The organism is Colwellia meonggei (assembly GCF_057537295.1).
Genome location: NZ_BAAJLZ010000013.1, coordinates 1 through 45634 on the forward strand (window position 1 = coordinate 1; position 45634 = coordinate 45634).

Genomic DNA, 45634 nt, shown 5'->3' on the forward strand with positions numbered 1-45634 from the left:
GGCTCGATATTCTCTTGTAAAGCATTTATTCTATAAAAAAGTTTGTTTGCTAAAAAAAACAACAATTTGACATTTATTTAAACGAATTTAGTAGTTGTAGATTTTAAGGAATACTTTGTGAATGTAGAAAAACGTTGTCGTTGCCCATGGTTAGATACGTCGAAAGCAGATTATGTTGCTTATCATGATGATGAATGGGGAGTACCCGTTTACGACGATCAAAAATTATTTGAATATTTAACCTTGGAATCTGCACAGGCCGGCTTAAGTTGGTACACCATATTAAAGCGTCGTGAAGGTTATCGGGCTGCTTTTGCAAATTTTGATGTTAATAAAGTTGCTCTTTTTACAGAGGAAAAGGTTGAAGAGTTATTATTGAATACTGGCATTATTCGTCACAGGGGAAAAATTACTGCTGCGATTAATAATGCAAAGCTATTTATCGCCATTCAAAAAGAACATGGTAGCTTTAGTAATTATATGTGGAGCTTTGTAAATAATAAAACAATAGTTAATAACTGGAAAAAGCTTGAAGACTACCCTGCTACTTCAAAAGAGTCTGATGCTTGGAGTAAAGATTTAAAGAAAAGAGGTTTTAAATTTGTTGGCTCTACTATTTGTTATGCCCACATGCAGGCTTGCGGCATGGTGAATGATCATAGCCATGATTGTTACAAACGCTCACAAATTATTGATGAATTTCAACAAGGTTAAAGATAGTAATTAAAAAAATAGCGTGCCATAATATGTCATTGTGGTTTATGATTAATTGTCGTTTGTGATCTTTATCATTTGGTGAATGTTTAATTTGCCCTTGAACTTTTCACATTTGACCACATCTAAAAAATATAAATAGCATACTTAGAGGAAATTTTATGCAATCAAATATTAGTTTAAATGCTAGTAGAAGTTCAGCAATTGAGATTAACAAGGTATTGAAAAATACTTATATGTTACTTTCAATGACTTTGGCGTTTAGTGCCGTAACGGCTGGTATTTCTATGGCGATGGGCTTGTCTCATATGGCAGCCTTAGTGATGACCTTAGTTTCATTCGGTTTATTATTTGTTGTTAATAAAAATGCCGATAAAGCGAGTGGTATTTTTTGGATTTTTGCTTTTACTGGTTTAATGGGCGCATCGTTAGGTCCAATGCTTAATTACTATGCAGCAATGCCAAATGGCGGCTCATTAATTATGCAAGCATTAGGTGGCACAGCGTTAATTTTCTTCGCACTGTCTGGCTACGCATTAACAAGCAAAAAAGACTTCTCATTTATGGGTGGTTTTTTAATGGTAGGCTTAATCGTTGCTGTTATTGCAATGATCGCGAACTTCTTTTTCCAAATCCCTGCCCTTTCATTAGCAATTAGTGCTGCAATTATTATGATCATGTCAGGTTTGATCTTATTTGATACTAGCCGCATTATTCACGGTGGTGAAACTAACTATATTCGTGCAACCGTTTCTTTATATTTGAACGTTTACAATATTTTCGTTCACTTATTAAGCCTACTTGGTGTTATGGGCGGCGATGACTAATTAACAATTAAAAATCATTAAAATGTGATTCGTAATTGTTTATACTGTACGTATAAAGAAAAAGCCTCAATATTGAGGCTTTTTTATTAGCTCATTTTTAGTCAGGCTTATATTAAAAATAAAATATTATGCAGAATCTAGAAAATACTTTAGCCCTAGTAGTCACTAGCCCGCCAAATAGCAACTTAACCACCAGTGCTATTGAATTAGTGAAAGCCGCTATTAACAAAGGCACTAGAATTATTGGCGTATTTTTTTATCAAGATGGCGTATTAAATGCTGCTAAACATTTAGCTATTCCAAATGATGAATATCAAACACTTAAACAATGGCAGCAACTTAATAGCAACAACAGCATACCATTATATTTATGTATCACCGCTGCTGAAAAGCGCGGATTAAGTGATGATATAACAAGTAATGAGCAAACAAATATCGACCAAGCATTTACTGTTGCGGGCCTTGGTGAGTTAGTAGAGCTAACAAGTAAAGCTAAACGTGTGGTGCAATTATAATGTTTGATGTAAATTCACCAAAATCCATTGCCATTGTGAATACACATGCGCCATTTTCAACGGCAACTGGTAAAGAAGCACTTGATGCTGCATTAATTTTTGGCTCATATGAGCAGGCTATTTCATTATTTTTTATGTCTGATGGTGTATTTCAGGTGATCGGGGATCAAAATCCAGCAGCTATTACCACTAAAGATTATTTAAAAACTTTTGCTGCACTGGAGTTTTACGATATCGAAAAAATTTATGTCTGTAAGCAGTCGTTAATTGAACGTAACTTAGATGAGAATTTCCATATTGATAGTGTGCAGGTACTAGATGTTGATGAATTTAGCCTGTGCCTACACCAGCACAGTGTTATTTATAGGTTTTAGTGATGACAATGCTACATATTATTAGAAATTCAGGCTTTAACTCTAATGCGTTAACACAATGCTTAGGGCTGGTTGCAAACAACGACAGTATCCTTTTAATGGATGATGGTTGCTATAATTTGCAACACCCATTGTTACTTAAGTTACTAGAATCAAATTCAACGCAAGCTAGCATTAACGTATACTTTATTGATAGTCACGCACATGCACGCGCGCAAAGCTTTAACAGCATGTGCAAAGCTATTACCTTAACAAATATGCTTGATCTTATTTTTACACACAACAATTCAATTACTTGGTCATGACTATAAATTACAACAACAAAACTTTAGCAACAGACAAGCAAGGTTATTTACTTGATTTTAATGAATGGAATGAAGAAGTCGCCGTTTTAATCGCAAAAACTGACGATATAGAGCTTTCAGAAGAACATTGGGAAGTTATTCGTTTTGTTAGGAAATTCTACTTAACTTACAATACCTCCCCTGCAATTCGCGCCCTGACTAAAGCAATGAAAGCAGAGTTTGGTGAAGAAAAAGCCAGCAGCCGTTATTTATACCGGTTATTTAAAGAAGGCCCTGCTAAGCAAGCAACTAAATACGCAGGTTTGCCAAAACCTGCTCGTTGCATTTAACTTCAAATTTATCTAGCAAATAGCGCGCTACTATACCTTAATACTAACATTGTGACCGCTATTGCCAACTGCCAGCAAGCTTGCGTTATCAACTGACGCTGAGGCAATTAAATCAATAGCCATTTGCCCTTCTAATTCTGTTTGTGATAACGCTAGTTTTGCAGTTTTCGCTTCTAATAATGTTTCTGTGGTCATCGATACGGCATTGCTACCATTGACTTCAATCGACATAATTTACCTTAATTAAATAATGGCTTTCTATTCTTTAGTCTATATCGGCTTATAGCTAAATAACTTAACACTTATGTTTGAAAAATTTACCATTTATAAAAAATAAAAAGCGCTTATCTCAACGATAAACGCTTCTTAATAACTGCTTTTTATCGCTAGATAAAACTAGCATTAAAAGGCTCTACTGTAATGGTAATGTTGGTACTTGAATACCAGCCATTTCTAACATAACACGAACAACCTGACAGCTATAACCAAACTCATTGTCATACCAAACGTAAAGTACAGCGCGGTCACCATCTACGATTGTAGCTTGAGAGTCAACAACACCAGCATAACGTGAACCAACTAAATCAGTTGAAACAATTTCTGTAGACGCTGTGTAATCAACTTGGTTTTGAAGCTTAGAGTTCAAAGAAATGTTACGTAAGTAATCATTTAATGCGCCTTTGTCAGTCTCTTTTTTCAAGTTCAAGTTCATTATTGCCATTGAAACGTTCGGCGTAGGAACGCGAATCGCATTACCTGTTAATAAACCTTTCAATTCTGGCAATGCTTTCGCTACCGCTTTTGCCGCACCAGTAGTACTAATTACCATGTTTAATGGCGCACTACGACCACGACGAGGTGCTGGGTGGTAATTATCAATTAAGTTTTGATCGTTAGTGTATGAGTGAACAGTTTCAACATGGCCGTTGCGAATACCAAACTCATCGTTTAGTGCTTTCAATACTGGTGTAATCGCGTTTGTTGTACAACTTGCTGCAGAAACAATTTTGTCTTCTGCTAAAATCATATCTTCGTTTACACCGTAAACGATGTTCTTAATATCGCCTTTAGCTGGCGCTGTTAATAATACTTTTGAAACACCAGTTGATTGTAAATGTTGACCTAAACCATCTTCATCACTCCAGATACCTGTGTTATCAACAACTAATGCGTTGTTAATTCCATATGCAGTGTAATCAATTTCTGAAGGAGATTTTGCGTAGATAACTTGAATGAAAGCACCGTTGGCTTTAATTACATTGTTTTCTTCATCAATAGTGATACTACCGTTGAAAGCACCATGAACTGAATCACGACGAAGTAAACTAGCACGTTTAGCTAAATCACCATCTTTACCTGGGCGAATAACAATAGCGCGTAAGTTTAACTTAGAACTAGGACCTGCACGTTCAATTAGTAAACGAGCTAATAAGCGACCAATACGACCAAAGCCGTAAAGCACAACGTCTTTAGCTTCTTGAGCATCAGTATCTTTTGAAATAGTGTTTAATTCTTTTTCTAAAAATTGTTCAATTGAAAGGCCGTTTGCTTCGCCTTTAAATAAATAACGGTAAGCTAGTTTACCAACATCAATTCGCGCAGGCGCTAGTGACATCTTAGCTAATGCTTGAACAAACGGAAAGCTTTCACGTAAGCGTAATTTATTTTCTTCGTGTAAAGCTACTGATTTATGTGCTTTAATAATATCGATTGCAGACGCATTTACTAATGGGCGACCATATACAGAAATTTCGATGCCGTTATTTCTAAATAGCTGTCCGATGATTGGCTGCATATTTTCAGCGAATGTTTGACGTTCTTGCCAGCTAGTTTGATATTGTTCCTCAAGATGAGAAGTCATTGCGTAAACCTTTTATTTCAGTCAATTGAACGATGGGTTATTATTAATTAAAGGATATAATTACTAATAACTAAATGCGGCGCACATTGTAATCCAACATGAAATATTTCGCCACCAGTTACAAAAGTTTTTCAGGGATAAAGTAGAGAAAAAGATGAAATATTATAAATTAATATCCATTTTACCTATTTTCACATTAATGGCATGTGAACAGGGACCTAATTTTGCGGAGCTTTGCGACAAACACGTAGAAATCTGTGAAGAGTTTCAAGAAGACACTTGGTGTAAGCGAGAGCGTATTGCTGTTGGTTTTGCCAACTTAGATCATAAGCTTACAGCCAACGACGATAATAAGTATCAACAGTTAATTGCTTACGAAGGTTATGAGAAATGCATGTCACATGCCTCTAAAATCGAACATATAAAACTTAAAGTCAAAAAAACTATTCGTGTCAATAATGTATTAAAGGCGCGGGACAAAATTAAAGAGATTGCATCTGTTACTCTTAATTCCGAACACCCTGATCTACTTTTCTTTCACTGGTCACGTTATTTAAATGAACAGTCGTTGAAAAAATTTATAGCATTAGAAGGTACGAAAATACTAGAACGCCCAAATAGACAAGTTAACCTAGCCAGCTATTACGCAAAAAGAGACCCTAACAAGACCTTAAACTTACTTTATCATGCGTTAGAATTATCTCCCGCTGACAGTATGATAGATACCGAAATATTTAAGTCGATAGCCAGTATTTTTGCCGAGAAAAAAGAATATAAACAAGTATATATTTGGTCAAAAATGTTACGATTGTATGCGCCGGAAGATGAAAGCATTACTGATAACACGTTAAATGTTTATATAAGTAGACATCAGCTAAATGGCGAATTTTTAGATAGAGTCGCAACTAGTACTTTAGATAAAATTAATAGTGGTAAGTTTAAGTCGCCTCATATTTAATTGTTCTATTAAAGTAAAAGCAGATTTTTTAAATTTAATTTCCGAAATAAAAAAGACAGCTTACGCTGTCTTTTTTATATTAATTACGCTTGATTATCAAATAGTTACTAGCTAATTTCGTTGATATCACGATCCTTGCTTGACCAAGCAACGTGATACTTTTTACCTACAGGTTTATCAACACGTTCAAAAGTGTGTGCGCCAAAAAAGTCACGCTGACCTTGAAGCAGGTTTGCTGGTAATACGGCGCATCGCATCGAGTCGTAATATGATAAAGCCGATGATATAGCACCTGTAGGAATGCCCATCAATGCCGAATTCGCTACAGCCTTACGCCAGTTTTGTTGATGTTTACATAACTGCTGTGCAAAAAAGTCATCGAGCAATAAGTTATCAAGTTCAGGATTACGTTCAAATGCTTGGGTAATTGATTGTAAAAATACTGCTCGAATAATACAGCCAGCACGCCATATTTTTGCAATGCTAGCAAAGTCTAATTGCCAATTATGTTCTTTTTCTGCCAACTTCATTAACTGGAAGCCTTGAGCATATGCACATATTTTTGCGCAGTAAATAGCATCTTGAAGTTGTTCAATAAAATCTACTTTTTCTTGCTCACTGAAAGCTTGTGCTGCTGGTCCAGTTAATACCGTAGAAGCGTGAACTCGAAGATCTTTAAAAGATGAAATTGAACGAGCATATACAGCTTGCGCAATTGTTGGCGCAGGAGTGCCAAGTTCTAGACTACTCATCGCCGTCCACAAACCGGTACCCTTTTGCCCGGCTTTATCTAAAATCAAATCTACTAATGGTGTTTTCCCTTCACCGACATGATGGCGTAATACCTCAACAGAAATTTCCATTAAGTAACTATCAAGTGGACCATTGTTCCATTGTTCAAAAATATCAGCAATTTCATTACTTGATAAGCCTAAACCATCACGCAACATTTGATACGCTTCACATATAATTTGCATATCAGCATATTCAATACCGTTATGTACCATTTTAACGTAGTGCCCTGCTCCTGCTGGGCCAATATAAGCAGCACATGGTTCGCCACTAGTCACTACTTCACCAGGCTTAGTACGCTCGATTGGTTTACCCGTTTCACCATCAACTTTCGCCGCAATGGCTTGCCAAATAGGCTTTATTCTAGTCCACGCATAAGGAGAGCCACTAGGCATTAATGCTGGGCCGAATCTTGCTCCTACTTCGCCACCTGAAACCGCTGAAGAAAATAGAATAAAGTTATTTTTATATTTTTTCTCTCGCGCAACCGTATCAACCCATAAACTGTTACCGGTATCAATCACAATATCGTCTGGTTGAATACCAGCGCCAATAAGGTTTTCACATACTTGATCAACAGGTGCACCGGCTGGTACTGATAAAACAATTAAATGTGGTGGTTTTAGGCAAGATAATAATTCAGTATAAGACGAACAACCAAAAACACGTGCTTCCGCTAAACCACTTTCAGCTTGATCTTGAGCAATAGCATCTTCAACTTTTGCATTATCAAGATCGAAAGCTGCAATGCTAAAACCGTTATCAGCTAAATTCAGTACTAAATTTTTGCCCATGACACCTAAGCCAATAAAGCCAATGTCACATAATTTGTTGTTTTGTGTCATAAAAATTCCACATTTAATAGAGGTGAAGTAAATTTATTCAACTTAAAAGTAAAGTGAATATTGCATAATTAAAAGTTCACGATATTGGTATTGTATACCACCTAGCTTAATAAGGCGGTATTTTAGTAACAATACGCAATAAAACAAGTGTTAAATCAATATTTATTCGTCTGTGTCGATTTATTACTTGTAATTTTTAAAAAATGATGTAATTTTACTACATAAATTTATTTGAGATTTGATTATGACAATTAGAGTAGGAATTAATGGTTTTGGTCGCATCGGCCGATTCGTATTTAGAGAAGCATTTGCACGTGCTGATGTTGAAGTCGTCGCAATTAATGACCTGATCGATGTAGATTATATTGCTTACATGCTTAAATATGACTCAACTCATGGCCGCTTTGATGGCTCAGTTGAGGTGTCAGACGGACATTTAGTTGTTAATGGCAAGCATGTACGAGTAACAGCTGAACGTGACCCATTAAATTTAAAATGGAATGAAGTAGAGGTTGACGTAGTTGTGGAGTCAACGGGGCTATTCTTAACCGATGAAACTGCGCGTAAACACATTAGCGCTGGCGCAAAAAAAGTTGTACTTTCTGCGCCGTCAAAAGACCAAACGCCAATGTTTGTTATGGGCGTAAACCATACTGAATACGCGGGACAAGACATTGTGTCAAATGCCTCTTGTACTACTAACTGTTTAGCACCTGTCGCGAAAGTTTTAAATGATAACTGGGGCATTAAAGATGGTTTAATGACGACTGTACATGCAACAACAGCAACCCAGAAAACAGTAGATAGCCCATCAGCTAAAGATTGGCGTGGTGGCCGAGGTGCAGGTCAAAATATAATACCTTCATCAACAGGCGCTGCTAAAGCTGTAGGTAAAGTTATCCCTGCGCTTAACGGTAAATTAACGGGCATGGCGTTTCGAGTACCAACACCTAATGTATCAGTGGTTGATTTAACCGTTAATTTAGAAAAACCAGCAAGTTATCAAGATATTTGTGATGCGATGAAAAAGGCTGCTCAAGGTGAATTAAATGGTATTTTAGGTTATACCGAAGATGCCGTTGTTTCTAACGACTTTATTGGTGAGCGTTGTACATCAGTATTTGACGCAACAGCTGGTATCGCTCTTACAGACTCTTTTGTAAAAGTTGTATCCTGGTATGACAATGAAATTGGTTACTCTAACAAAATATTGGATCTAGCGAGTTACATTTCAACTCAGTAAATTGTGCATTAGTAACTCTAAAGCAATTTGATATTAGCCAGATTCATTTCTGGCTTTTTTATGCCTGATTGGCTTATAACGCTAGGTTTTCACAATTATTATGCTTAAAAATAAGATGATAATCTAAGTTAATGCGGAAAACTGACCTGCTTTGTTATCAATATTTATGGTCGAATTGTAATAGTTGATGATTTTATGAAAGAAAGCTACATAGAGTTAACTAAATAAACGCCCATATTCATGCGTTTATTACAATAAGTACTCATTATCCATAGAATAATAAGTATAAAAAAATCAGGCCATAGCCTGATTTCTATTATAATATTGTAATAATAACCATTATTTATTGTTCATGTACTTTGCTACTAGCCTACATGCGTTAATACTTGCTTTGCTAAGCGGGTAATTTCCTGCCAATTTTGATTATTAACAATCTCGTCTGATACTAACCAAGAGCCTCCACAACAAGCAACGTTAGGTAGTGCTAAATAGTCTCGAACATTGTTTAAATTAATGCCGCCAGTAGGACAAAACTTAATATCTGGAAATGGCCCACCAATTGATTGAATGGCTTTAACACCACCTGATGCTTCCGCCGGAAAAAATTTCAAATGATCATAGCCAGAATCAATACCATCCATTAACTCTGAAATTGAAGAAATACCTGGGATCAAGGCGGTATCTCCCTCTTTTCCTGCTTGTAATAAGTCTTGCGTCAAACCTGGACTAATGGCAAATTTTGCCCCTGCATCTGAAGAACGTTGCAATAATTCTCTATTGGTAACTGTTCCTGCACCAACTACAGCCTCAGGTAAGTGCTTAGCAATAGTACTGATCACGTCAAGTGCTGCTGGGGTACGTAAAGTAACTTCTAATACTTTTATGTCTGCTGCTAATAGAGCTTCCGCAATGGGTAAAGCGTCTTTAACATCCTTAATCACTAACACAGGTACAATCGGTCCCATGGCAAATAGATCACTTGGCTGTACTTGCCAATTATTTGATAACGTCATAATTCCTCTTAATACTCTTAGTGCTTTTCAACTGAAGTGAATTGTTTTAAATACGCAGCTGCGCCGATCAAACCTGGTTGCTCTTCGGTAACAACAAATGTTGCCATTGGTTGATTAAATACAGACATACGACCTTTTGCTTCAAATCTTGTTCTAAAGTCGCTACTTTTGAAATAATCAATAAAGCGCGGAACAATACCGCCTGCAATATAAACACCACCAAAGCTACCTAACGTTAATGCTAGATTTCCTGCAAAACTGCCAAGCACACGACAAAACTGTGCTAAAGCTTCCTCACATAAGTCACAGTTATTTGCTAGTGCGTTTGTTGTGATTTCTTTGGCAGATAACTCTAAAGCGGAACCTTCTTTTATAAAACTTAGTGCTTGATAAATTTGTTCTAACCCTAAGCCTGAAAGTAATTGCTCATAAGATACCCGCGCATACTTGGTTTGTAAGAAATTTAAAATTTCAATCTCTTGCTGGTCAACAGGAGCAAAATCAACATGGCCACCTTCACCACTTAAACTCAACCAACCATCATTTATCGAAACTAAATTCGCGACCCCTAAGCCGGTACCTGCTCCACAAATTGAAATAGGTTTATTTGGAATGATTTCTCCATGACCTATCTGTACTTTTTGCTGTGCAGATAACTTTGGTATAGCGTGCGCTATTGCGGTAAAGTCATTAATTAAAACTAACTCACTTAATTTTAATTCTGCTTTTAGTGCTTGTTGAGAAAATTGCCATGGTAAATTAGTCATAACAATTAAGTCTTTTTCAACAGGACAAGCAATTGCTAAACAAGCACTTATCTCTTTGTCACGCAATTGATGACATTCTATAAAATTCGTTAATACTTCAGCTAAACCAGCGTAATCGGCACAAGCGTAAATTTTAATGCCGGATATTTCACCGCTATTTTCAGCAATTGCAACCCGCATATTCGTGCCGCCGATATCGGCAATAACGCTAACCTTATTACTCAACATCACTACACCTCACCTTCTAAACCATCATCAAACAATGAACAAGCGCCGGTTTCTGCGGAACTTAAATTACGACGCATAAAGCCAAATAACTCTCGCCCCATACCTTGGTGATGGCCATTGACGTTAAATTTCGCATTTTCACGTGCTGCTAAGGTGTTTTCTTCTACTAATAATTTCAACTCGCCACTTTCACCATCGACAAGTACCATATCGCCAGTTTTAATTTTGGCAATTAAACCGCCATCAAGCGCCTCTGGGCATAAATGTATTGCTGCAGGTACTTTACCTGAAGCTCCTGACATTCGACCATCTGTTACCAATGCAACTTTAAAACCTTTATCTTGTAACACGCCTAACGGCGGAGTTAATTTGTGCAATTCAGGCATACCGCGGGCTTTTGGCCCTTGAAAGCGCACAACAGCAACAAAATCCTTCTCTAACTCGCCAGCGTGAAATGCCGCCTCTAGTTCGTGTTGATCTTCAAATACAACCGCTGGCGCTTTAATAACAAAGCTACCCTCACGTAATGATGATGTTTTCAATACAGAAGTACCTAAATTACCCTTTAGTACTTTTAAACCGCCATCAGATTTAAATGGTGCAGTCGCTGTCGCAATAACTTCTGGATCACCCGATGTAGTCGCACCATCAACCCATTTTAACTGACCATTTTCAAGCACAGGCTGTTGAGTATAGCGACGTAAACCTCGGCCACAAATAGTGTCAACGTCTTCATGTACCAAGCCTGCGTCTATTAATTCTTTAAACAATAATGCCATCCCACCTGCTTGCTGGAAGTGATTGATATCGGCGTGACCATTAGGATAAATACGCGTTAACAGCGGTACTGCGTTTGACAGATCGTTAAAGTCTTGGAAATTAATAATAATGCCTGCAGCTTTTGCAAAGGCAATAATGTGCATTGTTAAATTCGTTGAGCCACCTGTTGCCAGCAAGGCTACAATAGCGTTAACAATAGAACGTTCATCAACCATTTTACCAACCGGCATATAATTACCAGATTGTTGGGTTAATCGAGTGACTTGACGTGCAGCTGCTTTAGTTAACTCTTCACGTAGCGGTGTATTAGGCGCAACAAATGAGGCTCCAGGTAAGTGCAGCCCCATCACTTCAACAACTAATTGATTAGAGTTTGCCGTACCAAAAAAGGTACAAGTACCGGCGCTGTGATAAGAAGCAGATTCTGCTTCAAGCAATTTATCTTCACCAATTTCACCTTTGGCAAATTGCTGACGAATACGAGCCTTTTCTTTATTTGGTATACCTGATGGCATAGGACCTGCTGGCACAAATACCGTAGGTAAATGCCCAAAAGTCATGCTAGCAATCATTAGGCCCGGAACAATTTTGTCACAAATACCTAACATCAATGCACCGTCAAACATATTGTGTGATAAGCCAACCGCACTTGCCATCGCAATAACATCACGGCTCATTAAACTTAAATCCATACCCGGCTGACCTTGCGTTACACCGTCACACATTGCTGGTACACCACCGGCAAATTGTGCTACACCACCGGTTTCTTTTACAGCAGCTTTAATAATATCTGGGTAGGTTTGATATGGTTGATGAGCGGATAACATATCATTGTATGCCGAGACAATGGCGACATCAGAGTGATTCACACCACGTAATGTTGCTTTATCTTCTTTACCACAAGCAGCAAAACCATGGGCTAAATTACCACATGATAAACTCGCGCGATGCACTGTCGTTGACTTAGCGGCTGAAATTTTATCTAAATAAGCCTTGCGACTGCCTTTACTGCGTTCAATGATCCGCTGCGTGATATCTACTATTTCTTGTTTCATAATTTACTCGGCCCAATAAACTTGTGTGTTAACATTTTCAGCGTGTAGAAATGCTCTAATTGGCATCTCTTTGATATTTTTCCCAGCAATCGCTTGGCTTAATACTTGCTTTTTATTGCTGCCGCTGATGTGTAATATGGTATTTTTGCTTTGCTTTAATGCCGCATAACTAAAGGTAATGCGTTGATGCGGTGCTGTTTTTGGTACCACCTTTAGTAACGCTTTGCTATCTAACGCTAAGCATTGCTCTAGTTCGTCACTGCATGGAAATAAAGATGCAGTATGACCATCTTCACCCATTCCTAAAATCAGCACATCAAGTGGTAATAACTGCTGCTTTGCGGCAACATTTAAATCATCTAATGTTTCTTTCGATAACGATTCACCTTGCTTTAAATGAAAAAATTTTGCTTTTAGTGCTTCATTTTGTAATAGGTTTTCGTGCACTAGTTTGGTATTACTGTCACTGGCATCTATATCAACCCAGCGTTCATCAGCAAGTGTTACTGTGATCAAATGCCAAGGTAGTACTTTCTTTGACAAAGCGGTAAAAAAACCTTTTGGCGTTGAGCCACCTGAAACAGCTAGGCTCGCTTTACCTTTTTCCTTTATCGCTAAGCTAAGCAACTTAGCAACGTTATTTGCTAATGTTTCATCAAGCAATTTGCGCTGTTCGAAGTCATTAATTTGATACATTATTCTACCCATTGGCGATCATCTCGCGCGATTAAAGAAATTGACGCTACTGGCCCCCAAGAGCCTGCGGCATATGGCTTAGGCGTCTCATTTGTCGATTGCCATGCAGCAATAATGCTGTCTGCCCATTGCCAAGCCGCTTCAACTTCGTCACGACGAACAAACAATGATTGGTTACCATTAATAACTTCTAGGATTAAACGTTCATACGCATCAACTACACGTTGATTGTCATAAGCTTTAGAGAAACTCAAATCGAGCTTGTTTTCATGAATCTGCATTTGTGAGGCGATGCCAGGAATCTTATTCATCATTTCTAACTCAACCCCTTCGTCAGGCTGTAGACGAATGGTGAGTTTATTTGATGGTAAGTCGGCATAACTTTCGCTGAAAATATTATGCGGTTGCTGCTTAAAGTGAACTACAATTTCACTGTGTTTTTTCGGCATACGCTTACCTGTACGCAAATAAAATGGCACGCCTGCCCAACGCCAGTTATCTATTTCTGCTTTTATTGCCACAAAGGTTTCCGTACCACTGTTTTCGTTAGCGCCTTCCTCATTGGTATAACCGGGGACAGCAACACCGTTAAGGTAACCGTCGGCATATTGGCCACGAACGGTTTTTTCTTTAACATTTTGTCGCGTAATTGGCTTTAAGGCCTTAATAACCTTTAATTTTTCATCACGAACACTATCAGCACTTAAATCGGCTGGCGGCTCCATTGCCAACAGCGATAATATTTGTAATAAATGGTTTTGTACCATATCGCGCATTTGGCCAGCTTCATCATAAAAGCCCCAGCGCCCCTCTATACCAACACTTTCAGCAACAGTAATTTGCACGTGGTCAATACAATTTCGATCCCAATTATTCGTAAACAGTGAATTGGCAAAGCGTAATACTAATAAATTAAGTACGGTTTCTTTACCTAAGTAGTGGTCAATACGGTAAATTTGATTTTCATTAAAATAACGAGAAACTTGATCATTAATTACTTTAGAGGATTCTAAACAGTGCCCAATCGGCTTTTCCATAACGACACGATCGTTATCTTTTATTAGTTTGGCTGATTTTAAGCCTTCGCTTATGTCACCATAAATTGCTGGTGGCGTAGAAAAGTAATAAACACAAGGGCTTTGCGAGGAATTTAATGTGTCTGCTAATGCGGCGTATGCTTCAGTGTCTTTAAAGTCGAGTTGTTGATATACCAATCGTCCTAAAAACTTAGTTACTACGTCTGCATTTAACGATTCAGAAATAAAGCTATTTAACCCCTCATTAATCTGTTCGGTAAATTGCGCTAAGGTAATATCGTTTCGTGCTACACCAACTATGCGCGTTTTGCTGCCTAATAAGCCCGCTAACTCTAACTGGTATAATGAAGGCAATAGTTTACGGCGAGATAAATCACCTAGGGCACCAAAAATAACAATTTCACTGGCTGCTTGGCAATCGATGTTATTCATATGTTATCTACTCAATTATTTTTTACTTAGTTTCATTGTAACTAAACTACATTTAAAGCTAATTTATCTGCTATAGCATCATCAGTAAAGTATTTTCTGTAATATTACTACATATTTTGCAATTTATTTAATATTAACTGCTACAAGGCAAGTTTATTACAAAAAAGCATTAAAGATTTGCAAATTTCTGCCCTTTTGTTTTATATTAGCGTAAAATATGAAATAAATTTTCATAAATCCTGTTTTTTTTGCGAAAATAAATTACAGCAATGTTTTATTTGGCTGCAATAAAGGTCAATTAAACAACGTCCTAGGGCTTAAACGTAATGAATATATTAGAAAAGATCGCCAACGAGTTAGATACCTTTAGTAAATCTGAGCGTAAGGTGGCAGAGGTTATATTATCATCACCAGGAACTGTCATACATGCGAGTATTGCCGCATTAGCAAAACAAGCCAATATTAGTGAGCCAACGGTTAACCGTTTTTGCCGACGTTTAGATACTAAGGGTTACCCAGACTTTAAATTGCACTTGGCGCAAAGCTTGGCTAACGGTACCCCTTATGTTAATCGACATGTCGACGAAAATGACTCTGCAGATGAATATACTGCAAAAATATTTGAGTCAACCATGGCTAACCTAGAATTAGCGCGTAAAAGTTTAGATACTTCAACAATTAACCGCTCTGTCGACTTATTAACACAGGCCAATAAAATTTCATTTTTTGGTTTAGGCGCATCAGCTGTAGTTGCTCACGATGCACAAAACAAGTTTTTCCGCTTCAATGTTCCTGTGGTCTATTTTGATGACATATTAATGCAACGTATGAGTGCTATAAATAGTCAGCAAGGTGATGTTGTTGTTGTGATATCGCACACTGGCAGAACAAAGTCATTAGTTGATGTGGCAAGTTTAGCCCGTGAAAATGATGCCACGGTAATTGGTATTACTACCGCTGGCACGCCCCTTGCCAAGGAATGTAATATTGTACTTTCGGTTGATGTTGCAGAAGATACAGATTTATATATGCCAATGGCATCACGTATTGCACAGCTAACCTTAATTGATATTTTAGCCACTGGCTTTACGCTGCGCCGAGGCACAAAATTTAGAGATAACTTAAAGAAAGTAAAAGATAGCTTACGTAGTTCGCGTTTTGAACGTAAAGATTAATGATGTTAGCTGGCTATATTATTAATGATTAGTCGATTCGCATCACAATAAATAAAAATTGAATAAACTTAAGGATTACAATGCCTAGAAGAACGAAAATTGTCGCCACATTAGGTCCGGCAACTGAAGATAGAGCCGTATTAAAACAAGTACTTGCAGCTGGTGTAAACGTTGTTAGGTTGAATTTCTCTCACGGTAATCCACAAGATCATATTGATCGTGCAACCACAGTCCGTGAATTAGCGCAAGAGCTAGGTATTTATGTTGGTATTTTAGGAGATTTACAAGGCCCTAAAATTCGCGTATCAACGTTTAAAAATGGTCCGATAAAACTGGCAATAGGTGATAAGTTTGAATTAGATGCCAATTTAGCAAAAGGTGAAGGTTGCCAAGAAAAAGTAGGTATTGATTATAAAAAATTACCACAAGATGTTATCCCTGGCGATATTCTCTTGCTTGATGATGGCCGCGTGCAATTACGTGTTCTTAAAACGGAAGGACAGTCGGTATTTACTGAAGTAACTGTTGGAGGTCCTTTATCAAACAATAAAGGTATTAATCGCCAAGGTGGCGGCTTAACGGCACCAGCATTGACCGATAAAGACAAAGAAGACATAAAACTTGCTGCAAAAATTAATGTTGATTTTCTTGCTGTTTCGTTTCCTCGCGATGCGGCAGACATGCGAGAAGCACGTTTATTAGCACAAGAAGCCGGTTGTGACGCGCGCTTAGTGTCTAAAATTGAACGCGCAGAAGCGGTAAATGACGACAAAGTACTTGATGATATCATTCTAGCATCAGACGTTGTTATGGTTGCCCGTGGCGACTTAGGTGTTGAAATCGGCGATGCTGCACTTGTTGGTAAACAAAAACATATTATTGCTCGTAGTCGTCAGCTAAATCGTGTAGTTATTACCGCGACGCAAATGATGGAGACTATGATTGAGCAGCCAATGCCAACACGTGCAGAAGTGATGGATGTTGCCAATGCTGTACTTGATGGTACTGACGCGGTAATGCTTTCAGCAGAAACAGCAGCAGGTAAATACCCTATTGAAACGGTTAAAGCCATGGCTTCAGTTTGTATTGGCGCTGAAAAACAAAGTTCAGTTACAACATCAAAACACCGTGTTGAAATGACCTTTGCAGAAATATCTGAAACTATCGCGATGTCAGCAATGTATGCCGCCAACCATTTAGACGGTGTAAAAGCGATTATAGCCTTAACTGAGTCGGGCCACACCAGTAAAATAATGTCACGTATTTCTTCTGGCTTACCTATTTATTCATTATCACGTCACACAAAAACACTTACTAAAACAGCAATTTATCGTGGTGTCTATCCAGTATCTTTTGATTCTACTGGATGCAATAGTGCTGAAGCAATGGCAGAAGATGTTTTAGTGGCAGTTGCCAAAGATTCAGAATTAAACGTCGGTGATAAAGTAATGTTTACTCACGGCGATTTAATGGAAACAGTTGGTGCAACCAATACCTTAAAAGTACTTACTTTAGCGAAAAAACACTTTGCATAAACTTATGTAAGTGTCGTTTAATTAAAAAGGTAGCGTAATGCTACCTTTTTAATGCCATTAGATTCTCCAACCTAGGCTTTTCTCAATTTCAACCATAACTTCTGAGTAACTTTCTTTAAATTAATGTCATCAGATATCGTTGGCTAAATAACCTAAATCGCCAATTACTTTATCAAGCTCTTTATTAATGCGTTTACGTTGCTTTTCATTTGCATTCTCTACCATATAAGCGAATATTTTCGCAAATACCTTATTGTTATGTTCAGTAATCATATTGAAATCATCACTACGCAAACTACGACCATTAACAAACAATCGATAGAATTCAAACTTAAATTGATGCTCAGCTAAGTTACCATTTAATAGCTCCGAAAACTGGCTTGTCCAATGTTGTCGATAGGTCATCCAAGGTTGAAATGACCTTTGAAAACTTTCGCTGTATGTCGCAACTTGTGCTTTTTGTGTTTTGCTCAACTTACCAAACCACTTTTTAAGTTGCTCCTGCTGTTCTCGTGCTTTTTGCTCAATCCACTCAGCATCACTTAGTTGCTCATGATCATCTAACCTTTCTTGATTGTTTTCCTGTATTGCTTGTATTAATTGCTGACGTTGTTCGTCACTTAAGCTATACGCTAACGGCTGAAGTTTAGGCTCAGCAGCACTCAGGAAATTTTGCCAATGTTGTACAAAGTTCGCTAAGTTTTCGGTTATTTGCTGCTCGTTTATTTCACTATTAATAGCTTGTTTAAGATTTTTAAGCTGAGCACTATACAAAGGCAGTTGAGTTTTTCGGTGCCATAAATGTAGCTCATCAAAACTTTGGTCAAAACGCTTTTGCTGTTGCTTGTTCAATTCAACATAGTCATCAAGATACCAATTAGTCCACCAATCTAAGTGGTTATAAACAAAACGAAAGCTACAGCCAGATATAAATAACGCAAGTGATATAAAAAATAATGTTTGTTTTATCTTTGTCATTTTAGCTGTTCCATATGCTGATAATTTAATTGCTATTAACCACAAGCTTTGATCTACATTAAATTAAAACCGAGTTAATACAAAACTATTTCACCTTATGATAAATGACTGTTAAGTTGAAGAAGAGTTCATAAAACTTTCCTATGTCTCGGAGGTCTGTCATGGAAAAAAGCTCTAAACAAACTATTAAAAAGCTTGCAGTTTTAACCAGCGGCGGCGACGCTCCCGGCATGAATGCCGCAATTCGCGCTGTCGTACTTGCTGCTCAGCACTATAAAATAGATGTTATTGGCTTTATTGCAGGTTTCAATGGCTTAATAGGCGACAACTCCATACCATTAAATAATAAAAGCGTTACCAACATTATTCACAAGGGTGGCACCTTATTAAAAAGTGCTCGCTGCCCTGCCATGAAAACAGCTTTAGGGGTTGAACAAGCCACCAGTACGCTATTAAAAGAAAAAGTAGACGCGTTGATAGTGATAGGCGGAGACGGTTCATTTAATGGTTTGTTAGCACTTGAACAGAGCTGGCATGGGCAAGTTATAGGTATTCCTGGCACAATAGATAATGATGTAGATGGCACTGATTTTACTATTGGTTTTTCAACGGCAATTAATACTGCCATTGATGCCATTGATAAAATTCGTGATACTGCAGAAGCATTTGAACGTATTTTTATTGTTGAGTTAATGGGTCGTCACAGCGGACATATTGCTTTTAATGTTGGTATTGCATGTGCTGCTGAGCAGGTTATTTCATTTGAAAATTTTCATACCAGTGACAACACAGATCTCAACGAAAACCAAAAACTTAGCAGTTTAGCTCAAGAGATAAAACAAGCTCAGGCCAACCGACATGCGAGTTATATCATTGTTATTGCAGAGAACTTATGGCGAGGGGGAGCATCAGCTCTTGCACAGCAATTGCAAGCCAAAATAAATATCGATTGCACTGCATGTATATTAGGACATATTCAACGTGGCGGCTCGCCCGTTGCTAAAGATCGGATTTTAGCAACAAAAATGGGCGTTGCTGCTATACAGGCCATAGTTCAGAAATTTTCAAACATCATGATTGGTGAACGTAATAACTCCATTGTACATGTGCCATTGGCTACAGCCATACTACAGCAGGAAATGGTTAGTGATACTCTCGTAGCTGCTCAAGACAGTATTTTAGCACTTACTGCACAACAACAGTGTTAATTCAAATTAACTCTATCAATAGATTGCAAGTGACACAGTGTTTGGCGTAATTACCTCATATATTAAATCAGTGCCCATGTTTTATATATCAGAATTAGCTTTAAATTTAACACTATTAAGCACCCTATGGTTTTGATGGAATATTGCAATTAATATGGGCTATTTTTTAAACAAGTTAATGTGTGATGCTTAAAAACTCGGTAATTTCGTTGTTTAAGTTACCCTGTGAATACTGCACGAGTGCGTAATATGCGATCAAAAAAAGGTAAACAAATTATTGTTTACCTTTTATATTTAACACGCTTTAAAATAAATGTATTTATTAAAACAGATTAAGCTACTACCGCCTTTTTCACTTTATCTTTATAACTTCGGCTAACCTTTAGCTCTTTACCATTAGACATCACCAAATAATATTCGCCATTGAGTTGGCTACAAAATTTATCAATATAGTTTTTATTAACTATGGTTGAACGATGACTACGTAGAAATTGTTTAGGGTCTAATATTTCTTCTAACTGTTTCATGGTTTTTCGCAAAATATGGGTATTATCGTGGGTATGAACACACATATAATCGCCGGCTGCATCTATCCATAAAATATCTTTAACTGGAACACGACTCACTTCGCCAGCATCTTTTATCGCTAGCACATCAGAGTAACTTGACATGCTGACTGGCTCATTATTATCAAGCTCTTGCAATATTTTTTCACAATCATTCCCTGTTACATCGCTGACTAAGCGTACAAGTTTTGATTTATGAAGTGCATTTACTTCACTGCTAATGCTTTGTCTAATTTTATCTAAGGTTTGCGCTAGGCGTTGCTCATCAGCTGGCTTTAATAAATAATCTTGCGCATGAACCTCAAATGCTTGCATCGCATATTGATCAAATGCCGTAACAAACACCACCATAGGTAATGACAATCCTTGTTCTAAAATAGCTTCAACAACTTCAAATCCATTTAAACCAGGCATTTGAATGTCTAAAAATATTAAGTCAGGTTGATATGCGCGAACTGCCTCTAAGGCTTCTCGGCCATTAGTGCATTGTGCAATGATATCGATATCTTTGTGATCTTCCAGACGAACAGCTAAACCTTTTCTTGCTAAGGGTTCGTCATCAACAATTATTGTAGAGAGCTTTTTGCTCATACTCGACTGCCAATTTCATAAGGAATTCGTATACTGATTTTAACACCAGTTGGTGTGTTGTTGGCAACAACTAAAGAAAAATCATTCTGATACAGCGCTTGAAGCCTTTCACGCGTGTTCGCTAAACCAACGCCATTTTCTCGAAATAAATTCCCATTTTTAATTTCAGCACCTGGGCCATTGTCTGATAATTCAACAAGCAAGTCATTACCAAAGCGATGCACTGAAACATGAATATTACCGCCTTGTTCCTGCACTGCAATGGCATATTTAATAGAGTTTTCAGCAAGGGGCTGCAAAACCATACTCGGAACGAGTGCTAAATTACAGTCGTCAGCAATATCAAAACTAACTTGTAGTCGTTCTTCAAAACGTACTCTTTCTATATCTAAGTACAGCTTCAAGGCGTGTAATTCACTTTCTAGTGTTACCCTTTTCATCGGATCTTTATCTAATGAATAACGCAAGAATTCACTGAGTTTAGTTACCATACCATTGGCAGTCTTATTTTCTTTAACCAGTATTAGTGTTGATATTGCATTTAAAGTATTAAACAAAAAGTGAGGATTAAGCTGATAACGCAACATTTTTAGCTGCGCTTGATGAGCCACGGTATTTGCACGTAATACGTTTTGCTTTTCTTTCTGCAGCATTTGGTAGTACTTAGTACCGAAATACAAACCACTCCAACTTAAGATGATAAAAAACGACAATAAACTATTTTTTGTATAGAAAAGAATAAAATCAGGGCGGTAACCGTGCTTATATATTTCCCAATAATTAATGTTTTTGACAATTTGCCACAACACACCAGTACAATAGGAAGTTAATATCACTACAATAGCAATTTTTAAAGGTGTGAAATTCCAAATACGACGATAGATGTAACGAAGTGGTATTGTGAATAACCAACCAGCGTATGCGTTTAGTAAAATGATCACTAAAAAGATATCACGTAAATCATGAAGTAATGAACCTAGGTAATGTACCAAGGCAAAACCGCACCAGCCAGCGGTGTGCACCAGCCAAAATAAACGATTTCTATTTTCTATAAACTCTTTCCAATTCACGCAATACGACCATTAAACGAGGTTAGTATAATTATGCGCTAAGCTTGCCTTTCACGCACTACCACTAATCGTAAGATTTCAGCACCTTATCTCATTTAGTCAATAACAATATGTGTCTTGGGGTAGTGCTGAGCAAGTAACAAAAGCTGTCTATTAGCCAAGTTTTTGTAATTTATCGCCTTTCCTTGATGAAACATCGATAAATACCATAATGCGTTGATAATTAAAGATAACCCATGGTAACGCATAACCAAAACTTTATTAAATACGTTGTTTTCGGTTACTTGAGTAGGCAGATTGTCGACAATTTGTGTTACTGCAATTAAGCTATTTTTTGGATTAGTGTCTCGCTTTCCGGATAGAGGTGTTTGACTATGCTTAAAGGTAAAATTCTTCGCTAACGTATGCCGAGTATAATACTTTGCTACCTGTTCAAGCTTGCCAATTTCTAGTTCATTTATCGCCAGTAACATAGCAAGATCATATTCTATGGGCGCAAAACTAGCACACTCAAAATCGATTAATTGATAACTATAATTTAACTTTTGCGACCTTAAATTTTCAGTTTTATTTTCAGCATTAATGGCATTACTAAAATTTGCATCACCGTGGCAAAAAACCAATGGCCTCTGCCCTTCTTTTTTAAAATGTTGAGTAAGTTCTTTCTGTATTGATACTGATAACGCCAGCAAGCTTTCACGATGAATAGCATTTAGCTTACTGGTTTTTAATAATTGAGAAAGCGTCTCATTAATCGCCAGTTTAGGAACACCTACTACTAACTTTTTATCACCGGAATTTAATGACTGTTGATGGCACCGCACCAACAAGCCAGTCATAACATTCAGTTTTTCATTCTGGCTTAAATTACTGTTAGCAAGCGATTGCCCTGATATAAACTTATTGATCAGCCAACTTTCATCGCTATATATAACTTCTGGCGCAACTCCTTGCTCTCCTGCAAATATAGCTACTAGTTGTTCAGTGCTCTCGTTTGCTAAATTTTTAGCAAAATATTGTTGCTTTTCGGTAGTAACACAATAACAGCTACGACTAAGACCACCTGTAAGCACATTAACATGAATTATTTTCTCATTTTCAAAGCACGGTAATAAGCTCAATTGCTCTTCTAATTCACACACTCGCTTATTACCTTTCATGTTACTAGCCTTGAGCAAAGTTTGGCGTTGCTTTAGCTATCTCAACATTGTTTTGTTGTTGAAACAGTTTACGCCACTGCCAATAGCCATAAGCCGCAAGTATCACATAACATGCAAATAATGCCGCTGTTGGAACTAATGATTTCTCAATGTAAAGATAGATAGAAACAAAATCGATAACGATAAAGTACAGCCAATTTTCCAATACTTTTTGCGTTAATAAATAGGTCGCAAATACCGCGAACACTGTGGTGGCACTATCAAGGTATGGAAAATGTGTAGGTGTATATGTTGCCATTAGCCAACCAAGTACCAGTGACAATAGTGTTAATACAATAATCGCTATGCTATGGCGTTGTAGCGACCATTGGCTATATAAAAGCTTGGTTGTTTCGAAGGTGTTTTCATTGCCTGCTTTTTTGCGCTGTTGCCAGCAAATCCAGCCATAAACCGCCATAAGTAGATAATAAAGCTGTAATAAACTATCCATCCACAAATATACATCATAAAAAATAACCGTGTATAACACTGTACTCAGTATTGCCGCTGGCCAACACCAAATATTCCCCTTTGCTGCTAATACAACGTAAAGCAATGAAGCAACAACGGCTATCAGCTCTAATACAGGCAAGGTTGAGAAATACGTAACAATCTCATTCATGGCACTAGTAAAATTAGCCATTAGCTTTCTGCTTCAACGACAGAGCGATCGCCACCAATAAACTTACAAACAAATACCGCAGCATTTAACGTTTCATGTACATGTTTTATTTCAGCCATTACATGTCTGGTTGCTAAGTCGTAATCACCAAAAACTTGTGTACTCATGCCATTGGTTACGACATTCAAACCGTCGACCAAACGTAAGCGTTTTATAAAGGCCCATATTTCTGTTTTAAACTTTTCTTCCGCTAGTGGATATAAACTAATTTCAATTGAGATTTTCATTAGGTAATTCGCTTATTAATATTAAAGGCAATATATAACACTATGCAGCGATATATTGCCTTAAGTCACTAAAAAGTAGATTAGAAGTTATAATCTAACGTAACACCAACTTGTCTTGGTGCGCCATAACGAACATATTTTTTCGCAGCCCAACCTAAATCAGGCTCATTACCGAAGTAAAAACCGCGTGTGGCAACTTTTTCATCCGTTAAGTTACGTGCCCAAAGTGATATTGACCAATCTGAAAATTCATAACCAATTTTAGCATTGAGCAATTTTGAGTTGGCAGACTTTTCATCATGACTATCAGAAAAATAAAACGCATCTTTACCCGACCAATTAATATTAGCAACTAAGCCATCATCATTGCGGTATGTAGCACCTAAACTAAACGTGTATTTAGGCGCATGAGCAAGCTCTCTTCCTGAGATATCAATAGTACTGCCGTACTTGTCTTGATAAGCATAATTATCATAAGTGGCATTTAAGTAACCAAGTGTTGTATCTATGGTTAGATTATTTGTCATTTGATAATTCAACTCTAACTCCATACCGTAGCTACTTGAGCTTGCGGCATTAGCAGTATAAATAGTAAATTGTTGAGGCTTATCAGGGTTTTGTTGTGACGCGTTCACTTGTTGGTCTTTTCGGTCCATGTAAAACACAGCTAAGCGACTTACCAAGTTGTTATTAAGTAAATTAGACTTTAAGCCTATCTCATAGTTTATTAAGGTTTCTGTATCAAACTCTTTATACTGAGCAAGCTGTGTTGGTAAAGCCATATTAAAACCACCCGCTTTATAGCCTCTTGCAATGCGCACATAACCGGAATGCTCATTATTTATCGCACGACTTACTGCAATATGACCTCCCCACATAGTTTCTGATGGATCAAAACTATCGCCAGCACTATCGGTATAATCTGTAGTGCGTTTTTCTACACGTAAACCTACAGATAATTCATGCGCTTGTGGCAAAATACTATCTAATTGTCCAAAAACAGCATAGTTATTTGCTGAGTATGTTGAATCAAGAATTTCGTCTGGCCAGCCGTTATATGATGAATCTAAGTCATTGGTTTCACTTAAGCGACTAATATAAGTTCCAAGCAACCAAGCGGTAGTATTATCAAAAATTCTTGATGAATCATTCGAAGAAAGCCTAAACTCTTGTGACCAAACATCGCGGTCGGCTTTTTTAGCCCACAAATAGCTGTATTCACAAGGCTCAATATTTGCTTCATCACCACAGTTTTTACTTGCCCAATAGTCAGCATTTGCCCAATCACCATCATAAGCGTGTTCATGCTTTGTTGTGGTATAACTGCTGATCGCCTCTAATTTAGCAAAAGACAAACCGTCGTAGCTGAACTTTAAGGCGCCACCATGAGATTTCTGATTATCAACACCAGGATTATCAGTTAGTGTGTTAAAGCCATTGTTATCAAGTGTCCACGCATCAAAACCATTGTCGTTATCAGCAAAAATATACGTGAGATCTATAGTTAGATCATCCGTTGCGGTGTAGTGAAGCTTGAGCCTTCCTGATAGCTCATCAATACCGTTGGTATCGTCTTTGCCTAAAAAGCTATTGTCTCGATAGCCGTTTTGCTGATGTTGTTCTAAAGATACGCGGTAGCTTAAATCTTCTGAAATAGCACCTGAACTATAACCGGCTAAATTGATTAGGTCGTCATTACCTGCAGTGGCTTTTAAACCATGTTCAGAAGTTTGTGTAGCTTCATTAGACTTAACATAAACTAAACCTGCTAATGCATTTGCACCAAATCTTGCTCCTTGTGGGCCTCTAAGCACCTCAACTTGCTGTACATCATACATTGAAGCCGCCATACCTAACCCAGAAAGATCAATATCATCTACGATAAACCCAACTGATGAATTAGGTGCTCCACGGTATTCAGATCGTTCTCCAACACCACGAATTTGTAAATATTTAGGGCGCGAAGTTCCACCAGAAAAGTTAAAGTTGGCGATATTTTGAATCACTTCTTCAAAGTGCTGAATAGCTTGATCATTAATTGTCTGTTCGCCAATAATGGCAACGCTCGTTGGAACTTGTGCTAACGACTTTTGATTAAAACTTGAAGTAACGGTAATTCTTTCAATGTCTTGGTTTTCATTAGCATTAGAAGTGCTAGAAAATGATATTAAGTATGATGTTACTGCGATTGCAATGGCAGATTTAGAAATATTCATTATGATCTCATAAATTCTAATTAGAATACGTTATGGGATCCGGCATGGAGAAGTTAGAAAGCGGCTCGTTAACAAACTGTAGAATTATCATCAACGGCATAACATACGCTACACGGTAAAATTTAATTTTACAGAATGGTATGCGATTAGCGTAACCATTCCTACGCCGGTACTATCCGGTTCAGGTTCTAAGGGTTCGCTATGTCACATTCATTAATGACAGCGCATCTCAGCCTTTTAAATCATTATCGATTTTAAGGCACCCCTTGGTTCGGTGTGCATACTAACAATATTTATTTAAATGTACAGCGTAAATGCCTTATTTTACGCTATATCTTATGATATTTTGCTAGCTACTTAGTCGCCAACATACATCCTAATGGCTGACCACCAACTAAGTGCATATGAATATGGTAAACTTCTTGACCACCGTGTTGATTACAATTCATGATCAAACGATAACCATCTTCTGCTATGCCCTCTTCTTTGGCTAACTTTCTAGCAACCGTGAACATACGACCAATAGTGAGTTCATCTTCTTGCTCAATATCATTAACGGTTGGAATTAATTTATTAGGGACAATTAAAATATGACTTTTAGCTTGTGGGGTAATATCACGAAAAGCAGTCACAAGTTCATCTTGAAAAAGTAATGGGGTTGGTATTTCTTGGCGAATGATCTTAGAAAAAATGGTTTCTTCTAGCGTAGTGTTATCAGCCATAATATAGCCTTTCAGTAATAAATAAGTTGTAGGCTAGTTTAACGATAACAAAGCGAATGACAAAGAGAAATGTCATTCGCTTTTACCAAAATAATGCAGGAATATAAGTTAACGCCAGTTACTCACGTAAACTTAGCTGAATTGGCTAATTAGCTTATGCTTTCCTCTTGCTGTTATATTTTTAAAGTCTTCAACCAATAAGTAATTGACCGGTACCAAAACTAAAGTAATAAATGTTGCGAAAATAATACCAAAGCCTAGTGATACTGCCATCGGGATCAAAAACTGTGCTTGTGTCGCTTTTTCAAACAATAATGGCATTAAACCAATAAAGGTTGTTAATGACGTTAGCATCACCGGACGAAAGCGCGATTGTGCAGCGATTAATACGGCATCAAATACTTTCTCTCCTGCCCGCACTTTGCCATTAATGAAATCAACTAAGACTAAGCTGTCATTTACCACGACACCAATCAATGCCATCAAGCCAAGTATACTCATAATGGTTAAGTCCATGCCCATGATCCAGTGTCCAATAATGGCACCGATAGCGCCAAATGGAATAACCGACATAACAATAATAGGCTGCAAATATGACTTAAATGGAATAGCCAACAAACAGTAAATAATAAAGAACACAAACAAAAGCCCCCATGCCAAGCTATTAAATGACTCAGCTTGTTCACGTGCCTCACCTTCCAAACTATAAGACACGCCTGGGTACTTGTTCATTAATTCATCTAAAAACTGAGTAAGGTCAGCATTTAACACCGTCATATTGGTGGCATTTTTATCAACGTCGGCTGTAACATTAACAGTGCGGTATCTGTCTATGCGCTTAATAGCTGATGGACTTTTACCCGGTAGTAATTTTGCCACATGTGACAAAGGTACTTTACCGCCAGTTGGTGTGTTAATGAGCATATCATTCAACTTAGCAATAGATTTTCGCTCAGACAACGGAAAACGTAACATCACACGTACATCATCTCGGCCACGCTGTATTCTTTGAATTTGCGCGCCAAAATAAGCATCTCGCACTTGTCGAGTGATCCACGAATTACTCATCCCCATAGCATAACCTTGCTCGGTAAGTTCTATCTGTAATTCTTCTTTACCATCTGAGAGACTATCGGCAATTTCAAACGCTGTTGGATAGGTTCGAATGCGTGCTTTTACTTCATCCGCCACTTGTTCTAAGGTTTTCAAATTAGTTGCAGAAAGTTGCACATCAAGTGGGTCACCGCCTCGGCCAAACTCAGCTCTAAAGGTTAAACTTTCAGCACCAGGCAAAGGTCCTATAAGCTCTCGCCACTCTTTTACTAGTTGTGCGGTACCAATACCTGTATCGTTTTTATCAGCAGGAATTATTTCAAAACGTACCCGACCTTTTTCTTCACGCGTAATTGCCAAAGTATTTAAAATAATACTATTCCCATCTTCGTCGCGGTATTTCTCTTGTAGTGTTTTTGCTGCATTCGACATTTTCTCGACATACGCATCTACGACATCAAAACTTGTTCCTACCGGCATAGTGACATTACCACGAGCAGTTTCACTCGGTATACGAGGGAAGAAAACAAACTTTGTCCAACCACTAAAGATAAAAGCTAATATCAAAACGAACACGCCAACAAATAAAGAGATGGTGGTCAGTCGATTACGAATAGCTAACGATAGCAGTGGTTTGTAGTAGCGAAGAATTGACGCTTCAAAACCATCAGCAAAGCGTTGTTGCCAAACACTGAATTTTGACTGCTGAGTTTTTTCACTACGCAAGCGTAAGTTCTTTAAATGTGAGGGTAATACAAATTTTGACTCAATTAAACTAAACAATAGTACCGGAATAACAATAACCGGAATTTGAGCAAATAATGCCCCTCGCTGCCCTTCAATAAAGGCCAAAGGTAAAAAGGCTGCAACCGTAGTTAAAATACCAAAGGTAACGGGAGTTGCTACTTCTTGGGTGCCTTTTACAGCCGCTTCAATACCGCTAGACGCCGTTTGGGTGTGACGATAAATATTTTCACCGGTAACAATGGCATCATCAACAACAATACCTAACACTAAGATAAAACCGAATAAACTCATGATATTAATAGAAATATCAAAAAATGGCATAACAAGGAAAGCACCCATAAAGCTTACTGGAATACCAATAGAAACCCAGAACGCGATTGATGGACGTAAAAATAAAGTTAACAGTAATAAGACTAAGAAGCCCCCTTGTAAGGCATTGGTGATTAATGTATTAAGTCGGCTTTTAACAATTTCAGAGTCGTCATCCCAATAACTGAGAATAAAACCTTCAGGTAGTGTTTCTTGACGTTCATCAATATAGTTTTTTACCGCGTCTGCAACGTCAATAGCACTTTGGCTACCAATACGAAAAACATCGATTAGCGCCCCTTGCTGTCCATTAAAGCGAGCACGTAAAGGCGTTTCTTCAAAACCATCATTGACTTGCGCAACATCTTCTAAGTATAAAAATGTTCCATCAGTATTGGTTTTTATAACGACTTTTTCAAATTCATCGCGTCGGTAAGCTTGCCCGATATTACGTACTAAAACATCGCCACCTTCGGTGCGGACATTACCTGCTGAAATATCTACAGAGCTGCTGCTGATAGCATTTGAAATCTCCGATAAGGTTAGTTGATATTGCTCAAGCTTACTTTGGTTAACATCAATACTAATTTCATAATCTCGTACTGCATCTAATGCAACTTGCGTTACTTGCGGTAAGCGCAATAAATCATCACGTACTTGCTCAGCAAACTCACGTATTTCCTTTTCACCGTATTCGGACGCTATCGTCACTGAAAGTACATCACGAATACGTTGTGCTATTGCAATAACAGGCTTTTCAGCATCAACAGGAAAAGTGTTTATCGCATCAACACGGCTTTTAATATCGTTAAGTAGATCGCGAACATCGGTGGACGAATCAGCTTCAATGCGCACGGTTGCTGCACCTTCTACTGAGGTACTGGTAATTTTTTCTATACCTTGTAAATCTTGAACCGCTTCTTCAATACGTATCGCCACTCCTTGCTCAGCATCTTCAGGGGTTGAACCACGCAGTGCCACAGTCACATTGACTACTTCGGACTCAAACGATGGAAAAACTTCTAACGGAATGCTGCTTTTTATTGAAAATATTCCCGCCAATAAAATGGTGATCATTAATAAATTGGCTGCGACATGATTTTTAGCAAACCAAGCTATCATGACTCAACTCCTTTATTTTTTTGTGGTTGCTCTTTACGATCTTTTCCGCGTTTGCCCTTTTTATCGGCAGCGCCTTTTTTATTCTTGGCAGCAACAGTTTTACCATCAACACTGCTAATACTTACTATGGTGCCTGAAGTAACCTGACCTAATGGTGTAAGAACTAAAAGTTGCTCTGGTTCCAGCCCTGCTTTGACCACAGCAACATCATCACTTTGCCAAGCAATATCAATATTCTTTCGCTTTAAAACATTACCATCAACAATATAAACATAACTGCCTTGATAAATGGCTTTATTAGGAATAGTTAATGCCTTCTCAATTACTTTACCGGCGATTTTAGCGCTAACATACTGGCCTATTTTTAATGGCAAACTATCATTTTCATGTTTTCCATATGGGTCATCAATTTGTGCAACAACGAACAGCTGTTGAGAGTCTTGATCGAACGCACCTTCAGTACGTACTACTTTGCCTTGCCAGCTTTGACGAGCGGCAAGATCAGAATAAATGGTGACAGCAGGCTGTTGTTGTACGTTTTCATTTTGATAACGGCTACTTTCTGGTAATACCATGTAAGGTAAGTCTTTATTTTTCAAAGGTAAGCGAATTTCAACGTAATCGATGGCATAAATTTCAGCTAATTCAGTACCTACGCTCACTACTTGCCCAACATCGACCGACTTACTTAAAATACGCCCTGTATATGGCGCAACAATATTACTACGCTCCAGTGCTAGCTCTGCTTTTGCAAGTCCAGCTTCTGCTGAATAAACAGTGGCTTGTGCTGCCATTAATTGTGGTTTACGTAATACTAAATCAGGCGCTTGTTCACTATTACCTAAGCGTTTCCAGTCTTGTTTTGCTTGCTCAACACGCGCTTGCTCTTCACTAAAACTTTGCTTAGCACTAAATAAACTAGCTTGTGCTATTTTCACTTCAGCAAGTAAATCTCGTTGATCAAGTTGTACTAAAATATCGCCCTTTTCAAAAAAGCCACCAGCACGGAATTTTGGACTGATACTATTAATTTGCCCTGAGACCTGCGGTAGTAAGACACTTTGTGTTCTGGGTTTAATGGTACCGTAACTGTCGATGGTAATATCAAGATCTGCACGGATAAGCTTTTGTACTTGCACACTTAATTGTGGCGCCGTACTCGAACGACCTCGTTTTGCTGATGGAGGATTACTCGTTACAACATAGGCTGCAAATACCAATGAAGATAGAACGATAATCGGCAGGAGTTTTTTAATTTTTACTGACATTACTTTTCCATGTTTGTGCGGTTAATGTTTGTGCGACTAACAGTTGAGGCATGTAATTCGCTTTCGTGAGCAAAGCTCTGTACTGTGATATTGAGGTAGTTACCGCCTAGGGCACTGTAGATATCGATGCGATTTTGTAATAACTGATTAGTAAGTTGAATAACGGTTGTTTGTGCATCAAAAGAGCGTCGCTGTGACTCTAATACTGTTGTATATGTCACTAAACCACGAAGGTATTGATCAAAAGACAATTTTTCTGCAGCCACGGCATTTTCTTGTGCTTTTACATAATAGTCATAACGCTGAATGAGCGAATTTCGCTCACTTAAACTGTTTTCCGCATCGGCAAATGCTTGGTATACCTGCTGGAGATACTGTTGTTCTTTTTGTTCTACCGCCAAACGAGCTTGCTGCTCAAGTGATTCTAATCGCCCAGCGTTAAATAGCGGTGTTGAAATACTGCCAATTAATGACCATGCTAATGCGCCGCCATCAAGTAAATTTGCAATATCATTGTCTGAGTCGCTGACATTGGCCGTTAAATTGATACTCGGAAAACGCTGTTTATGAGCTACAGCTAAACCTGCATCAAGTGCTAATAGCTCTAACCACCCTGCTTGAATATCTGCTCGGCGCGTTAATAATTGAGCCGGAAGCCCTATTTGAATATCACTATCAATAAGCGGTAGATTTTGCTCTGCAAGCTTTGCCGCAAAAGGATAATCGCCCAATAATAATTCTAAGCTTCTGCTTTGCTGCTTTAAGGTTTGTTGTTGCTGAGCGACACGGGCGAGTTCTTGATTGACATTATTCTTCGTTAAATAAACATCTAAAGCATCATTCAGTCCTAGCTGGTATGAAGACTGGATCATTGCCAAGTTGCGCTGTAGGTTGTCTGCTCGTTCCTGATATAGCGCTAATAATTGCTGTGCTTGTGTTAAGTCAAACCAAGCTTTGCTAATGTTAGCAACTAAATCAAGTTTACTTTGCTGATAGTTTGCTTGCGTTGCTGCATAATTTAAACGATTTTGATTTTGTTCATCAGATAATTTGCCCCATAGGTCAAGCTCATAACGTAAATCGGCGCTAATACTGGCATCAGTTTGATAACTGGTTGCGTTTGCTGATGTTTGCTTGTGTCTTGAGTTATCTAGCGATAATGATAATTCAGGATAGTCTGACGCTTCACTAACATTTAAACGTTCTTTAGCTAATGCAACATTAATACGCTGTGCTTGTAATTGATAATTATGTTGTAGAGCATAGACTACCATTTTCTCTAACGCGCTATCATTAAAACTTGCCAACCAACCATCTTGTACGGCATTTTCGTTAACAATTTCCGTTTGCCAACGAACAGGCGAGTTTTTCTCAATTGTTTGTAAAGCATTTTTTTCAGATAAGCCACTAGGTGTGCTACAAGCACTAAGTGTTAATGCCATGACAATAACCGATAATTTAGCCTGTTTTGGCATGTTTGTTAGTCTATTGTTTGGCTTCCTTACGCTGTTTAGCTCGCTAATATTGCTGTTGTTACTTGCACGAACCTTCAAAACCTTCCCCACAGATAAATGACATTTAGGTTAACTATAGTATGGCTCACTAGTGGGGCAAACAATGTTATTTACACTGCTTTACATAACAGATGTACAAGTACGATGAATTGCACATTTTTTACGATAAAGTGCAAATTTACTATGAAGAACAATTACTAATGAAAGTCTCTAGCATCATTTTTCAAGCCTTCAATACGTTCAGAAAGATCAATTAATCGACCGGCGATAATGTGAATAACATTACCTTCGCGTTCAAGAATACCCGTAACTTTTAATATTTTGGCACTTAAGAATGCTTGCTTTTGCGCATTAGCCGTTGCTTGCCATACCACAACATTACTATTGCCGGTGTGATCTTCTAGCGTCACGAATGTTACTCCAGACGCGGTTCCTGGGCTTTGCCGGCCTGTCACTAAACCAATAATAGAAACCACACTGTCTGTACTCAAGTTGACTAAATCGCGTGCCAAGGTACAACGACCAATATATTGCTGCTGCGTTTTATCAGCTAATAATAAGGCAATAGGATGTTGATGCACACTAACGCCAGTACTAGCATAATCTTCAATCACGTTATCCATAGCACTAGGGACAAAGCTAAATTCACTTTGTTGCATTTGGGTTTGTTGCTTTTTATCAGCAGCCTGCCATAACGGTAAGCTGTGTGCAGAGTCCATTAATTGCCAGCGTGCTTGGTAGCGATTGTCCGCTAATGAACGTAATGCATTAGCACTAGCCAAAATATTAATATCATCACGTTTTAGAGCATGCTGTGTTAGTGTTGTGAAATTTTGATAACCTTGTTTTGGTTTTAGTGCCAACAGATGCTTAGCACTTTTCTCTGCTAGCCCTTTCACCATGCTCAAACCTAGTTGAATATCATAGCTATTGGTGTTTTTCTGATATTGCATTTGATGCTCAAAAGATGAATGGTTAACATCAATTTCCTTAATAACAACACCGTGGCGTTGCGCATCTTTTATTAATTGTGATCGGGAATAAAAACCCATCGGATAACTATTAAGTAACGCATTATAAAAAGCCGCAGGATAATAGTATTTAAGCCAAGCAGAAACATAGGCAAGCACAGCAAAACTAGCAGAATGTGATTCAGGGAAACCATATTCACCAAAGCCACAAATTTGCTGATAAATACGCTCAGCAAAATGCTCTTGATAGCCACGTGCTTTCATACCTGAAATGAGTTTATCGCGAAACTGTACTAATTCACCATTACGCTGCCACTTAGCCATAGCTCGACGTAATTGGTCAGCTTCGCCACCGCTAAAGCCAGCGGCAACCATAGCAACTTTAATCACTTGCTCCTGAAAAATAGGCACACCCAATGTTCTACTTAGTACACCTTTAATTGCTTGCGATGGATATTCAATCGCTTCAAGCCCTGCTCGCCTTCGCAAATATGGATGCACCATATCCCCCTGAATAGGCCCAGGGCGTACTATGGCTATTTGCACAACTAAATCGTAGTAACATCTCGGCTTAAGTCTAGGTAACATACTCATTTGTGCTCGCGACTCTATTTGAAAAACGCCAACAGTATCAGCTTGTTGTAGCATAGCGTATACTTGGGGGTCTTCGGGTAAACGAGTAATATCGGCAATCGTAAGTTGTTGCTGATAATGCTGTTTTATATGGTCAAACGCTCGCCTTATTGCTGTTAACATGCCTAGGGCTAATACATCTACTTTTAATAGCCCTAAAGTTTCTAAATCACTTTTATCCCACTGAATAACCGTGCGCTCTGCCATTGCCGCATTTTCCACAGGCACAAGTTCGTATAGCGGCCCTGATGAAATAATAAAGCCGCCAACATGTTGTGATAAATGCCGTGGAAAGCCAATAATTTCATCAACAAGTTCAATAAATAATTGCGCTTGGTAGCTGTTTTTATTTAACCCCAGTTCAAGTACTTGTTCACGCCAGCTGATTTCCTTTTGCCGACGATTAATATTTTTAATAAAAAAACTTAGCTGTGTTTCGTTAAAACCAAACACTTTACCAACTTCTCGAATTGCACTCTTTAATCGATACGTGATCACTGTGGCAGCTATTGCCGCATGTTCACGACCATATTTTTGGTAAATATATTGAAAAATTTCTTCTCGGCGCTGGTGCTCAAAATCAACATCAATATCAGGTGGCTCATTTCTTTCTTTTGAAATAAAGCGTTCGAATAATACAGATATTTGCCTTGGGTCTACTGAGGTAATCTCGAGACAATAACAAACAATAGAGTTGGCCGCAGAGCCTCGGCCTTGATAAAGAATATGCTGCGATTTTGCGTATTGAACAATGTCATAAATGGTTAAAAAAAAGTACTCGTAGCCTTGCTCCTCAATTAGCACAAGCTCTTTATCAATAGTATCTTTAATTTGCTTGGAAATGCCTTCCTCAAAACGTAACGCGATACCTTTTCCAACTAATGACTTTAGGTAAGATATTGCAGAAAAACCTTTAGGAACAAGTTCTTCTGGGTATTCATACTGTAAACTAGATAAGCAAAAATGACACTGGTTCGCGAGCTCAATACTGGCAATAATATCTTCACTTGAATGTATTTTAAGTAATTTATCGACTGGTCTTAGCGATTTTTCTGCATTTTGCTCAAGCAAAGTTCCCATGTTTTTTAACATTTTTCCATGGCGAATTGCACTAAGTACGTCTTGTAATTTTTGCCGCTGTGGCACATGCATTAACACTCCACCACAAGCGACAATGGTTAACTGAAATTGTGCAGATAAGCATTGGCAATGCTGTTTAAAAATAACTTCATTGGCATGTAAAAAACGCGTATATGCTAGTGATAATCTTGCTCTGTGGTAGCGTAATAATACCGCAGCATCTTGTTTATCTTTAACCATATCACCGCTGGGAAGCCAAAGTACAAAACAGTGCTTAATAGAATGTAGATCCCAGTAAGTAAATTGATAATGGCCTTTATTACAACGCCGACGTGCATTGGTGATCACTCGAGATAATTCAGCATAGCCCTGACGATTTGGTGATAGTAAAATAATCTTAAGACCGTCTTCTAGCTGAAAACTTGCGCCAACAATCAATTTAATAGCTAATGCCTTATCTTTAATCTCTCGATAAGCACGTACAACACCCGCTACTGAGCATTCATCGGTAATTGCTAAGGCACTGTAACCGAGTTCATTCGCTTGTAATATTAACTCTTCAGGATGAGAAGCCCCCTGTAAAAACGAGAAATTCGACTGGCAATATAATTCAGCGTAGCTCATCAAGCAGTACCATTGACTTAGTATGATTAAGAAAAATAACCATGAACATACCAACGCTTATCTAGCGCTTTATAAACCCAGCAGCACTGCCCTTGTTTTGTCGTGGCAACAAAATAATCACGCTGGTAAGCCTGATCAACCGTTTCTTGATGGTAGCTTGTCACAACTCTCGTATTTAAAGTCGTTGTTTGCTCCCACCAAGCCGTTGTTATACGTTCAGGCCCGTGTAAGATACTGACATGAGTTTGTAATAGCTCTGGCTTATCTAATATAAAACTTGGTCGCAGCGGCATGGGTTTATCAGTTTCTTTGGTAAATGCATGGTTTATATTTGCTGTCCCCCTTTCTTCAGAAGTTTGTAAATTTTTACTGTTTTTATCTTTTTCATGACGAACTGGTAAGGCTTTGGCTTCAATAAAGGGATGGTAAGCTGAAGCCAACTCAACCCGATGATCATTGCCTTGCTGTAAACGCAGCACTTTATTTTGACCTAGCTTATTCGTTAGCAATGAAGCCAGTTGCGCTAATGATAACTGCCCTTGCTTACCTAAAAAAAGATCGTCTACCTCTCCGGTATTTGCTTGCATATCTGCAACAAATAAACTGACTTTGGTAATAGGAGCTTGCAAGTGAATATTAGTTAATTTTAAGGTCACTAAATTTAGCCATTGCTTTGCTAAATACTCACCAGATGCACTACTAACAATAAATGACTGTTGTAAAACATGGCTTAAACCATCTAAGCGTTGATATAAGTACAATGTGAGCTGTTGGCAAATGTAGTCACGACGTATTAAAAAAGCTTCAAGCAATTGTAATAACTGCTGAATTGGTTGTAGCAACACATCTACGTGCGTCATTTCATATAATAATTCAACACTATGATCAAAAATGTGTTTTGGTTGATAGAAAACTAAAGATTTATCAGGGTGCTTACCTGTTAGTTGTGCCAAATAACCTATTGTTTCGCTATCTAGTCGCTTTGCTAAATCTTTTATGGGTATTGCCTGCAATTGAGCAAAAGTGTTAATACCCAAACGTGCTAGAACATGCTTTGTTTTATCATTAATAAACAGTTGCGCAATAGTAAGCTGAGCCATTTTTTCTGTAATAACATTTGGCTTTGTTGTCAATAAATTAATACCAGCGCAAGCAAGTGCTTGTGCTGACATAGGACTGTAACCACAAGCAATTACTGTTTGTACATTAAAAGGTTTTAATACTGCCTTGATGGCCGCAATATAAATATCAAGCTGCTGATAAAGCCGTAACATATCCCCTACCTGCAACGCTAACCCCTGCGGCGGAAATAAAGCAATGTTTGCCGTAACGCTATACAATTGCTCAGCAATGCTTAGTAGGTATGTTTCTTGTTCTTCTCTTTGATATGGCACAACACAAAGTTCATGACTTAAAGATGCCGCCATAGCTAAACCCATGGCAAGTTCTATGCCTTTTGCTTTAGCTGTTTCATTTAACTGTACTATGCGGTTTTTTTTACTATCAACAATCACAATTGCTTGCTGATTTTCAACATTGTGCTTCTTTACCTCCGCAGATTTTGCTGAGCATTGCTCGGCCTGTAAACAGTCAAGCTGTAAGGATGGAAAGTTTATATATAGCCACAACATCACTAATGCCTAATAACAACAAGAAGTAACTAGCAACATTCAATTAATGCTAACACGCTGGTTATAAATGTTTTTTGCTATATTTTTTAGGCGTTGTCGACTAGATAAAGGCACAACAACATTATTAATAACACCATCACTAGCCACCTCTACAGCATGAGCTTTTGCTAAGCTAGGCCATTGTTTGTGCATATTAACTAAGAAGGGTTTACAGGGCCAACCACCAAGCTGCTTTTTCACGTTTACTTTAATGCCACTTGGTTGTGCTTCAAGTGCTAAAGATAATGAAACAGGTAGAGCAAGATCGACGCTATGTGGAGAACGAAAGATGACTTGTACTGCATTACCTGTAACGGCAGCCTGTTTTAACCGTTTTACTTGATGTACCGCAAGCAGCTGTTGCCATAATAATACTGCAAAACAACAACCACTTTTTAAACATTGCTCAGCTGCCCATAGCGACTCTTCTGGCTTTTGTGATGAAATAATTAATAAATTTTCTAATGGAATAGACGCTTGCAATAGCATTAAAGCGTTGACCTGTGCTGGTGGTGCAATAAAAACAAGTTGTCGAGTTTGCTGGTGTTGCGCAAGCTCTGCTTGTAATAAATTAAGTAAATAAGGGAGAAATAACCTTAATTCACCAATACCGTTAATAGTTTTTACCTCTATAACGCCTTGTCGAGGTAAGCCTCCATCTAGATGCTTATTTAACTCTTGGTAGCCACTATCAATGGTTTCAACAACATTTTGCACTTGATCAGCAGGCCAAATTTTACCTTGATGATGCAATTGTTTGATCATTTTATTCATAATCACCACACAACTATACTGTATTTTTATACAGTATAGTTGTGTGGCTTTAAATTAACAAGATACTCAACAACAAAATCAATCAAAAATTGCGCTTATTAGCACTGATATTCGCTAGGTTATTGGAAATAAATAAAATTTTAGTTAATAAAAAAGCAGGCTATTGGCCTGCTTTTAGTTTTATCACTCGCGTGTATTAAAACACGCTAAGTTATTTTTGTGCTCGACGCTGTATAACAGCCTGATCCAGCTCAGATAGTAAAGTTTCAGTATCTTGCCAACCAATACAAGCATCGGTGATACTTTGTCCATAAGTTGCCGCAACACCATTGACTAAGTCTTGACGACCTTCAACTAAGTGACTTTCGACCATAACACCAAAAATATTATTATTACCATCACGCATTTGCTGACAAACATCACGGCAAACTAACATTTGATTTTCAAATTTCTTACTGCTGTTGGCATGGCTAAAATCGATCATGATATTCGTATTCAAGCCTGAGGTATCTAGTTGCTCCGTCACTGCCTTAACACTGTCAGCATCAAAGTTAGTTGTTTTACCACCACGTAGAATAATGTGACAATCTTCATTGCCCGTAGTTTCAACAATCGCTGAATGACCATATTTAGTAACCGATAAAAAGTGGTGAGAAGCACTAGCAGCGCCAATAGCATCAATAGCCACCTTAATAGTACCATCAGTACCATTTTTAAAACCAACAGGGCATGATAAACCTGACGCTAACTCACGGTGTACTTGGCTTTCAGTAGTACGAGCCCCTATTGCACCCCAACACATAAAATCAGCCATGTATTGTGGTGTGATCATATCTAAAAACTCACCTGCGGTAGGTAAGCCTAGGTTATTCAAATCAAGCAGTAATTTACGACCAATACGTAAGCCATCGTTCAGTTTAAAGCTATTGTCCATATAAGGGTCATTAATTAGCCCCTTCCAACCAACGGTTGTTCTTGGCTTTTCAAAGTAAACACGCATAACAATTTCTAAGGTGTCTTGGTATTTTTCCCGTAATTTCACTAAGCGCTCGCCATATTCCAGTGCTGCTTTTGGGTCATGTATTGAACATGGACCAATAACCACGAGTAAACGATCGTCTTGGTTGTTAAAAATTTTACTAATGGCTTGTCTGCCAGCAAAAACCGACTTTGTTGCTTGTTCTGATGATGGAAATCGCTCAAGTAATGCGATAGGAGGTAAAAGTTCTTTGATCTTATTAATACGAACGTCGTCGGTTTGATAAACCATAATGTTTTCTCTTTATACAGCGAATAATTTCTATTTAATATTTACGTCTAGACACCTAGATGATTAGTCCCGCAGTTAATTTATCAGTGTTCTAGCGCTAATAGCAACATAAAATACGAAAAAAGCGGTATAATAGAATTATTCGACATCAAAGAAAGATAAATAAATTTATTCTATAGTGCTTTGGTCGTATTTTTATTAGACATATTTATATAGGTTATCCATACGCATGATCCATTCTTCTTTGCCATTAATTGATTTACACCGTCATTTAGATGGGAATATTCGTCCAAAAACCATTTGGTCACTAGCACAAGAGCATAATATTGCTTTACCTGAAACTAACTTTGAGGCTTTTATTCCGCACGTACAAATTCAAGAAAGTGAAAGTGACTTACTTGCTTTTCTTAGTAAGCTTGATTGGGGTGTAGCTGTACTTAAAACGTTAGACGATTGTAAACGTATTGCCTTTGAAAATGTTGAAGATGCCTTCAATGCTGGTATTAACTATGCAGAATTACGGTTTTCACCTTATTACATGGCAATGAAAAATAACTTAGTTGTTGCTGATGTTGTTGCCGCCGTAATTGATGGTGTAAGTGCCGCATGTAAAGTATATGACGTAAAAATCAACCTTATTGGCATTCTTAGTAGAACCTTTGGTGTTGAAAAGTGCCAAGCAGAATTAAATGCCCTACTAACACATAAGCAACATCTAATTGCGATAGATTTAGCCGGTGATGAATATAACTTTCCTGGAGAATTATTTGTTGAGCACTTTAAGCAAGTACAAGGTGCTGGCTTAAATGTAACTGTGCATGCTGGAGAAGCGGCTGGGCCTGAAAGCATTTGGCAAGCAATAAATCATTTACACGCTCAACGTATTGGCCATGGTGTTGCTTGTTATCAAGATGAAAAATTGATGGATTACATGCAAAAACACGATATTGCCATTGAGTCATGCCTAACATCAAATTATCAAACCGGCACGATTAAAGATTTGTCACAGCACCCTATTAAACATTTTTTAGCACGAGGTTTATTAGTTTGTTTAAATACTGACGACCCAGGTGTACAAGGGGTAGAGCTTAAAAATGAATATAGTGTTGCCCGTGAGACTTTAGGCTTTACAGACCAAAATATACAGCAACTACAAGAAAACTCATTAAAAGCTAGTTTTTTATCGGATAGCGAAAAACGTGCACTAAAAGATAAAATAGTAAATAAATAGCAGAGGTAATGTTGCTGTTGTTAATATTAGGTTAAAATGATCGATTAACAACTCACTAGGAGAACTTATGTTCGAAGTGCTTATTGCAACGATAACAGGCATTATTGTCGGTTTAATATTTTCACTGTTAAAATTACCAGTGCCAGCACCACCGGTTTTATCTGGTATTGCCGGTATTTTCGGTATTTATTTAGGTGGCGTCGGTTATCACTGGATCATCGAACGCTTTTTCAGTTAAAATCCAACTGTAAATAGTTAAAACAAGACACATCAGTAAAACACCCTTGATAGCGGCCGAATCTTCTCGGCAACGGCTAGAAACTTACTGTGATTGAACACCACTAACAAAGGTTAACACTCATGGCAACAGCACACATAGAAGCAAACAACGGCGATTTCGCAAAAACGGTTCTTATGCCGGGCGATCCACTACGCGCAAAATATATTGCAGAGAATTTTCTTGATGACGCAAAATGCGTTACTCGCGTACGTAACATGTTTGGTTACACAGGCACATATAAAGGTAAGTCAGTTTCAGTAATGGGCTCAGGTATGGGCGTACCATCAATTTCAATTTACGCAACAGAGTTATATAAAGACTATGGCGTAGAGAGCATTATTCGTATTGGCTCATGTGGTGCTGTACGTGATGATATAAAAGTACGCGATATTATTATTGGCATGTCAGCTAGCACAGACTCTAATGTTAATCGCTCACGCCTTAATGGCTATGACTTTGCTGCAACGGCTGATTTTGATTTATTACATAAAGTAGTTAAAACAGCTGAAACAACTGGTAAAGGCGTTCGTGTCGGTAATATTTTCACTGCTGATTTATTCTACACGCCACAACCTGAAATGTTCGCTTTAATGGAAAAATATGGCATTTTAGCTGTTGAAATGGAAGCCGCAGGCTTATACGGCGTTGCTGCTGAGTATGGTAAAAAGGCACTAACGGTATTAACCGTAAGCGACCACATTAAAACAGGTGAACAAACTACCGCAGATGAACGTGAAACAACCTTTAAAGATATGATGGAATTAACACTCGATAGTTTATTATAAGCAATCAAAATAATTCAATAAAAAAGCCAGTCTAATGACTGGCTTTTTTATACAACTTTTTTGAACTCCAAAATACTACAATTTAATTCTATCTCTATTAAGTTGTAACATTTTTTCACCCACACCTTTAACATTAAGTAAGTCTTCAACAGAATTAAATTCGCCATGTAATTCACGATAAGCAACGATAGCCTGTGCCCGTTTTTCTCCTACGCCTGTAAGTAAAACTAATGTATCAATATCTGCTTTGTTAATATCAACCACTTGTACTGCTTGCTCAGTGCTAATTTCTGGTATTTCATTATGGCTTACAGCTTCAAGGGGTAATGCGAAAGTGATTATTAATGCTGTGAGAATATAATAGATGTGTTTGTTCATAGTACTTTCCTTCTAAAGTTAATATCCATATAAGCGAATTACTAGCACTACACATTTATAGATAATTCGCTTCATTAGGTTTAGAAGTTAGCCTACTATTTGTCAAATTAGTAACGCTAAAAATAGTACATTTAGTCGATATTTAGCTAATTGATTGATTGATTTCTTGTAATACTAGATGAGGGTTTTCAGCTTTAGTGATCGGGCGACCAATAACTAAATAATCCACACCAACATCTACCGCTTCACGAGGCGTCATAATACGCTTTTGATCATCAGCATTAGCTCCAGCTGGGCGAATACCAGGTGTGACTAGGTTAAACTCTCTACCTAATAATTTTTTTAATGTCTCAGCTTCTTGTGCCGAACACACTACACCGTCTAAGCCTGCTTTTTTAGTTAACGAAGCCAAATGCTGTACTTGCTCTGCAGGAGATTTAGTAATACCTAAACCAGCAAGGTCTTCCTCACCCATACTTGTCAGTACGGTAACAGCAATAAGTAATGGCGCTTTATCTCCATAAGGTAATAACGCTTCTTTCGCTTTTTCCATCATTTTAAGGCCGCCAGATGCGTGTACATTAACCATCCATACACCTAATTCTGCTGCCGCAGTAACAGCCTTAGCGACCGTATTAGGAATATCATGAAACTTAAGATCAAGAAAAACATCAAAATCACGTTCAACAAGCTCTTTTACAAATTCAGGGCCAAAATGAGTGAACATTTCTTTGCCAACTTTTAACCGGCACTCACTCGGTTGAATTTTATCTACAAAAGATAACGCCTCATCTTTATTATCAAAATCTAAGGCTACGACAACTTTTGCATCTCTCATGCGATTTTCCTCAATAAGGTAATATTTTTAACAATAATGTAGCGCGCAAATTTGCGCTAAGAAATGCAGTTATAAGAGCATTTCTTTTTAATAATTTGTTTAACGAAAGTTAAACTGCTTATTCGCCGTCTAAACCGCGAACAGGCTTCAACTGCTCCCAATCATGACAAGAAGGACACGACCAATAATGTGTTCCTGAATTAAAGCCACATGTTCGACAACTATAGCGGTGTTTAACATTTAAGTAAGCTGAAACTAATTCACGAATAACTTCTAAGTTTTCTGAAGTATTCTCTGATTCACTTTCGGTCATTTGCATTTTAACAAAATGTTTAAAGCCACGAATAGTTGGACGGCGCTTTAATGCAGATAAAATAAAGGTTTTTGCGTGGTTAAGTCCTTTAGCTTTCTCAATATGACTTAAATATTTAATAAGAGCACTAGTACTACCCGTTTCATCATAAACTTTCTTAATAAATTTAAAGAACTCTTCTTCTGCGTCTAATGCTTGATAACACAAAAACATTTTTTCTATTACATCAGGGAAAAACTCTTTGTCTTGCTCGTAAATAGCTTTATAACATTGGCATGCTTCATTAAATTGTTTATGGTTTTCATAAATTTGAGCCATCAACCAATTAGCACGCGATGAATTAGGATCATGACTTAATGCATGCTCTAATAGCTCAATCACTTCAATAAATTCATCTTGCTCTAATGCTGTTGATGCGAGCTCACAATAAAAATTAGCTAAAGTGTGCAGAAGTTTTTTATCACGAGTTTTTACTATCGCTTTTTTTAATACAATTCCCTGCTGCCAATCTTTCGTTGACTGATATATTTGCATTAAAGCTGTTAATGATTTTAAGCCATAAATTTTAGATTTAAGAAGTTTATGAAACATCGACTCAGCGCGATCATACAAGCCCGCACTTAAAAAATCTTTAGCAAGTTCGAAAACTGCTTGTTGCTTTGCACTATTAGGTAAGTGCTTTTGTCGCACTAAATGCTCGTGTACTTTTAACGCTCGGTCGAGCTCACCGCGACGTCGAAATAAATTTGCCATGGCAAAATGCGCTTCAACGGTATCATCTTCAACCTTTAACGCTTCAAGCAAGTAATCAATGGCTTTGTCTTGCTGATTCGATAATAAGTAATTTAAGCCGGTGGAGTATTTTATCGAAAGCTCTTGCTTGGCAGAATGATCGTTTTGCTTGACGCTATTGCGCCCCATAAACCAACCATAACCCATAGCAACTGGTAATAGTAAAAAAAGTAAACCTAGCATACTAGGACTTCTTCACTGCAGCTAATTGCGCACTTTTATCAGGTTTTATCATGCGTAATAACTTCCAAAACAATGCAAACAATAAACCTAAAACAAAACCTATTGCAGTAAATAAACTCACCGCCGCCGCAACTGACATATCAACTTTAGCAATAAGATAGTTTAACGTCAGCACTTGTTCATTTTGACTACCGAAAATAAAGGCGATAGCAAGGAGGAAAAGAAAAAGGATAACAGTAATATATAAGCGCATGGTAGTTCATCCAAAACAACACAAAAAAAAGGCATGCTGATAGCATGCCGTTTATTCACAAATTCTGCAATTACGCGATTGAAAGATTTACTCTTTCACGTAACTCTTTACCAGGTTTAAAATGCGGAACATATTTACCGTCAAGCTCTACAGACTCGCCAGTTTTTGGGTTCCGTCCCACGCGAGGAGCACGATAATGCAACGAAAAGCTGCCAAAACCTCTAATTTCAATACGTTCACCTTTTGACAAGGTTTGCGCCATCATTTCAAGAATTTCTTTAATAGCTTGTTCTACATCTTTCGCAGCTAAATGATTTAATTTTTCTGCTAATCTTTCAATGAGTTCTGATTTGGTCATTTGACCTCCAGTGTTCACTATAGCTTCGCGCCATCGGATTTAAACATTTAAGAAGAACTGCACTTTGCAGTTCTTCTTCACTTGGTATTGCTAGGATTTAGCTTTTAGCGTTTTTAAACGCTTCTGCCATTGCACTCAAGCCAGAAGTATCTTCTGCAGCTTGGTTCAAGTTATCCATAGCTTCACGCTCATCTGCTTGATCTTTCGCTTTGATTGATAAGCTGATAGTGCGGTTCTTACGATCAACA

42 protein-coding genes and 1 riboswitch are annotated in these 45634 nt (G+C 37.9%); of the genes, 14 read left to right on the top strand and 28 right to left on the bottom strand.

The annotated features are described in order from the left end of the window. Positions 1-117: 117 nt before the first annotated feature. The 6 genes from AC27E9_RS18430 (at position 118) to AC27E9_RS18455 (ending at position 3064) form a co-directional block, all read left to right on the top strand. A complete protein-coding gene (locus AC27E9_RS18430) occupies positions 118-714 on the top strand; it encodes a DNA-3-methyladenine glycosylase I (protein WP_487132755.1) in 597 nt (198 codons plus the stop codon). Positions 715-875: 161 nt separating this feature from the next. Further along, positions 876-1541 carry a Bax inhibitor-1/YccA family protein gene (locus tag AC27E9_RS18435; RefSeq protein ID WP_487132757.1) on the top strand — a complete coding sequence of 222 codons (666 nt, stop codon included), beginning with the start codon at positions 876-878 and terminating at the stop codon, positions 1539-1541. 128 nt (positions 1542-1669) lie between these two features. Continuing rightward, complete coding sequence (gene tusD / locus AC27E9_RS18440) at positions 1670-2056, top strand: sulfurtransferase complex subunit TusD (RefSeq protein WP_487132759.1); 387 nt, start codon at positions 1670-1672, stop codon at positions 2054-2056. Further along, the gene (gene tusC / locus AC27E9_RS18445; RefSeq protein WP_487132761.1) at positions 2056-2430 is read left to right on the top strand and encodes a sulfurtransferase complex subunit TusC; all 375 of its coding nucleotides are present in this window, start codon (positions 2056-2058) and stop codon (positions 2428-2430) included. The genes tusD and tusC overlap by 1 nt, the downstream gene beginning before the upstream one ends. 2 nt (positions 2431-2432) lie before the next feature. Next, positions 2433-2735: a sulfurtransferase complex subunit TusB gene (gene tusB / locus AC27E9_RS18450; protein WP_487132763.1), complete on the top strand. Its 303-nt coding sequence runs from the start codon at positions 2433-2435 to the stop codon at positions 2733-2735. Continuing rightward, positions 2732-3064, top strand: a complete 333-nt coding sequence (locus tag AC27E9_RS18455; RefSeq protein ID WP_487132765.1) for a TusE/DsrC/DsvC family sulfur relay protein — start codon at positions 2732-2734, stop codon at positions 3062-3064. The genes tusB and AC27E9_RS18455 overlap by 4 nt, the downstream gene beginning before the upstream one ends. Before the next feature lie 30 nt (positions 3065-3094). On the opposite strand, the gene AC27E9_RS18460 is transcribed toward AC27E9_RS18455, so the two are convergent. After that, positions 3095-3295 carry a hypothetical protein gene (locus AC27E9_RS18460; RefSeq protein WP_487132766.1) on the bottom strand — a complete coding sequence of 67 codons (201 nt, stop codon included), beginning with the start codon at positions 3293-3295 and terminating at the stop codon, positions 3095-3097. 181 nt (positions 3296-3476) lie between these two features. Then, entirely contained in the window at positions 3477-4925 is a 1449-nt protein-coding gene (locus AC27E9_RS18465) for a glyceraldehyde-3-phosphate dehydrogenase (RefSeq protein WP_487132768.1), read from the bottom strand. A gap of 154 nt (positions 4926-5079) precedes the next feature. Between AC27E9_RS18465 and AC27E9_RS18470 the strand changes: the two genes are divergently transcribed. Next, a complete protein-coding gene (locus AC27E9_RS18470; protein WP_487132770.1) occupies positions 5080-5883 on the top strand; it encodes a DUF2989 domain-containing protein in 804 nt (267 codons plus the stop codon). 107 nt (positions 5884-5990) lie between these two features. Here the strand turns inward: AC27E9_RS18470 and gndA are convergent, their stop codons facing one another. Next, positions 5991-7520: an NADP-dependent phosphogluconate dehydrogenase gene (gene gndA, locus AC27E9_RS18475; RefSeq protein ID WP_487132772.1), complete on the bottom strand. Its 1530-nt coding sequence runs from the start codon at positions 7518-7520 to the stop codon at positions 5991-5993. Between the two features lie 244 nt (positions 7521-7764). Between gndA and gap the strand changes: the two genes are divergently transcribed. Beyond that, complete coding sequence (gene gap, locus AC27E9_RS18480) at positions 7765-8763, top strand: type I glyceraldehyde-3-phosphate dehydrogenase (protein WP_487132773.1); 999 nt, start codon at positions 7765-7767, stop codon at positions 8761-8763. A gap of 365 nt (positions 8764-9128) precedes the next feature. On the opposite strand, the gene AC27E9_RS18485 is transcribed toward gap, so the two are convergent. Genes AC27E9_RS18485 through zwf form a run of 5 tightly spaced genes read right to left on the bottom strand, consistent with a single transcriptional unit; the run spans position 9129 to position 14771 of the window. Next, a complete protein-coding gene (locus AC27E9_RS18485) occupies positions 9129-9776 on the bottom strand; it encodes a bifunctional 4-hydroxy-2-oxoglutarate aldolase/2-dehydro-3-deoxy-phosphogluconate aldolase (protein WP_487132775.1) in 648 nt (215 codons plus the stop codon). A gap of 17 nt (positions 9777-9793) precedes the next feature. Next, positions 9794-10771, bottom strand: coding sequence for a glucokinase (locus tag AC27E9_RS18490; RefSeq protein ID WP_487132776.1), 978 nt, complete (start codon positions 10769-10771; stop codon positions 9794-9796). Positions 10772-10773: 2 nt separating this feature from the next. Further along, positions 10774-12606: a phosphogluconate dehydratase gene (edd, locus tag AC27E9_RS18495; protein ID WP_487132778.1), complete on the bottom strand. Its 1833-nt coding sequence runs from the start codon at positions 12604-12606 to the stop codon at positions 10774-10776. Between the two features lie 3 nt (positions 12607-12609). Continuing rightward, the gene (gene pgl, locus AC27E9_RS18500) at positions 12610-13302 is read right to left on the bottom strand and encodes a 6-phosphogluconolactonase (protein WP_487132780.1); all 693 of its coding nucleotides are present in this window, start codon (positions 13300-13302) and stop codon (positions 12610-12612) included. Further along, on the bottom strand, positions 13302-14771 hold the full coding sequence (gene zwf / locus AC27E9_RS18505) for a glucose-6-phosphate dehydrogenase (RefSeq protein ID WP_487132782.1): 1470 nt from the start codon (positions 14769-14771) through the stop codon (positions 13302-13304). Before zwf ends, pgl begins: the two co-directional genes overlap by 1 nt. Before the next feature lie 326 nt (positions 14772-15097). Here zwf and AC27E9_RS18510 point away from each other — a divergent pair, with 326 nt between their 5' ends. Continuing rightward, positions 15098-15946 (top strand): MurR/RpiR family transcriptional regulator, encoded by an 849-nt coding sequence (locus AC27E9_RS18510; RefSeq protein WP_487132784.1) that lies wholly within the window; start codon positions 15098-15100, stop codon positions 15944-15946. A gap of 80 nt (positions 15947-16026) precedes the next feature. Then, positions 16027-17481, top strand: a complete 1455-nt coding sequence (pyk, locus tag AC27E9_RS18515) for a pyruvate kinase (RefSeq protein ID WP_487132786.1) — start codon at positions 16027-16029, stop codon at positions 17479-17481. Between the two features lie 129 nt (positions 17482-17610). Here the strand turns inward: pyk and AC27E9_RS18520 are convergent, their stop codons facing one another. After that, positions 17611-18459: a DUF6279 family lipoprotein gene (locus tag AC27E9_RS18520; protein WP_487132788.1), complete on the bottom strand. Its 849-nt coding sequence runs from the start codon at positions 18457-18459 to the stop codon at positions 17611-17613. Between the two features lie 161 nt (positions 18460-18620). On the opposite strand from AC27E9_RS18520, the gene AC27E9_RS18525 reads away from it, so the two are divergent. Beyond that, positions 18621-19667, top strand: a complete 1047-nt coding sequence (locus AC27E9_RS18525) for an ATP-dependent 6-phosphofructokinase (RefSeq protein WP_487132790.1) — start codon at positions 18621-18623, stop codon at positions 19665-19667. 332 nt (positions 19668-19999) lie between these two features. Here AC27E9_RS18525 and AC27E9_RS18530 read toward each other — a convergent pair whose 3' ends face one another. From AC27E9_RS18530 to aroG, 14 genes are all read right to left on the bottom strand, one after another. After that, positions 20000-20824: a LytR/AlgR family response regulator transcription factor gene (locus AC27E9_RS18530; protein ID WP_487132791.1), complete on the bottom strand. Its 825-nt coding sequence runs from the start codon at positions 20822-20824 to the stop codon at positions 20000-20002. Then, positions 20821-21894 carry a sensor histidine kinase gene (locus AC27E9_RS18535; RefSeq protein ID WP_487132792.1) on the bottom strand — a complete coding sequence of 358 codons (1074 nt, stop codon included), beginning with the start codon at positions 21892-21894 and terminating at the stop codon, positions 20821-20823. The genes AC27E9_RS18530 and AC27E9_RS18535 overlap by 4 nt, the downstream gene beginning before the upstream one ends. A 95-nt stretch (positions 21895-21989) precedes the next feature. Then, positions 21990-23054: a phosphotransferase gene (locus AC27E9_RS18540; protein WP_487132793.1), complete on the bottom strand. Its 1065-nt coding sequence runs from the start codon at positions 23052-23054 to the stop codon at positions 21990-21992. A 4-nt stretch (positions 23055-23058) separates the two neighbouring features. Next, positions 23059-23736 (bottom strand): nicotinamide riboside transporter PnuC, encoded by a 678-nt coding sequence (pnuC, locus tag AC27E9_RS18545; RefSeq protein WP_487132794.1) that lies wholly within the window; start codon positions 23734-23736, stop codon positions 23059-23061. After that, a complete protein-coding gene (locus AC27E9_RS18550; RefSeq protein WP_487132795.1) occupies positions 23736-24002 on the bottom strand; it encodes a hypothetical protein in 267 nt (88 codons plus the stop codon). Before AC27E9_RS18550 ends, pnuC begins: the two co-directional genes overlap by 1 nt. An 80-nt stretch (positions 24003-24082) precedes the next feature. Beyond that, the gene (locus AC27E9_RS18555; protein WP_487132796.1) at positions 24083-26218 is read right to left on the bottom strand and encodes a TonB-dependent receptor; all 2136 of its coding nucleotides are present in this window, start codon (positions 26216-26218) and stop codon (positions 24083-24085) included. 141 nt (positions 26219-26359) lie between these two features. Further along, positions 26360-26495, bottom strand: a riboswitch (TPP riboswitch). A gap of 76 nt (positions 26496-26571) precedes the next feature. After that, the gene (locus AC27E9_RS18560; protein ID WP_487132797.1) at positions 26572-26940 is read right to left on the bottom strand and encodes an HIT domain-containing protein; all 369 of its coding nucleotides are present in this window, start codon (positions 26938-26940) and stop codon (positions 26572-26574) included. 132 nt (positions 26941-27072) lie between these two features. Then, entirely contained in the window at positions 27073-30171 is a 3099-nt protein-coding gene (locus tag AC27E9_RS18565) for an efflux RND transporter permease subunit (protein ID WP_487132798.1), read from the bottom strand. Next, positions 30168-31439 (bottom strand): efflux RND transporter periplasmic adaptor subunit, encoded by a 1272-nt coding sequence (locus AC27E9_RS18570; protein WP_487132799.1) that lies wholly within the window; start codon positions 31437-31439, stop codon positions 30168-30170. Before AC27E9_RS18570 ends, AC27E9_RS18565 begins: the two co-directional genes overlap by 4 nt. Continuing rightward, positions 31439-32914, bottom strand: a complete 1476-nt coding sequence (locus tag AC27E9_RS18575; RefSeq protein WP_487132800.1) for an efflux transporter outer membrane subunit — start codon at positions 32912-32914, stop codon at positions 31439-31441. Before AC27E9_RS18575 ends, AC27E9_RS18570 begins: the two co-directional genes overlap by 1 nt. A gap of 236 nt (positions 32915-33150) precedes the next feature. Beyond that, on the bottom strand, positions 33151-36261 hold the full coding sequence (locus AC27E9_RS18580; protein WP_487132801.1) for an error-prone DNA polymerase: 3111 nt from the start codon (positions 36259-36261) through the stop codon (positions 33151-33153). A 26-nt stretch (positions 36262-36287) separates the two neighbouring features. Next, positions 36288-37892 (bottom strand): Y-family DNA polymerase, encoded by a 1605-nt coding sequence (locus AC27E9_RS18585; RefSeq protein WP_487132802.1) that lies wholly within the window; start codon positions 37890-37892, stop codon positions 36288-36290. Between the two features lie 39 nt (positions 37893-37931). Next, complete coding sequence (gene imuA / locus AC27E9_RS18590; RefSeq protein WP_487132803.1) at positions 37932-38705, bottom strand: translesion DNA synthesis-associated protein ImuA; 774 nt, start codon at positions 38703-38705, stop codon at positions 37932-37934. Between the two features lie 211 nt (positions 38706-38916). Beyond that, the gene (aroG, locus tag AC27E9_RS18595) at positions 38917-39975 is read right to left on the bottom strand and encodes a 3-deoxy-7-phosphoheptulonate synthase AroG (protein WP_487132804.1); all 1059 of its coding nucleotides are present in this window, start codon (positions 39973-39975) and stop codon (positions 38917-38919) included. Between the two features lie 229 nt (positions 39976-40204). Here aroG and add point away from each other — a divergent pair, with 229 nt between their 5' ends. The 3 genes from add (at position 40205) to deoD (ending at position 42271) form a co-directional block, all read left to right on the top strand. Next, entirely contained in the window at positions 40205-41206 is a 1002-nt protein-coding gene (gene add, locus AC27E9_RS18600; protein ID WP_487132805.1) for an adenosine deaminase, read from the top strand. A 67-nt stretch (positions 41207-41273) separates the two neighbouring features. Further along, positions 41274-41444, top strand: coding sequence for a XapX domain-containing protein (locus tag AC27E9_RS18605; RefSeq protein WP_487132806.1), 171 nt, complete (start codon positions 41274-41276; stop codon positions 41442-41444). 122 nt (positions 41445-41566) lie between these two features. Further along, positions 41567-42271, top strand: a complete 705-nt coding sequence (deoD, locus tag AC27E9_RS18610) for a purine-nucleoside phosphorylase (protein WP_487132807.1) — start codon at positions 41567-41569, stop codon at positions 42269-42271. A 75-nt stretch (positions 42272-42346) separates the two neighbouring features. On the opposite strand, the gene AC27E9_RS18615 is transcribed toward deoD, so the two are convergent. The 5 genes from AC27E9_RS18615 to ihfB form a co-directional block, all read right to left on the bottom strand. Next, entirely contained in the window at positions 42347-42649 is a 303-nt protein-coding gene (locus tag AC27E9_RS18615; RefSeq protein WP_487132808.1) for a ComEA family DNA-binding protein, read from the bottom strand. Positions 42650-42791: 142 nt separating this feature from the next. Next, positions 42792-43487 (bottom strand): orotidine-5'-phosphate decarboxylase, encoded by a 696-nt coding sequence (gene pyrF, locus AC27E9_RS18620; RefSeq protein ID WP_487132809.1) that lies wholly within the window; start codon positions 43485-43487, stop codon positions 42792-42794. 118 nt (positions 43488-43605) lie between these two features. Continuing rightward, positions 43606-44775 (bottom strand): lipopolysaccharide assembly protein LapB, encoded by a 1170-nt coding sequence (gene lapB / locus AC27E9_RS18625; protein WP_487132810.1) that lies wholly within the window; start codon positions 44773-44775, stop codon positions 43606-43608. A gap of 1 nt (position 44776) precedes the next feature. Next, positions 44777-45028 (bottom strand): lipopolysaccharide assembly protein LapA domain-containing protein, encoded by a 252-nt coding sequence (locus tag AC27E9_RS18630; RefSeq protein ID WP_487132811.1) that lies wholly within the window; start codon positions 45026-45028, stop codon positions 44777-44779. 70 nt (positions 45029-45098) lie between these two features. Further along, complete coding sequence (gene ihfB / locus AC27E9_RS18635; protein WP_487132812.1) at positions 45099-45404, bottom strand: integration host factor subunit beta; 306 nt, start codon at positions 45402-45404, stop codon at positions 45099-45101. Positions 45405-45634: the final 230 nt, after the last annotated feature.

Excerpts from the sequence above, each read along its gene's own strand:
- lapB (WP_487132810.1), bottom strand. The coding sequence starts at position 44,775 with ATGCTAGGTTTACTTTTTTTACTATTACCAGTTGCTATGGGTTATGGT.
- AC27E9_RS18585 (WP_487132802.1), bottom strand. The coding sequence starts at position 37,892 with ATGTTGTGGCTATATATAAACTTTCCATCCTTACAGCTTGACTGTTTA.
- AC27E9_RS18465 (WP_487132768.1), bottom strand. The coding sequence starts at position 4,925 with ATGACTTCTCATCTTGAGGAACAATATCAAACTAGCTGGCAAGAACGT.
- AC27E9_RS18485 (WP_487132775.1), bottom strand. The coding sequence starts at position 9,776 with ATGACGTTATCAAATAATTGGCAAGTACAGCCAAGTGATCTATTTGCC.
- AC27E9_RS18580 (WP_487132801.1), bottom strand. The coding sequence starts at position 36,261 with ATGAGCTACGCTGAATTATATTGCCAGTCGAATTTCTCGTTTTTACAG.
- AC27E9_RS18615 (WP_487132808.1), bottom strand. The coding sequence starts at position 42,649 with ATGAACAAACACATCTATTATATTCTCACAGCATTAATAATCACTTTC.
- AC27E9_RS18520 (WP_487132788.1), bottom strand. The coding sequence starts at position 18,459 with ATGACAAAGATAAAACAAACATTATTTTTTATATCACTTGCGTTATTT.
- tusB (WP_487132763.1), top strand. The coding sequence starts at position 2,433 with ATGACAATGCTACATATTATTAGAAATTCAGGCTTTAACTCTAATGCG.
- AC27E9_RS18540 (WP_487132793.1), bottom strand. The coding sequence starts at position 23,054 with ATGAAAGGTAATAAGCGAGTGTGTGAATTAGAAGAGCAATTGAGCTTA.
- zwf (WP_487132782.1), bottom strand. The coding sequence starts at position 14,771 with ATGAATAACATCGATTGCCAAGCAGCCAGTGAAATTGTTATTTTTGGT.
- AC27E9_RS18555 (WP_487132796.1), bottom strand. The coding sequence starts at position 26,218 with ATGAATATTTCTAAATCTGCCATTGCAATCGCAGTAACATCATACTTA.
- AC27E9_RS18550 (WP_487132795.1), bottom strand. The coding sequence starts at position 24,002 with ATGAAAATCTCAATTGAAATTAGTTTATATCCACTAGCGGAAGAAAAG.
- AC27E9_RS18575 (WP_487132800.1), bottom strand. The coding sequence starts at position 32,914 with ATGCCAAAACAGGCTAAATTATCGGTTATTGTCATGGCATTAACACTT.
- pgl (WP_487132780.1), bottom strand. The coding sequence starts at position 13,302 with ATGTATCAAATTAATGACTTCGAACAGCGCAAATTGCTTGATGAAACA.
- AC27E9_RS18530 (WP_487132791.1), bottom strand. The coding sequence starts at position 20,824 with ATGAGCAAAAAGCTCTCTACAATAATTGTTGATGACGAACCCTTAGCA.
- AC27E9_RS18565 (WP_487132798.1), bottom strand. The coding sequence starts at position 30,171 with ATGATAGCTTGGTTTGCTAAAAATCATGTCGCAGCCAATTTATTAATG.
- AC27E9_RS18470 (WP_487132770.1), top strand. The coding sequence starts at position 5,080 with ATGAAATATTATAAATTAATATCCATTTTACCTATTTTCACATTAATG.
- aroG (WP_487132804.1), bottom strand. The coding sequence starts at position 39,975 with ATGGTTTATCAAACCGACGACGTTCGTATTAATAAGATCAAAGAACTT.
- AC27E9_RS18560 (WP_487132797.1), bottom strand. The coding sequence starts at position 26,940 with ATGGCTGATAACACTACGCTAGAAGAAACCATTTTTTCTAAGATCATT.
- pnuC (WP_487132794.1), bottom strand. The coding sequence starts at position 23,736 with ATGGCTAATTTTACTAGTGCCATGAATGAGATTGTTACGTATTTCTCA.
- AC27E9_RS18525 (WP_487132790.1), top strand. The coding sequence starts at position 18,621 with ATGGAAAAAAGCTCTAAACAAACTATTAAAAAGCTTGCAGTTTTAACC.
- tusC (WP_487132761.1), top strand. The coding sequence starts at position 2,056 with ATGTTTGATGTAAATTCACCAAAATCCATTGCCATTGTGAATACACAT.
- pyk (WP_487132786.1), top strand. The coding sequence starts at position 16,027 with ATGCCTAGAAGAACGAAAATTGTCGCCACATTAGGTCCGGCAACTGAA.
- AC27E9_RS18435 (WP_487132757.1), top strand. The coding sequence starts at position 876 with ATGCAATCAAATATTAGTTTAAATGCTAGTAGAAGTTCAGCAATTGAG.
- add (WP_487132805.1), top strand. The coding sequence starts at position 40,205 with ATGATCCATTCTTCTTTGCCATTAATTGATTTACACCGTCATTTAGAT.
- imuA (WP_487132803.1), bottom strand. The coding sequence starts at position 38,705 with ATGAATAAAATGATCAAACAATTGCATCATCAAGGTAAAATTTGGCCT.
- AC27E9_RS18510 (WP_487132784.1), top strand. The coding sequence starts at position 15,098 with ATGAATATATTAGAAAAGATCGCCAACGAGTTAGATACCTTTAGTAAA.
- AC27E9_RS18570 (WP_487132799.1), bottom strand. The coding sequence starts at position 31,439 with ATGTCAGTAAAAATTAAAAAACTCCTGCCGATTATCGTTCTATCTTCA.
- pyrF (WP_487132809.1), bottom strand. The coding sequence starts at position 43,487 with ATGAGAGATGCAAAAGTTGTCGTAGCCTTAGATTTTGATAATAAAGAT.
- deoD (WP_487132807.1), top strand. The coding sequence starts at position 41,567 with ATGGCAACAGCACACATAGAAGCAAACAACGGCGATTTCGCAAAAACG.
- AC27E9_RS18490 (WP_487132776.1), bottom strand. The coding sequence starts at position 10,771 with ATGTTGAGTAATAAGGTTAGCGTTATTGCCGATATCGGCGGCACGAAT.
- edd (WP_487132778.1), bottom strand. The coding sequence starts at position 12,606 with ATGAAACAAGAAATAGTAGATATCACGCAGCGGATCATTGAACGCAGT.
- tusD (WP_487132759.1), top strand. The coding sequence starts at position 1,670 with ATGCAGAATCTAGAAAATACTTTAGCCCTAGTAGTCACTAGCCCGCCA.
- AC27E9_RS18455 (WP_487132765.1), top strand. The coding sequence starts at position 2,732 with ATGACTATAAATTACAACAACAAAACTTTAGCAACAGACAAGCAAGGT.
- gndA (WP_487132772.1), bottom strand. The coding sequence starts at position 7,520 with ATGACACAAAACAACAAATTATGTGACATTGGCTTTATTGGCTTAGGT.
- AC27E9_RS18630 (WP_487132811.1), bottom strand. The coding sequence starts at position 45,028 with ATGCGCTTATATATTACTGTTATCCTTTTTCTTTTCCTCCTTGCTATC.
- AC27E9_RS18605 (WP_487132806.1), top strand. The coding sequence starts at position 41,274 with ATGTTCGAAGTGCTTATTGCAACGATAACAGGCATTATTGTCGGTTTA.
- gap (WP_487132773.1), top strand. The coding sequence starts at position 7,765 with ATGACAATTAGAGTAGGAATTAATGGTTTTGGTCGCATCGGCCGATTC.
- AC27E9_RS18460 (WP_487132766.1), bottom strand. The coding sequence starts at position 3,295 with ATGTCGATTGAAGTCAATGGTAGCAATGCCGTATCGATGACCACAGAA.